Source organism: Pedobacter sp. 22163, assembly GCF_052045595.1.
In the GTDB taxonomy this organism is placed as follows: domain Bacteria; phylum Bacteroidota; class Bacteroidia; order Sphingobacteriales; family Sphingobacteriaceae; genus Pedobacter.
The window spans coordinates 57,672-115,342 of record NZ_JBQEPM010000003.1; the positions used below are offsets into that span (position 1 = coordinate 57,672).

Consider the following 57,671-nt stretch of genomic DNA (forward strand, 5'->3'; position numbering starts at 1 on the left):
ATCGGGCTGTAAATTTACCTTTGGGAACATTTTACTGAAATTATCCGCTACAATCCAGTGAGTGGAACAGGTTTTACCGTCTAATAAACCAGTTGATGCCAATAGGAATGCACCGGTGCAAACACTCGCTATTTCAGCACCGTTTTTATACTGCATGGCAATCCATCCGATCAGTTCTTTATTCCCTTCCATTGCCTGCTGGTAGTTGTGGTTTAAAGAAGGGATAATCACAAGATCGGTTTTGGTTATAGTTGAAATATGTCTGTGCGGTTTCACCGAAAACAAACCATCATAGAAATCGACGGCTTTGGAAATACCTGCCAACTCAATTTTGAATAACTGTGTTTTGCCGTTTTCCTGCCAATAGGCATTAGCCCTGCTTAGTATTTTGTACGAACCAACAATACTACTTAAGTTGTTCGGGCCGTCGGGTACAAGGATGGTAATGTGTTTCATCTTAATGATTTTACATGATGTTGGTTTAGCATCAATTTGCTATTTCTGTAATAAAGATAAAACTTAATGCTGTCCAAATCAACCCGCTACAATGTCTATTTTACACCCTGCTTGCAACGCATATTGCAGTTAAATTTGTTTTGTTCTAATCAATCTTAAATTTAACAACAGCAGAACCATGGAAAAGCAAGATTTTACAGCCGCCATTTTGGTAGATCAAAGTCCGAATGAGGCATTTAATGCAATCACAAATGTTAGCGGATGGTGGTCGGAAGCTATTGAAGGAGCTACCGATATCATTAACGCCGAATCCGTTTATCATTATAGAGATATTCATTACTGTAAAATGAAATTGATAGAAATGATTCCAGATCAAAAGGTAGTTTGGTTAATATTGGATAACTACTTTAAGTTTACAACCGATAAAAGCGAATGGATTGGTACGAAGTTGGTTTTCGATATTACTAAAAAAGGCGAACAAACCGCTGTAACTTTTACGCACGAGGGCTTGGTACCGCAGTACGAATGTTATGAAATTTGCAGGGAAGCCTGGACTAACTACATAAAAGAAAGCTTGTGTAAGTTGATTACCACAGGGAAGGGGGAGCCAAATCCTAAAGAAAACGATGGATTTAATACCGAATTGGCAAAAAAGTGGAAACTGGAAGCCTGATGATAACTGCAGCTTGTTCATTAAAACTGAACTTGCTGCAGATAAATTAAATTTATTGTTAGTGTTTCCGAAGATTCTCTAATGTGCCAATAATCTTCTTTTGGCTTTTAATGGTTTCTTCGTAAAGTTCGAGCAATTTATTTTTTTCTTTGATTAAATTTTTAAGCTCATTAAGCTCCTCATCACTTTGCACAAGGATATCGATTTCAAATTGAGCCAGATCTTCATCTTTACGATAGTATTCGAAAAAATTAATACCAAGTGCAATAGAGATTCTTATTAATAAATTGGTATCTACCGAGGCCGATTTAAGTAAAGTATCTACCCGATGTTTGCTAACACTTATTTTCTCGGCGAGTTGATCTCTACTCATCGATTTTGCCTTCATCTCTTTCCAGACCAGTAACCCAATATTTATGCCCATGGTTAAATTTATTAAGGTTTCTTTTTAGATTCAAAACCGTACAAACCATTTTGGTAGAGGTACGATGCCATCTGGTAATTTGATATAGCCTCATTAATCAATTTCTGATCTGCTGGTATGGCTACAGCATTTCCGTTCGTAAAATCGGGTTTGTAAGTAGTTGCTTTTTTATTCGGATCAAGAATAACCAGCTTATTATTTTTAATGTAACCTAAACTCTGGTAGGTGCTTATAAATGCCCTTTCTTCGCTATCTTTCATTTTAAATACATCCTGACCGAAAAACTTACTGTCGTAACTGAAATTGAGGTAGCCCAAAATGGTGGGGCCAATATCAATCTGTGCGGTGAGTTTCTCAAATTTGCCTGGTGCAATATGCCCTGGACTATAAAAAATCATAGGAATATGATATTTATCTACCGGTAACTGTACTTTACCAGCACTCGAAGCACAGTGATCAGCAACAATAACGAATAAGGTATTCGAAAACCAGGGTTTCTGTTTTGCTTCCCGTATAAACTTACCAATAGCGTAATCGGTATATTTAACAGCACCTTCTCTGCCAGTGTGTGATGGAATATCAATCCTCCCCTCGGGATAAGTGTATGGACGGTGGTTCGAAACCGTCATAATCTGTGCAAAGAAGGGTTTTTTGTCTTTATAATCTTTATCCAGTTCGCGTAACGAAAGTGTAAATAAATCTTCATCAGCAACCCCCCAGATATTAGAATAATGGATTTCTGAATCCTGTAGTGCACTTCTATCCGTTACCTGGTAACCATTGTTGGAAAAGAACTCGTTCATATTGTCGAAATACCCATAACCGCCATAAATAAACCTGCTATTGTAGCCTTTCGAACGAAATATGCTACCTAAGGTGAAGAGGTTTTTATTATCGGGACGTTTTACGATCGATTGCCCAGGGGTAGGTGGGATGCAAAGTGAAAGTGCTTCCAAACCGCGCACTGTACGCGTTCCCGAAGCGTATAAATTATTAAAGAGCAAACCTTCTTTTGCAAGTGAATCGAGCTGGGGTGTAATATGCTGTGTATTGCCAAATGCAGATAAAAATTCAGCGCTTAAGCTCTCTACGCTAATCAGTACCACATTCATTTTGTTTTGGATGCCTGCGTTATTTATCGCTCTGAATGTATTTTTAAATGTTCCGTTTTTGGCAGTAGAATCTTGTTGAAGCAAATTGCTCAGAATAGATTCGGCATTTTTAATCGGGAGGATTTTGTAAAAAGTATTGTAATCGAGCTGATTGTTCCAAAAAGCAAATCCAAAATCGTAAATGCCATTGCCAGAAAGCTCATTTACATATTGATTTTTACTGTGGTATTTCCATCTATGGCTTACCCCAAAATAAGTAAGAACAGGCAGGCACAAAAGAATCAATGCAATAATGGTTCGTTTGCCGAAACCGGTTTTATTGGTGGTAGACGTTGTGATAGATTTTCTTAAAAGATAAACGATTAGTGCTGTGATAATCACCAAAGCAACCATAATGCTGTTGATCGGGTACGATTGGCGGATGTTTCCAATAACCTCTGTGGTATATACCAGGTAATCGACAGCTATAAAGTTATAACGGACTGAAAATTCCTCCCAGAAGAACCATTCTGAAATGGCATTGAAGATTAGCGTGAAAACAACAAAGAAAAAATAAATGAACAATAATATCTTGTTGAATTTGCTGGCGTACCATTTAGAAGGGAGCAACCATAGGTAAATTACAATCGGAATTACCGCAAAAGACGCAGCAGCAAGGTCATACAATAGACCGATAACCAGAATTTTAAATAGGTTAAATATCGACCAATCAACAGATGATGCACTATAAATTAGTAAAGAAAGCCTCGTAATCAGCGATATGGCAGATAATAGTACGGTAACTAAAAAAACTGGTCCAAATCTCTGATGGAGTAATTTATTTGTTTTTGCTTTAATGCTCATATTAATGATGAATCCAAAGTTTGAAATTAACTTGCCAGACTTTGTAGTTGGCGAAGGTAAGTTTCAATTCTGAAGGAATTCTGAAGGTTTGGTTAGTGCCTAAAGGTATCACTTAAGTATTGCACTTAACGATTTATTAATAACGGAAAGAAACAGGTTTTCCAGGTCTTGGTAACAGGAATTCATGCTACAGTTTTTCTTCAGAATTGGAAGATACTATTGTATTGTTTATTGGTAGATAAATGGAAAAAGAGCAAGAAATATTGTTAAAAAAGGTTGACACATTCGTTAAAAAACTTCTAGAAAAGGAATTGCCAAAAAGTATGTACTTCCATAATTTCGAACATACTTTGCTGGTGGTAGATGGTGTTAAGACAATTGGTAGGCAAAGTAATGTTAATGAAAATGAATTGCTGACGCTTATTTTGGCAGCGTTTTTACATGATGTTGGCTATACTAAACAATACATTGGCCATGAGCTGGCCAGTGCCAAAATGGCTCAAGATTTTTTGCTGAAAAATGGCCTTGAACGCCATCAGATAAAATTGGTAAGCAACTGCATTCTTGCTACAAAATATCCTCAACTGCCAAACAACGATTTGGAGAAGATCATCTGCGATGCTGATTTTTATCATTTTTCCCTTCCAGATTATCTTGCTTTTGCGGCCAGGTTGAAAAGAGAATGGGAAGAAAACCTTCGTTTGGTACATAGCGACATGGAATGGGATGCCATCAATATCAAAATGCTTGTAGGGCATGAATACTTTACCACCTTTGGTAAACAGATATTGCAGGAGAAAAAAAATCTGAACATAGAAAAATTGATACAGCGGTTATACTTAACTGGTTTGGAACTGCATTTTTAATTTTCCAGTTTAAATGATTACTTTATGTCAATTAAATCACAAATTAACAATCAATGAAAATTTTAGTCATTGAAGATGAACAGGCATTATTAGAGAGTATACTTACTTATTTTACAGGAGAGGGTAACATTTGTGAGCATGCTTCCGATTTTGCTTCTGCTTATGAGAAAATATCGCTTTATGGTTACGATTGTATTCTATTAGATTTGGGCTTGCCTGGTGGCGAAGGACTGGAATTATTAACCAAACTTAAACAACTGAAAAAAAGAGATGGTGTACTCATTATTTCTGCGCGCCATTCTTTAGATGACAAACTTGCAGGGCTCGATCTTGGTGCCGATGATTATTTAGTTAAGCCTTTTCATTTATCGGAACTAAAAGCGCGTGTAAGCGCTATTATCCGCAGAAAGAATTTTGATGGTGCCAATATTATTGTTTTCAACGAGATCACTGTAGATGTTTCGGCAATGAAAATTACTGTTAAAGGCAATCAGGTAACACTTACCAAAAAAGAGTTCGATCTGCTGGTGTATTTTCTTTCTAACCGTAATAAAGTCGTCACCAAAAATGCAATGGCTGAGCATCTTTGGGGCGATGAAATGGACTTGTCGGATGATTTCGACTTTATTTATACCCATGTTAAAAATCTCCGTAAAAAATTGCTCGAAGCCGGAGCAGCAGATTACCTTCGTTCAGTTTATGGAATAGGCTATAAATTTGGTGATATATGAAACTCTCCAACCGTTACAACCGGGCAAATATTTTAACATCTATTGTCGTACTCATCATCACTGGGGTTATTTATTATGTTGTAATCCATTTTATTTTAACCGAAAAATTGGATCGCGATTTAGCTGTTGAAGAAAATGAAATTAACCAGTATGTAAACACTTTTCATAAGCTCCCGCTGCCTGCGAGTTATCTTGATCAACAGATATCTTATAAAACACTTAGTGGGGTTATTTCTGAAAGAGAATTTCTAAATACACTTTATTTTAACCCGAAAGAAGGTGAAAACGAACCAGGGAGAAGTCTGATTACGGTTGTACACTTAGCTGGTAAAGCCATTGAGGTAACCATAACCAAATCGAGGGTAGAATCAGAAGACCTTATTAGAATCATTCTTTTAATAACACTCGGAATTACGGTTGTTTTGCTTTTATCCTTATTGCTGATTAACCGATTTGTACTGAACAGGCTTTGGCGTCCTTTTTATTCTATTTTGAATGGAATGAAATCTTTTGAGGTGACGCGAATGGAAACAATTGAGCAAGAACCAACTAAAATTGATGAGTTTAATGAACTTAATAAGTCTGTAAATGCCATGGCCGAAAGGGTACGGCAAGATTATAAGGAACTTAAAAGTTTTACCGATAATGCCTCACACGAAATGATGACTCCATTAGCCGTAATTAATTCTAAATTAGATTCTTTGCTGCAAACAGAGTCGTTTACCGAGCAGCAGGGCGCATTATTGGAAGATATTTATCATGCTACAGGCAGATTATCAAGATTGCATCAATCATTACTGTTGCTGGCCAAAATTGAAAATAACCTGATTCCCGATTTTCAGCATATCGGACTTAAAGAAATAGTAGAGGCAAAGAGTCGCCAGTTTCAGGAGTTATTAGAAAAAGACGGACTGATCCTGACAGAAGATCTTACCCCGGTTGAGGTTAAAATGAGCCGTTATCTGGCGGATATTCTGTTGAACAATCTTTTTAGCAATGCGGTGCGGCATAATGTAAGTGGAGGGTATATTCATATTAAACTTGATCAACAGGCTCTAACCATTTCCAATTCAGGGAAAGCCAGTCATTTACAAACCAAAATCTTCGATCGCTTTTCTAAATCTGTAGATTCTGAAGGCATGGGGCTTGGGTTAGCCATAACCAAACAGATCTGTAACCTTTATGGCTTTCGTATTGATTATCACGAAGAAAGCGGTGAACATGTTTTTACAGTTTATTTTGGTGATTAGCTGCGTCATTGCGAACTGAAGCGCAGGGTTGAGTAAAAGGGTGAAGCAATCTAAATAGCAAATACATTCTGCGTAGATCAGCGCTATCTGCCGGAGGCTTAAGATGAAGTATTTTATCATATTTTTTTATTGCCCGCAGATTTGAGAAGATTTTTTAGGTGTGATGCGTGTTACCTATCACTATCGAATTATCCATTGCTAACATCTGATATAAAATAGTTTCACTCATTCATAACTTCAGAATTTCTCCATAATTCGATTATAGTTTTGACTAAAATTTAACTATGAAAAGGTTTTTAGGCCTGCTGTTGATTCTGGGTAGTTACAGAAGTCAAACTTATGCTGCTGACGTTATTGGATACAGTCAAAATATAGATTCGGTTAAAAATGTTCCTGCAGATTCTATAGGGAGATGGTACACTGGCCATCCGATTCCAAATAGAAAGTTTCAGGCGACGGCATTTATTGCACCCATTTTACTTGCTGGTTATGGTTTTGCCGCCGTTTACGATCATGGTGCATTAAAACAACTTGATGTAAGTACCAAAGAAGAATTACAGGAAGACCATCCTTTATTTGCTGCTCATGTTGATGACTATATCCAATTTGCACCTGCTGCTGCAGTATACGCACTTAATTTGTCGGGTATAAAAGGCAAGCATAACTTATTTGATGCTTCGATGTTATATGTAACCTCCGCTGCAATTATGGGCGTTTCTACCCATTTTGTAAAACAGGGCATTGGTAGAGAGCGACCAAATGGAAATGGAGAAAATTCTTTTCCCTCCGGGCATACTGCATCTGCATTTATGGCGGCTGAATTTCTTCATCAAGAGTATAAAGATGTTAACCCATGGATTGGTTATGCAGGTTATTTTGTCGCCACTGCTACTGGAACACTGCGGATGTATAATAACAAACACTGGTTTAGTGATGTGGTGGCAGGTGCCGGATTTGGGATTGCTTCTACAAAGATATCTTATCTTGTTTATCCATATATCAAGAGCCTTTTTACCACAAAAAAAGATGGCAATTTTACGTTTATGCCCTTCCACCAACAAGGTAGCACGGGTTTAATGCTTTCGGGCAGATTTTAATATTGTTCAATATTTTTTGAGTTGAAATCATCCAAAATGAATATAAAGTTGAAATGCCTGATTCTATGCTTGGTTAGCTTTTGGGCGGCAAGCGCAGCGGCTCAAATCCCTTCAAAAAGTCTCGATTATTATTTAAAACAGGCTGAATTTACAAGTCCGGTACTTAAGGATTTTCAGAACCAACAGCGTTCTGCTGGGATAGATAGTTTGATTGTTCGGGCTACCGGGGGGGCACAGGTTACAGCCAGTTCTGCAGGGATGTATGCGCCAATTGTGCGTGGTTATGGTTACGATGAAGTGCTTACCAATGGGCAGGCGCTAGAAGCACTACTTAATGTGAATTATGATCTGTTGAACAAGAAACGAATCAATAATCAACTCGAGGGCATTAAAATCCAAAGAGATTCCATTAAATATGCCGGGCAATTGTCGCTATATGATTTGCAAAGATCTATTGCCGATCAATATATTCTAGCCTATGCCAGTCAAGAACAGGTAGGTTTTAATCGGGAAGTGGTTAAACTGCTCGAACAAGAAGAAGCACTGCTTAAAAAATTAACCAGAAGCAATATTTACAAGCAATCAGAGTATTTAACTTTCCTGGTTACTTTACAACAACAGCAACTGGTAGTAAAACAGGCAGAACTGCAGTTTAAAAATGACTATGCTACGTTAAACTATTTGGCTGGTATTTCTGATACAACACAGGTTAAGTTAGCCGATCCCCAATTGCAGACCGCCAATACCTCAATGGATCGAGGCTTTTTTAATAAACGTTTTGATATCGACAGTTTAAAAAACAGCAATCAAAAAAACGCGATCAACTTCAACTATAAGCCCAAGCTTGGGGTGTACGCAAATGGAGGTTATAATTCTTCATTTATTTTGCAGCCCTATAAAAATTTTGGTGCAAGTATTGGTTTTACTTTTTCTGTTCCGATTTACGATGGTCATCAGAAAAAAATGCAGTACAATAAACTCAGTCTTTCTGCTAAAACCATATCCGGTTACCGCGATTTTTTTGTCCGCCAGCAACAACAACAGCTAAAGCTGATCCGTCAGCAGATTAACCAGACTGATTTACTCTTTCCAAAAATTAACGAGCAGATCCGCTTTAGCAAGGGTTTGATCGAGGTAGACAGTAAATTGATGCATACTGGCGATTTAAAAGTGGCCGATTTTGTTATTGCAATCAACAACTATATGGCCGCTCAAAATTTATTGCGCCAAACCAATATTAACCGTTTAAAACTGATTAACCAATTTAATTACTGGAACCGATAACCATGAATAGCTATCTAAAATTGATGTACAGTGGTATTGCCACGCTGTTTGTTTTTTCGGGATGTAATCATTCTGCCCCTGCAGAAACCGTAGATGAGCTCTCGCCAATTATCCCAGTTCGGGTGACTACTGTTCGAGATAGTTCTCTTTCAGAATTTGTGGAGCTTTCGGCAGTTTCGGCCTATCTGGAGAAAAGTTTTGTAAAGGCAAATATCAACGGTTATGTAGAAAGTGCCCAGGCTGTTATGGGTAAGCAGGTGGGGAGCCATCAATTGTTGTTTAGTTTAATCACCAAAGAAGCAAAATCGATTGGCAATAGCGTAAACAAGCTCGATGCCGGGTTTAAATTTTCTGGTATCTCCAATATCAGAGCAGATCAAGCCGGAACAATTATTCAGGTAAACCATCAAAAAGGAGATTATGTGCAGGATGGAGAAGCTTTGGCGACCATCAGCAACCGCAATAGTCTTGTTTTTCTGCTCGATCTGCCTTACGAATATAATCAGCTGATCAGTCAGAATAGAAGCTTAGCTATTCTCTTACCGGATGGAACTAAAATGACCGGAACGGTTTCAGGAACAATGCCTGCTGTTGATTCATCAGCACAGACCCAACGTTATATCCTTAAAGTGGGAGCGGGCAAAGATATTCCCGAAGGCTTGATTGCGAAAGTGAGGTTAACGAAAGTAAACCATGCTAAGGCTCAGGTATTGCCAAAATCGGCGGTATTGGCCAACGAAACCGAGGATGAGTTTTGGGTAATGAAACTGATCAACGATTCAACAGCAGTAAAGATAAACGTTAAAAAAGGCATCGAAAACCAAAATATAATTGAAGTGCTCGATCCTAAATTTTCGAAAACCGACCGGATTATCACGGCTGGCAATTATGGAATAGCCGATACCGCCAAAGTTAAAATCCAGAAGTAGCCATGAACAAGTTTTTCATTTCCCATAAAAACCCAATCCTGGCAGTATTGCTCATTATACTGGTTGGCGGAGTATATGCTTTTAGTCAGCTAAAAACAGGGCTTTTTCCAGAAATTACTTTTCCAAAGATCAAGATTATTGCTGATGCAGAACTCCAGCCGGTTGATAAAATGGTGGTTACCGTAACGAGGCCTTTAGAAAATGCGGTAAAACAAGTACCCGATCTTCAATTGGTTAGGAGTACCACCAGTAGGGGTAGTTGCGAGCTTTCTGCATTTATGAACCCCGGTGCCGATATCGATCTGAGTCAGCAGCGCATAGAATCGCAGATTGCCAAAATTAGTGCTTCGCTGCCAGCCGGGGTTAATATTTCGGTAGAGAAGATGAATCCGTCTATCCTTCCGGTAAGTGGATACAGCTTAGAAAGTCACAATTATTCGTCTGTTGAACTTAAAAAAATTGCAACCTATACCGTAAAACCCTTTCTTTCGCAAGTTGATGGCGTTTCGGAGATCCGCGTAATTGGCGGTAAGAGCAAAGAGTACTGGCTGGAGTTAGATGTACAGAAAATGCAGGCGCTGGGTATTACCCCAGATCAGATTAGCAATGCACTCAGCCAAACCAATTTTATTAAATCTAACGGCTACCTCGCCGATCACAATTATCTGTACCTATCAGTAACCGATGCTACTGTAAAAAACAAAAGCGATCTGGAAAATCTGGTGTTGAGCAGAAAGGATAACCGGATTGTCAAGGTAATGGATGTTGCCAGGGTAAATATTCAGCAAAGTGTAGAATATACCCGCATCAATGCGAATGGGAAAGATGGGATTCTCATTGCAGTGATCAAACAACCTAATGCCAATCTGGTCGATCTTTCTAACGAGATGTTTACCAAGGTAGAGCAACTGAAGCGCATTCTACCAGCTGGAGTAAATATCAAGCCTTATTACGTACAGGCCGATTTTGTAAACGAATCGGTAAAAAGTGTACGCGATAGTCTATTAATTGGTTTGGTATTGGCCATTTTGGTGGCTATTGTTTTTCTTAGATCGTTCAAAGCAAGTGTTACCATTTTAATTACCATCCCGGTTACGCTTTGTTTAACCATAATTGTGCTTTATTTTATTGGGTATTCGCTCAATATTATGACCCTTGGTGCCATTGCAGCGGCTATAGGTTTAATTATAGACGACGCTATAGTGGTGGTAGAGCAGATTCATCGCACACATGAAGAACACCCCGAAGAATTGACCATGAGGTTATTGAGCAAGGCGGTGAGTTATCTTTTTCCGGCCATGTTAGGTTCTTCTATCAGTACCATCGTGATATTCGTTCCCTTTGTACTGATGACAGGTGTGGCAGGTTCTTATTTTCAGGTGATGACCAATACCATGATCATTACCCTGGTCTGTTCCTTCTTTGTTACCTGGATTGGTTTACCTGTGATTTATCTTTTGCTTACCCGTAAAGGGGGTAGTCATGCAGCAACCGGCAAAAAAGTAACGGTACATGAGGTTAAATCGCAAAACTGGGTGCGTTATTTTATACAACGACCTTATATCTCGATCATATTTATGCTGGGGCTGATCGCATCGATTATGCTCATTTCTCCACGTTTAGAAACCGGATTTCTGCCCGAAATGGATGAGGGTAGTATTGTTTTGGATTATGCTTCACCTCCAGGTACTTCGCTCGAAGAAACCGACAGGATGCTTAAACAGGTAGAAAAGGAGATTGTAAAAATTCCAGGTGTTCAGGCGTATTCGCGAAGAACGGGAACACAGATGGGCTTTTTTATTACCGAACCAAATACTGGCGATTACCTGATCCAGCTGAAGCATAACAGGACAAAAAGCACAGAAGAAGTGATCTCGGAGATCCGCAAGCATATCGAAAATACACAACCTGCATTGGTAATCGATTTCGGGCAGGTAATTGGTGATATGTTAGGCGATCTAATGAGTTCTACACAACCCATCGAGGTGAAAATTTTTGGCAATGATCAGGAAAAATTGCAGGTTTTATCTAAAAAGGTAGCCGATCTGGTTTCGCATGTAAGTGGTACAGTAGATGTGTTTGATGGTATTGTGCGCTCAGGGCCAACGGTAAATATTCAACCCAATTTTACTATGCTGGCACAATATGGTGTTAGTCCGGTATCCTTTCAATCGCAGCTCCAAACTGCAATGCAGGGAACTTTAATTGGCGATTTATACGATAAACAACAGCTTTCACCTATCCGTATGGTGTACCCGGGAAGCAGGACTTTTAGCGTGGCCGATATCAACAAGCTTAAAATTTTCTTGCCCGATGGATCAGCGGTGCCCATTCAGCAAATGGCAAAGGTTGACCTTAAAGCCGGAATTGCCGAAGTTGCTAGGGAAAACCTGCAAACCATTGGGGTAGTTACTGCAAGGCTCGATAACCGCGATCTTGGTAGTGTAATGAAAGATCTTCAGAAAGCGGTAAATGCCAATGTAAACCTGCCCTCGGGTTACCACATTGAATATGGTGGTGCATATAAAGAACAGCAACAATCGTTCTCCGAACTGCTCACCATTCTTATCGCATCGAGTTTGTTGGTGTTTAGCGTAATTTTATTTCTATTTAAAGATTTTAAAATTGCTTTTCTCATTTTATTGATCTCGGTGCTGGGCATTTCCGGAAGCTATTTAGCCTTGTTTTTAACCCATACACCACTCAATGTAGGCAGTTACACTGGGTTGATTATGATTGTAGGCATTATCGGCGAGAATACCATATTTACCTTTTTACAGTTTAAAGAATCCCTTGCCAAGCAAAGTGTTAATGATGCCATAACCTTTGCTATTTCTACCCGCTTACGGCCAAAATTAATGACTGCACTTGGTGCGATAATCGCCTTAATGCCTTTGGCTTTAGGTATTGGAGCTGGTGCACAATTGCATCAACCATTGGCTATTGCCGTAATTGGCGGTTTTATAGTCGCCATGCCATTATTGCTCATTGCTTTACCAAGTTTGATCAGGGGAATTTATAAATAGTAAAGAGAAGCATAGCCCTCCTAATTTAGGAGGGCTGGGGGCTAGTCTGGAATTAGTTTGTACATTTTTTATTTCATACCTCCGTGGGTGCTGCATCCCCGTTATGCACTCCAATCTTTTTATTGCAAATTTTACGCAACCAGCAGCAAGAATAGGAGGGATTACGCTTAAGCAATAAAAAGGATTTCTGTTGCTACAGGGTTTATTGGTGAATGGGACTGTGGTTCTTGGTTTTATAACCAGCCTTGTTAATAAATTATCAGTAGCCAAAATTTACTTTTAGTATACAATTTTGGCTGCGGATAAATAAATATCTACAGCCAAAATAATGTATTTAGTGTGTGTTTTGGCTGCGGATAAATATAGTTTCTGCTCCAGTAAATTTCCATGATCGGGTGTACGATAATATAAATCGCGGGTGCAATAATATAAAACACGGGTGCGGTAATATAAATCGCGGGTGCAATAATATAAAACACGGGTGCGGTAATATAAATCGCGGGTGCGGTAATATAAATCGCGGGTGCGGTAATATAAATCGCGGGTGCGGTAATATAAATCGCGGGTGTGATAATATAAATTACGGGTGTGATAATATAAATCGCGGGTGCGGTAATATAAATCGCGGGTAGGATAATATAATAATTGGGTCGATTTAATAAACTAGGCATTGATCTAGTCTTTTCTTGGTCATTACACTTAATAGGAGTGTTGAAAATAAGCATTTTAATTGCTAATATTTTTAGTATTTTTGTTGTGGCCAGATGTTGTGAAATTAGAAACACGTGGTTGTACTACATAAACTAAAATTATATGAAAGAGTTATTCGAACTTATAAAACGCTATTTATTGAAGGAGGCTGCAACTTTAAATCAAATTAAAGACAAACCAAAGGACCGTAAGAAGAAGTAAGAATCTATATTTATTCTAGTAAAATGAAGCCTAAAGAACTTATAAGAAAAAGCGAGTTGGAGCAGAAGTGGGAGAGCTATAAGTATGAAGAGCCAGTTAAACCATTAGTGACGTATTTTACGATATACCAAGCTGCAAAAGCTGCTAAACATTGGATATACGACCCTGAAATTAAACGTTGGCAAACCCCTGAAGAGTTTTTGGAACTCGAAAAGCGAATTAGTGGCGGTGAACCTAAGCGATTGGAGCGTTTGCAGATTAAAGACCCTGTAGAGGGAATTAACGCAGCTTATGAGCAGTTGCAGTCGTTAAAGGATAGGATGGAAGTGTTTGTGAAGAAAGTGATTGAATATTATAGGTAATGATAGCATTTTATAGTGTATTTGTATTTCTGGTATTTTTTATCATTATTTGGTGTAAATTCAAAATATACTCTCAATGCAAGTTCCAATGGATAATACTTTTCTAGAAAACATGGCCAAATTATGGTGGTTATTTGCTGCTGGTTGTTTGTCGCTAATTGCTTATATCACCTTAGAAAGATTTAAAACAAGGATATCTATATTTACATCTACAATTTTATTTAATAGTGTTGGAACATCTTTAAAGGACAATGTTTTTGGAGACATTAAGGTTACACATAACGACAGAAATATTAACCACCTAAACTTTATAGAAATCATTATCGCAAACCCCAGTAACAGTGACTTTGAGAATGTGAATCTCTTAATTTGGGTTGATCATAGAAGTCAAATATTAGGTTGGACAGCGAACTATCAAGATAGTGGGATTGCATTTAATTTAGAAAAAGAATTTATAGCAAGATCAAACTCTTTTGATGCAGATCTTAAGGCATTTAGGGACGAACATCCATCTGAAGATCTGTCGCAGTACTTAATGCAAGAGCTAATGTTTACACAGGCTAATAAAACTTTTAACCTGCCTGTTTTTAATAGGAAAACAAGTATTAAGCTTAACTTACTTGTTGAGAATTTTGATGGCAATATACCAAAAGTAAGTTTTGACATATTACACAAATCGATTAAAGTTATACCAGCACAAGACGATGCAAAAACCAACTCGAAAACAGGATTAGCGATGATTATTTACGGTTATGTACTCCTAACCATATTTTGCATTTATATCTTTAATAAACAAGAATTTACAAACCTTGATAAGATTTTACTTACAATCCTCGCATTCCTGCACCTATGGGTCGGTCTGCTGATTTATAAAGTTATCGGATATGTAAAAAGCATTTTGAGGTAAATGAACTTTTAATACAACAATAATAACTTGTTGAAAATCATTTCGATTCATAGTAATTATCTTTATTCTACGAATAAGTATGATTTTTACAAAATATAAGGAGAACCGCAACTCCAAACTGACGATAATGATAATGGTAAAAATTGCTGCTGTCAGAACTCGTTTAAATCACTAATAAATGTTGCCAGATATAAGGTATATCCTATAATAAAGGTCATCAATTATTAATTATTTTTCTTACTTTTATAGTGCGAACACAGTTGGAGAAATCCAATTAATAATTTTCTTAAACAATATCCTAGGCATACCGGTGAAAGTCCGGCAACTCATCGGTTTTCCGACTGTGTTCGCGGTGACCTGGGCTTTTATTTAAATTTTTCAAAATGCGAACACAGAAAAATCAAATTGCTTTAACGGAGCTTAAGTTCAGTTATCAAGCGCTCAAGCGGCCTTTAGATGTAAGTAAGGCTAAGTTTTCTTTTAAACTTTTAAAACGTATAAGCGGTAAACCATTACCCAATTACGAAAACGAATGTTACGTGTTATTTGTAAACGAAAAACGGCATGTTTTTTCTTGGTACAAATTGCAAGATTTTGGGATAGTGGGTAACTATATACAACAAATAGTAGGTTTAGCACTAGCGTGTAATGCTTATGGCATAGTCATTTTGAAATACAATGACGAGAGACCTCTTTTTATAGATTCTGTTAATGAACTCTTTGTAAGCACTTGTTTTGATGCCTGCGAAAAAATGAAGATTGATATTATAGATTATATAATTTGTAACCCGAAAACATATTTGAGTTATAGAAAACAATGCCTTAAAGATTAAAAATATCAAAGGCTGCCTAGATTATCGTGGCAGCCTTTTTAAGGTTTTTGATTTCACTACTTTCTTATTGCTTTTTGACTGAACTTCATCTGTAGAATAAGAATCGATTCTAGCTAAAGCATCATGTCATGTTAGGTAGTTTTTGTATATATTTCTTTTATTCAAACTCCTTTAAAAAAGCATATTTGTCTTCATACTTATCCAAAGGCTTATAAGGCAAGAGTTCTTTAGGTACTAGTGGGTGATCTATTTGCACCTTGATTCCCTTCAACCAAGCCAGTTTTGTGTAGCCAAGTGCTGGTATTGAAATATAGTCTTGTGAAATGCCCACATGTTTGTTCCGCTTTTTGTGGTCTTTAAGCAAAAGTTGTATTGCTTCTAAAACCATTTGTTCATCGCGATTAAGTACTCCTTTAAAAAACATCAGGTCAGGGATGTTGATTTTCCCTTTTTGGGTCGAGGTAATACGTTCGTAGGTGGCAATGTCATCCCTTAAACTGTCCCAATCTTCCTTTACAATATTCTGCATGGCGTGTGTTAGACTTCCGCTTTTTATGGTATGATCGTACCAAGGGTGGCTTAAGCTGGCATAGCGTTGGATAAACTCTGCATTGTCACACAATAGAGCATAGGAAACGTGATTAACACCATAATCTAGGATTCTAGCATCATATCTTTTGATTAGATATTCATCTATACGGGCGCAGATATAAAAATGTTCTTTGGCTTTTCTAATATCTTTTTCTAAGAAGAAAGCATTCAATGCGAATGTTTCATTATAATACCAAAGCATATCTTTGTCGCTTTTTGACTGAACTTCCTCTGTATAATCGGAATTGATTCTATCTAAAGCTTCACGCTCCTTTCCAATAGTTTTCCTAAATATTTCTTCAAGTGACAACATAAGATTTAATAGCTAGCTAATTTTAAAACTACTATTTCTTTTGTAGCTTTATCTACTCCTGTTACAGTTTTTGTTATCTTACTTTTATTAGCCTCAAGAACCGAAGCTAATGTAGATAGATTTCCACCCTGATTCTCAAGTTTTGTAATCATGTTGTTTATCCAAGCGTCACTCATTTGGGCTGGCAATAAAGTATTATCATTTCTAGGATTCAATTTAATATTGCCGGTAGTTTTAATCGGTTTCGCTTCGTTGATAATAATTTCCTGCACATTGCCGGAAGCATCCTTTTTAATATAAACACCATCGAAGCCGTTATTGCTCCCAATCTTGGCATCATGCTTAACAAATCCGTTGGTTTCAAAGATATCATCACATAAGGCTTCAGTTTTGGAGCCAAGGTCATCACCATTCAGTACAATATCATCGATTTTGGTCTTTAGACTTTGGAGCGTAGGTGCAATCCTTTGGCCTGCCTGATCGATCAACTGTCTACTGAGGTTTGTAAGTGTATTATCAGCAGGCTTTACTGCTTTCAAAGCCCTAAGAGCTGAATGTGAAAACGTATTTGCAGCAATCTTTATAAACCTGAACGTTCCCTTGGTTGTTTTAAATGCCTTAAAGGCGATTCCGGAAATAGCATGCCCTATTGGCTTGGCACTAATAGCAACCTTCACCCACTTTCCTCCCGTTGAGACCCAGCCCCAAACAGGTACTGCGGAGCCTACGCTCAAAGCAGCGTCTAGTTTGTTCCCTTCAAGATAGTATATTGCCCCATTTGCCAAATCTGCTGGTTCACCTATAACCGGAACTAAGCCCCCTATATCCAAAGCAAAATGGATATGGCCGCTCATAATGTTCCAGTACGCCGTTGTAGCAAGTCTGAATTTGGACCATTGGGGATGTAATACCTTTAGCGCTTGGTATTCTGTAAAAACCTCTAAAGAAGTTTGTCCTGGAAACCATGGGTTTGCGTGTTCGCTAAATTCCAACTCACCCTCTATCAAATCAGTTAAGGCTGCGTCGCTTTCAAACGCCTGGCTAACCTCTCCGAAAGTAATCATCCTTCCTAGTTCATCACTATATACCTGAGTTAAAGGATCTATTGGTGGTTCTATATCACCAGGCTCGGTGATTGGAGGACAGTTTTCACATGTTGGCTCTGGGATGCAGGGAGGTAGCGTTGTTGTTCCATCAGGGTAAGTTACCTGAGGCCCATTCGTACAGTTTTCGGGCGGATAATCGCCAGGAGGATTGGTACTACCACCTCCACTTCCGTTTCCTCCTGGTGTACCTCCATTCCCTCCAGTGTTACCTCCATTCCCCCCAGTGTTACCTCCATTCCCACCGCCCCGAACTGGCAGAGGGGGACAGCTTTCGCATTCTGGTTCTTCCATACAAAAATGGTTGACACAGTGGTCACAATAATCGCAGTTATCCGGATTCCATTGCCCTACACCTACATAGCCGCTCGGCCAGGCAGCACTACAGTTACATTTAGTTGGTACTGGCCATATGAGGCAACCATCAGTTATCGGCGCATAATTTCCTCCGCCCATCAAAGTGCCCTTTACGGCACTAAACTTGTTGTTCTGAAGTACTTTGGTTACACCATAGCTATAATTTTTCAGAATCTTACCGTTCCAGTCTTTTACAACAATTCTTCCTTCAAAACTGTTCCTATTACCCTTAAGCCAGTTCAATGTAGGTTTTAGGCTTATCCATTCCGCATGTACACTCTGTAAGCTGTCCTTGTACATCAGAAGATAGTTAAGGCTAGAATAGGGAACATATTCCTTTGTGCTTTCATCAACAATCTTACGGGCATTTCCAAAATCAATCGGAATTTTTACCGCGGTACCCGTTGAAATTAATTTTTGATAAGCGTTATCCCACAGTGGCTGTTTATTGTAAAGGATATCTTCAATTTTCAGCATTTCAGTTCCTCCCACTACATTGGGTGTACCCATCAGTTTTTTTGATTTTGACAGCTGCTTTAGGTTTGCATCAAAATATTGCCTGGCTTCGGCAAAAGATAGAGCGTTTTTTAAGATAGGTGAATTAGGCTGTAACAGATCCTTTTTACAGCTTTGTGCCAAGAATAGGCAAAGTACAATTAGGCAAGCCATTGCTCTGCCTTTAATGAGAGTTAATTTGTTCATCGCTAATTTAAATTTTTAATAGTGAGAGGGATGATATTGCAAACATAAAGCAATAGGATTGTTACTTAAAGTCAGCTGATTAAATTTTACACCAAAATTATTGTCATACCATTCTTAAGCTTTTATCAATGATTCAAACCGGTTTTTTTACATGTAATATAATATCTAAAGTAAATATGCTGGGTTCAGGATCATAATTGAAAATGATTAAATGGAACTAATGTATAATAATAGACTGCTAAATTATTTACTTAAAAGGGGCTGTCCGAAAAGGTCGAACAGCCCCTTTTTTATTCGGGTACCTAATGGAAAAATTTTTCGTACTACGATTCTCAGAGTTAGATTTTCCTTTTTGGGTACCCTCTTAATCAAACAATTATAGGAAGGTATTAGAGCTATACTTACAACTTCATTCTTGTAAAGGTTAGCGCTAGAATATGTTTACGCTGAGGGTGATCAATATTTAAAGATGCCTTAATATAACTTTTAACACCTAATACAGTATCGATCAAGCCGATTTGTTCTGTATGAAAGATATTAAATCGGTTCCTACGTGCATCATCAACTGGTGTCTTAGCAATCGCAACAGCTGTTATATTGCTCTCCATACTCGCTAGTAGGGTTTGGAAAGAGACTATACTGATATCCTCTTGAGTAGGTTCGTAAACTTTACTCGTGGTTAGCACATCAATGTATTGTTTGAGATTCTCCACTCTATTGTCGTATGACACCCTCGATTTAGACGGGCCGGCGGCACCATCAGTAGATATACTATTTTTCCCAATACCTCTTAAACGATCAGCAAGTGTTTTAGCTGTTTGTAGCTCGGCGGGATTATCCATAGCTGCCTTTAAATAATTATAACTTCTGGTAATTAATGCATTTAAAGATTTGAAGATGAATTCTTGTTCATCGACAGCTTTACTGTAAACGGGCAAAACCAAACTTAGAGCACGGGTAGCATCGTCTGCATTTTTCGATAAGAGTTCTAAGGCTTCTACTGAGAGTTTGGGCTTGGGTGGATTATAGTCATCCCCAAGGGTTTTTAAACGGATAATTAAATCTTTTAAATTGGCTGCTTTTTTTGCATAGCCACTTTCTGAGTTCGCCATAAGCTTTTCAAATTTAGGTAGGTTTTTAGTTAATTGTAAGAGAATATTAAGTTTAAAATCATCCTCTATAAATGTAGTAGACAAAACTTTGCCTAAATTTTCTCATTTGGGAATCTTAAAACAGAAAGCAAAAATGCCTACTATCAAATTTTCGATTGAAACCCTTTCAAATGGTTCAAAAACCCTGATTTAAGCTTTAATGCTTAGGTGAAAAATAACTTCTGCGACATTATATGTGTGTGAATAAAACTGTAGAGGTTTTTGCCGTATTCCCCATTTCGCACGGCCTTTGTGGAATTACTTCCTCATATTTTTATTATTTCTACATTAAGGCTTTTGTTAAAATGTAAAGCTTAATTACCATTTGCCTTGGCAATGGGCAATTGTTGTAAAGCCACTGCAGTACTGCTTAAATAAGCGAAGTAAATAGATCATTTGTTTTGGGCTTAAATAATTGGTAACGCAAAAATTAGTCAATCGTTTGCGCTGTTATTTATGTTGTAATGCTCATTTGCTTGTTCTACTTTTAAAGAATACAAAGCAACAAAACCGTAAAGAACCAGTACGAATGCGTAGCCGTTTGCTTACAAAAACACTTGTTTCAGGGCTGTTAATAACCTTAGCTATTAATAGCAGGGGCCAAAAAGAAAACACCTTTGCAAGAGGTGCCGAATCTTTTGAGCTTAATGGCAAGCCATATGCAATACGCTGTAGTGAAATACATTTTGCCCGTATGCCAAAAGCCGGGTGGAAACAACGTTTGCAAATGGCCAAAGCAAGGGGTTTAAATACGGTTTGTGCTTACTTATTTGGAACATGCAAGAAAAACAGCCCGATCAGTAACCTGGGCCAAAAAATTTTTAAAAGCGTTTAGGCTTGTTAATGCGCTGTAAGTGAGAGGAATTTGGTGCGAAAAAGTGCGAAAGAATAGCTAGTAAAACGTTTGTTCAGTATTAACCGGATTAATTAAAAAAACTAAACAATAAATATTAAATAACACAAATGGAACGTAGAGATTTTATCAAAAATGGTGCATTTACGGCTGCTGGTTTAACCATCCTGCCAACCGGAAGTTTATTTGCATCATCAGACAGTGGAAAAGTAAGAGTAGGCTATATCGGTGTGGGTGCACGTGGTATGAGCCATATTTCTGAGGGGGCCTTAAGAGACGATGTAGAAATTGTTGCAATTTGCGATACCCAGGAAAGTTCACTTAAAATCTGTCGTAATTTTATTGCGAAAAAAGGTAGACCAGCAGCAACAGAATATACCGGCGGCTTAGATGCTTATAAAAAACTTTTAGACCGTAAAGATATTGATGCTGTAATTATAGCAACACCATGGCAGTTTCACCGCGACCAGGCAGTTGATGCCATGAAAGCCGGAAAGTATGTAGGTTGCGAGGTAATTGCAGGTTTAAGTGTGCAAGATCACTGGGATATTGTAAACACTTCAGAAAAAACAGGCATGCCTTACATGACCTTAGAGAACGTTTGTTACCGTAGAGATGTAATGGCGGCTTTAAACATGGTTAGACAGGGCCTTTTTGGCGAATTGGTGCACCTTGAAGGTGGCTACCAACATAACTTAAGAAACGTACTTTTTAACAACGGTAAAGATTATTATGGCGGTGGGGTAGAGTTTGGGCCAAAAGCATTGAGCGAGGCACAATGGCGTACGCAGTTCAACATCGATCAGGATGGCGATTTATATCCAACCCACGGTGTTGGCCCTTTAATGCAATATGCTAACATTAATAGAGGAAACAGTTTCACCAGCCTGGTATCTTTCAGTTCTAAAGCCAGAGGTTTGGCTGCTTACGTAGAAGAGCTTTCTCCTGGCCATCCTAATGCTAAAATTAACTATAAAAATGGTGATGTTACCACTACGATGATCAACTGTGCAAACGGCGAAACGGTATTGTTAAGTCACGATACGCACTTGCCCAGGCCATATTCTATCGGTTTCAGGGTGCAGGGAACAAAAGGTCTTTGGATGGATGTAAACAAATCGGTGCACATTGAGCATAAATCGAAAGATCATGCCTGGGATAAAGCTGACGAATGGTTTGCTAAATACGATCACCCACTTTGGAAAAAGTATGAAGCAGAAGCTGTAGGCGCCGGTCACGGCGGTATGGATTGGTTTGTATTTAATGGATTTATCCAGGCGGTAAAACAGAAGAAACAAACACCTATTGATGTATATGATTCAGTTACAATGAGTGTAATTATGCCACTTTCTACCAAATCGTTAAAAGAAGGAAATATGCCACAAAAATTCCCTGATTTTACAAAAGGAAAATGGAAAGATCGCAAAAATACTTTCGCTTTAGACGATAGCGGCTTTTAGTCTCGTTTGCGGGTAATGCTTATGGCTTACCCGCATAATTTAACAAGCAACTTTATGCAGGTTGATCAAATGGTTTGCCTGAAACAATTTTTATTCAAATATATATTAACATCTTATGTTTCAAGCAGTTTTAGGTGCTTATGGACTTAACGCAGAAAAATTTAAAATTGAACCTTTCGGCTCGGGCTTAATTAACCATACCTGGAAAGTTTACGATGAGGCACTAGCCTATATCTTGCAGGAGGTAAATACGGAGGTTTTTCGCCAGCCTCAAAATATTGCTCAAAATATTGAGACAATAAAAAAATATCTTGATCAAACAGCCCCTAAATATTTATTTGTTGCCCCAATTACGGCTACAAATGGAGATGATTTTGTGGTAATTGACGATCATTTTTACAGGATTTTTCCATTTGTGGAAAATTCTTGCTCTGTTGATTTCGTACAGGAGCCTGAGCAGGCTTATCACGCTGCTAAGCAGTTTGGTAAATTTACCAGGATGCTTTGTGCCTTCAACGTACAAAAATTAAAACCTACTATCGAAGATTTTCATAACCTGCCTTTACGTGTAGAGCAGTTTAAAAAAGCTTTAGAACAAGCTAGCGACCATAGGATTAGTAAGGCAAAGTTTGCTATAAAAGAGATTATCAGACATTACGATATAGAAGAGCAGTACGTGCACATGGTAGATAGTGCTGCGCTTAATTTACGTGTTGTACACCACGATACCAAAATTAGCAATGTACTGTTACAGACCGAAACTGGGGTAGGCTTGTGTGTAATCGATTTGGATACCGTAATGCCCGGATACTTTATCAGTGATGTGGGCGATATGATGCGTACTTATCTCTCAGAAGCCAATGAAGAGGAAAAGGATTTTAGTAAAATAGCCATCAGAGAAGATGTTTTTGCCGCAATACATAAAGGCTACATGGAAGAAATGGACCAGGTTTTGGCCTTTACCGAAAAACAGTTCTTTATTTATTCGGGTAAATTTATGATTTACATGCAAGCGGTAAGGTTTATAGCCGATTTCTTAAACGGCGATATTTACTATAAAACAAATTATCCTGAGCACAACTTGGTGAGGGGGTTAAATCAGATCGATTTATTGAATAAGTACATTGCCAAAGAATCGAAATTTGAAGAGATTATTAAGAAAATTAATAAAAGTAGAGTAAGCGACTCTAAAACAATATTCAACTAATAAGGTAAAGGTAAGGTGTTCGGTTTTTATGCTTCATCGTTTGGGCTGGACATCCTTTTTACCTTTAGTAAGCGCCAATGGTATGATGTAATAAGTGGTCATCTTTCCAGCGCAAATCTATCATGTGGACACATCTTTTAATAATAGTTTTAGGCGTTTTGCTAGCTTCCTTTAATAAACCACTTCTTATACCGAAGAACGCCGTCAATCCCAAGTGGCTGGAAATCAAAAAAACAGGTGCAGAAAAGAACAAATAGTACTTCCAAGCCTTAAACGCAGTGGTTTTGTGTTCATTCGCGTTGAATTAAAGCTTTTAAGGGTATTGAACACAAAACAAAGTGCTGCTGTTTTTTTGATAAGCGTGGGTGGTGAGAAGCCACCTTGCCGGATTGACAAAGCGTTTTGGGTACTTTGGCGCTCCAAAGTACAATGCCTCCGCGGCATAGAGCGGAAGAAATAATATCAAACTAATTGCTCAAAATAGCTTTATTTTAACAAATAAAGCGCAAACGTTTGTTAATGTATTTGGGTAGAGAAAATTATGCTACAAATTACAGAAAGGCTAAATGGAAGTCATTAAACTCTTTGTTGCTGGCCAATTATTTCACAATAATCTTCTTCATCAGCTTCAGAAGCGCTTAGTTGATTGGTTTTAAATACCCAATACTTCATTAACGGATAATTAAAACCATAAGAAACAACACTATCAATTAGGAGCCTGCCCAGTTTATAATCCAGATTTAAACTTCGGTGCAATAAGTATGTACCTGCTGATTTTAATGAGATGCTGCCCAAAACCACGGTAAAAAAGCGGATTAGCTGTCCGCTTGTAGAGCTGCAATAACCATCGTTACTTTTAAATGCCCAGAAACGGTTAATGCAAAAGTTAACAATCCCACCCATGGTGCCAGAAATCAAGATCGAAATGGTAAAATGAATATGCAACCATTCGGTTAGTAATATCATTAACCCATAATCGGTAACACCACCAGAAAAGGCAGATACCTGCGCTTTGAGGAAAAGTTTAACAGATGCCCAGGTCATTATTTCTTCTCCTCCTCATCTTTAGCGTCGCCCGCTTTTAAAAGTTTAAATGTATCGATAATATTGATCACCAATAACAGCGACACCATAGCAATTGCGAAATAAGTAATGGCACCTGTAAATAAGGTTTCGGCAATTAAGATAAGCGAAATAATTACGCGTAATTCCGTCGGACCTAAATAGCCGGAATCGATCTGATAAAAGCCTGTAATTTTATAGCGCAGTTGAGAAATAATCATAGACCAACCGTACAATACCACAAAAAGAAATGCGAAAATCTGTGTGCCGCCATCCGCGTAATAATAATAGCCCAAACCGATCAGAATAATGCTGAGCCAATCCATCACAATATCGAGTGCAAAGCCATACCACTTACGGGGGATTTTGCGAAAATACGCCAATCGGCCATCGAGCGAATCACCAAGCCAGTTGATCATAAAACCTAAAATTCCGATCAACAAATAACTTTTTGCATAAAAACCAGCCAGAATAAAGCTTGAAAAAACAATCAGCGATCCAAACATGCCAATCCCAGTCATCACATTGGGCGTAATCCACTTAGGGACTCTTTGAAGCAAAAAAAGGATCAGCCCTTGTTCGCCTTTTCTTAAAATATTTGTCCTTTCACGGTCTGCAAATACCCTTTTGCCATCTAAATGGCCTTCTTTTAGTTTAATAATAGCCTCCAATTTAAGTGCCAGCCAAAATTACGCCAAAGAGAATGGCTGTTTCTGGCCGGTAAAATTTTAAACTGATCTTCTTCGGAATACCTTTAGAATAATCAGTTATTCGTTTTAACTTCCCCGATCTAACCAGGTAAGTAAACAATAGGGCAAATAACATAAATTTATTTTACAATTCCGGCGAAGCGCTGATAAAATACTGTTGGACTATTCTCATTTTTTGGGGCATATTTGCCAGCGATGATAGGTACGTAAATTACACGCCTCCTGCTTTCCTCACCACGTATGGCCGATTCTGCTACCCTGTGCCACAGTCTTCCATCGTGAATGGTTAAATCTCCTGCTTCGGGTAATATCGATACCTCTTCGGCATCTGGTTTATTATCAAGGAAATATTTTTTGCGAAAGAGCATCTGGTAAATACTTTGTTTATGCGTGCCAGGGATAATTTTTAATCCACCATTTTCAGGCTTTAAGGTACTCAAGTGGATGCCTACATTCAGCATCGGGTTTAGTTTAGCACCATAAAAAATATCCCTTAAACCATCCGTATGCCAGCCCATTTTACTGAATTTGCTTTTTGGTCCGTTAATGTAGTGGTTAAACACCATGCCGTCTTTTTCTTCGGTACCTAAACGCGCTCCATCGCCAGCCAATTGAAGCAATGCGTTAAAACGTGGATCTAATAGGAGACCACTTAGCGTTTGATGCTGTTGGTTAATAAAGGCAAAACGTTGTACAATCGCTGAACCATCAAGATCTTTTCCGTATTTAATTGGCACGCCGTTTATTTTTTTAATATCTTCCTGTATCCATTTTTGTTCTACTTGTTTAGAAGCATCGATAATGGAAGAAACCGTTTCGGGTTTGATGAAATTTTTGAAATGGATAAACCCATTTGTGTTAAAAAAATCAAGCTGTTCTTGCGTTAATTTTTCAAATAAGGTAAAGGTTGGATACGAAGTGGCCATGTGTAAAAATTTAAAAGATTTAAGGAAAAAGGATAAATTGGAGATAGCGTTATGCGCAGCAACAGCACATTCGCATTGGCGAGTGGTTCGGTACTGAAGGAAAATAAAACATGTTTGTTTTATTTGACATAGTCTATAGAATTAGTAGTATTTAATACAAACGTAACATATTTTTAATATTCCAAAGAATTTTATTTGAATTTTTTTAAATATTTTTTTCTGATATCCGTGGTGTTAGGTGTTACCATCTGACACTCAGCTTTATTTTCGGGCGTGCAATCGGATAGGAATGTGTAAATAAAGACTACTGGAGCCGTTTTTATCATAATTTTATCCGTGGTTGGATGTTCCATCCGACACTCATACATCGACAATAATAATCCATGAAAATGAGGTGTGCGATCAGTCAGATAGTAACATCTAACTGCACAGCCTAGAGGTGTTGGATGTTACCATCCGACACTCAGCTTTATTTTAAATGAACTAGATCTTTTATTATTGGAGCGCAATTGCAGTAATCAGAGGTTACTTTGTTCCCATGTTTCGCTTTACGCTTTCCTGAAAGTTCGGGATACCTCCTTGCTGCAGGGTAACGCTGCACCCGCGGCTAGATGGCCTAAACAGTATTTCATTTTGAGGGTTGCATAGTGTACCCACCTTTGTTCCTAAACCCGAATGTAATGAAAAGCCCGTAAACGAGGAACGAGTGCGGACTTGGAATGGAATGCGGGACTGAAGCTGCCAAGCATGCAGAACTGCTCATTTTCAAATCAATTTACAAGCTATGCCTATTTATCCGTGGTGTCGGATGTTACCATCCGATACACATAAACCAATCATGATAATTCGTAAAAACAAACTATACGATCAGTCAGATGGTAACATCCGACTGCAGAGCCATGAGCTTATATGCCGTTACGCCCCAGACTTCGAACCTCCGACCCCAGACCTTTTAAGTCTTATAAATTCCTGCGGCCATTTTTTCGATAAATCCCTTTGGCAAGATCCTATTGGCATAAACACTGATGATATTGGTGAAACCCGGAATAATTTCAGATTTTTTGGCAAACATTCCTTTCAATGCGATTTCAGCTACCTCAACAGGCCTCATATTAAACTTTTCGGCCATTTTATTAAAGGCGTCCAGTCCTGCCCGGTGGGCAAAACCTGTATCAACAGGGCCTGGGCTCAAACAGCTTACCGAAACTGGACCATCTTTAAGCTCGAACCTCAAAGCCCTTGTAAAAGATAAAATAAAAGCTTTGGTTGCCGAATAAATAGCCAGGGTTGGTACCGCCTGGTAAGCTGCAGTACTGCAAACGTTAAGTATATAAGCCTTTTTTTCTGTTGAAAGGATTGGAAGCAATAAATGGCATAATGAAGTTACCGTAATCATGTTTAATTGACACATTTCTAACTGGGCACTTAAATCCAGTTCTTCAAATTTCCCCCACAATCCATAACCTGCATTATTAATCAGGATATTAATGCCGTAATTCTTTTCTGTTATCCAATTGTATACTGCTTTTGGGGCTTGAGCCTGGCTAAGATCAATTGATAAGATATCTACTTCAACATTATATTGGTTTTTAATCTCCGTTTGTAATGCAATCAATTCGTTAGCTGAACGTGCAATAAGCAACAAGTTGATTTTTCTCCTGGCCAGCGCAATGGCCATAGATTTTCCTATGCCTTTACTGGCTCCGGTTATCAGTGCGTACTTCATCTTTGTTTCCAACATTTTTTACTTCAAACGGTTTAACGCAAATATCAAATAAATTAAATCTTATGCCTTATTTATTTTAAAATGATGAATGATTAAACACCAAATAGATATCTTTTTTGAGTTATTATTTTTAACAAGTCTAAATAATGCTAGCTTTGCCGAAATTTAGATATTGCATGAAACACCATTACATAAAATTTTTCGCCACTGCGCTTATCATATTATCTACAGTTACCCTCTTTGCACAAACAGGGAGGGGAACACTTAGTGGAAAAGTTGTCGACTCGTTAGGGAACAGCATACCCTTTGCCAACATACAGGTTAAAAAGCAAAATCTTAAAACCACTTCAGGCAAAACCGGTGCATTTAAGTTAACGGATATTCCTGCAGGAAATCAGCAGGTCAGGGTTTCGATTACAGGTTATGATCAATTGGAACAGGCCGTATCGGTTACTGCAAATGATACCACTCAGGTAACTTTTGTTTTAAAGGAGCAGCACTCAGAATTAAATGATGTGATTGTTTCGGCAAGTAGACGACCTGAATCTTTGTCGCAAACACCTTCTTCGGTAACGGTGCTTACAGCAAAGGAATTGAATACACAATCTGCAATCAGTCCGAATTTAGCTAATATCCTTTCATACAGCGTACCCGGATTGGGTTTTTCTACCAATCAAACAGGTAACTCTGGCCAGACTTTGCGCGGTAGAAATGTTTTGGTATTAATTGATGGTATTCCGCAATCTACTCCGTTAAGGGCAGGCGGAAGGGATATCCGCAGTATCGATCCTTCGGTTATAGAGCGTGTTGAAGTGATTAAAGGTGCCACCGCCATTTATGGTAATGGCGCAGAAGGCGGTTTGATTAATTACATTACTAAAAAAGCCGATAAAGGAAAATCATTCGGAGGTTATTCTCAAGCCGGAATTACAGGAAACTTAAAAGGGGATAGCACCATAGGCTACCGCTTTTCGCAACAGCTTTACGGCAAAACAGGTAAGTTCGATTATCTGGTAAGTGGTATGTTCGAAAAAACCGGCGTTTTCCGCGATGCTGAAGGCTTGGTAATTTCACCTGAGTATGGTTTAGGTGAGACTAAATCTTACAATGGCTTTGTAAAACTGGGGTATAACTTTACTCCAAAACAGCGTTTGCAGGTGATGTATAATTATTTTAGCTCCAGGCAGCATTCTAAATATTTAACCAAGGAAGGTGTTTATGGTCAATCGCCGGCTATTGGCATTTATGGAACAAGATTGGGTGAAGATGAAGGAACAAGATTTAACCATAATGCTAATTTACAATATACCAATCAGCAGATTTTCGGTAAAACAGATTTAACGGCCAATGTATATTATCAGGACTTTTATACCATTTATTCTAATTCAGCGTCATTTTTCGGGAGTGGCCAATCGGCTATTACTTCAACAAAAAAGGGGGCAAGGCTAAACCTGAATACACCTTTTAACATTGCAGATCGGGTACCAATGCAATTGAACTATGGTTTGGATTTAATGAACGATAAAACTGCTCAAAGCTTAACCGATGGCCGTTTATGGGTACCTAATATGAATATGGTAAATTTTGCACCTTACTTACAGGCTTCTGCAACTTTCATTAATGATTTAACCATAAAAGGAGGTTTAAGGGTAGAAAATATTAACATTGACGTAGACGATTTTAATACCCTGGCTACCGGTGCAAATGGTGCAGGAAGTATAGCGGTGCAGGGCGGTAAATTAAATTATAATGCTTTGGTGTTTAATGCTGGCGCACGTTATTCGAAATTCAAGTTTTTTAACCCTTTTATCAGTTATGCACAGTCGTTCTCGGTGTTTGAGCTGGGTAGGGTGTTAAGGGCAGCAAAAAGCAATACCTTATCGCAGTTAGAAACTAAACCAATCATTGTAAACAATTACGAAGCTGGTTTTAGCAGTACCGTAGGTAAACTGAATTTCAGCGCTGCTTATTATTACAGCACGTCTAAACTGGGTGCCAATCTTTTAGAGGTTAATGGAACTTACATCTCGCAACGTATTCCAGAGCGTGTATATGGATTTGAAATCCAGGCTGATTATCAGGTTCTACGCGACTTGAGCATCGGTGGTAATTACGCACAGGTAGAAGGAAAAGGCGATGTAGATGATGATGGCAATTTTAACGGAGAGAAAGATGTATATTTAAACACAACCCGTATCCCGCCATCAAAAACCACCGTTTACCTTAAATATTCAGGCATTAAAAACTTAAGTTTAGATGTAAACTGGATGCGTGTAGGAAATCGCGACCGCTTTAAAACCAATGCGGCAGGTAAATATTTAATTGGCGAAGGTCCGGTAAAAGCATTCAACTTATTTAATGTTGCAGCAGTATACCAGGTTACGGAACCTTTAAAACTATCGTTAGGTGTAGAGAATTTATTGAATAAAGTTTATTATCCTGCCATTTCTCAGTTTTATGGTAGCAATGTGAATTATGTAAGAGGGAATGGGCGCCGATTTAACCTATCATTAGGCTACGCTTTTTAGACAATGAAGAACAGGAATTTTAAAAATACCATCAGGAACATTCATCTCTGGCTCGGCCTGGCGACTGGCCTGGTGGTATTTATTATTAGTGTAACTGGTGCGCTGTATATCTTTGAAGAAGAAATCAGAGATTTTACACAAAAAGATTTCCGCTATGTAGGGCTTCAACAGAAGCCTTTTGTAGGTTTAGATCATATCATTTCAAACTTCGAAAAGTTATCACCCAAAGATCAGTTAAGGTTGATCAGAATTGAAGATGGGTTCTCAAATGCTACGGTAGAGATTACCACCAAAAAGGGCATTGTTTACTATTTTAACCCTTACAATGCAGCTTTGATAAAAAAGGGTGGCGAAGATTGGCTTCAAGTTGTAGAGCGTATTCATACCTCCCTGTTGCTGGGAAAAACAGGAAAGTTTATCATGCAATGGTCGGTGGTTATTTTTGTGCTAATGCTGATAACAGGACTGGTGCTTTGGTTTCCTGGTCAAATGCGATTATTAAAACAATCTTTAACCATTAAAAGAAAAGCCTCTTTTAAACGGCTAAATTACGATTTGCACAACGTACTGGGCTTTTATGCATCAGTTGTGCTATTGGTTACTGCTTTGAGTGGTTTGTATTTTGCTTTTAAGGAGGTGAAAAATGCAGCTAGCTTTTTTACCGGGAGCAAATTGGGGCAAGGCAAATCCATCGTTTTAGCCAAACCTATACAGATCGATTCGGTACCTTTACGTTACAATAAAATTTATACTGAAGCTAAAATTAAATACCCTGGAGCTATTTCCACTAGTTTTTCGCTGCGTGGTAAAGGTGAACTGCGGTTAAGAATGATTTATCCCTACCGCTGGGCACGCAACCAGAATACATTTTTTTATGAAGAAGCTACAGGCGCAATGATCAGGGCTAAACTGTATAAAGATTTTAATGGGGCCGATTTAATAGAAGCCACCAATTATGATCTGCACACGGGCAGACTTTTGGGCCTTCCGAATAAAATTCTTTCTTTTTTAGCAGCTTTGGTTGCAGCAAGTTTGCCAATTACTGGTTTTATCATCTGGTGGAAGAAAAGGAAAAAGCCCAGGAAAGCTAAACCCCTTCTGACCTCAAGGTAAATCGAAATCCAAGTCGCAGTGGGACCAGTTCTGTATTAAAACTTAAAGTCATTTAATAAATTGCTCTGCATATGCTTTAAGCTGGTTCAGTCCCGATTGACAGAATTCCCGTTGCATGGTCAAATCAAGGTTTGCAACAGGTTCAAAGATTTCGGTAACTGTAACGGGATTATTTCCTGTAAAGGTGATCAGGCTTTTCCGCTTATCGTCTAATGTGTAAGCAATTCGCTCATGTTCAATAATTTCAGTATAAGTTCCGCTAAAATCAAAATTTTCGGTTCCGTCTTTTTTAGCCATAACGTATAAAAAACCACCTCCTTCTATCAGGTTATTTTCAATTTTCTTATTGATCCATTCATCTGATGGAGCATTCCACTTGGCAATATGTTCAGGCTCATTCCAGATTTTCCAAATCAGACTAATGGGTTTATATATCTGAATACTGGCAGTTAAAGTATTCTTAAAATCCATGGCGCTTTAATTTTTTATAAAAATAACTGCTTGTACGTACAATTAAATGGTCATTAAAGACAAATTTAGAGGTGATTTGAGCAGGGATTTAAAAGAACCTAAAATAAAAAACAGCCATTTTTATATCTGTTTTTCAGACTTAGGGTGTATGATTATCTAGATGAAGCAAACAAAAATTGCATCATTGGTGTACTTATAGTTCCTCTAACACGGGAGTAATTGGAAAGGGGTAAACATGGATGTGGTTACCCTTTTCTCTTTTAACAACATTTTAAACAGCTAACTTGTTTAGTTCATTTTGTTCAATATTCTTTGTCTGAATCCTAAATTAACAACAATTGTTTTACAACAAAGAACAAAAGAGAAGACACATTAGACCATGCTTAATTGGTTTCAACAGCCATTTAACATCTCCATTTTTCATCCCTCCATATTTTTTGTACCCTTGTAAAAAAAATAAAAATGGAGAAACCACTTGTTAATATAACTTATTGCCCTAAATGCGGCTGGATGTTGCGTTCGGCTTACATGGCACAAGAAATTTTAACCACTTTTGTTGATGAAGTAAAAGGCGTAGTTTTAATGCCGAGTGAAACATCGGGCGTTTTTACCATTCATGTTGGCGAGAAACTAATTTTCGATAGAAAGCAGATGCAACGCTTTCCCGAAATTAAAGAATTAAAACAGCTTATTCGTGATGAAGTGAATCCAACCATGAACCTTGGACACTCTGATGTTAAATAGTAAACATTTAAGTTTAAAATCTAAATAATTGACCGATAGTTGGTAGGCTACATGATCATCTCAGTCGCGAATAGGATTTTGTAAATTGTTATCTTAAAGCCAAGATCAGTTTGCCTGATTTGATTCTGAAATAGTAGGTTAAAGAAGTTCTGCTTCTTAAAACTTCAATGGTTTTAATGGCGCCAGAACTGCCCCATGTGTCAGAAATAAGATCACCAACTTTCAGTTGTTCCAGCCTATGGATGGGAGTCAATGCATCAATAAGTGTCATAGTAACAAAAATAAGCCAATATATTTTTTTTAGATGGGACTTTTGTTTCAAAATATACATTTCACGTTTATGTGTAATGATAAATACCACGGTTTATGTCTGTAAATGAGTAGGTGTTGTAGGCTGAATTATTAAAATGTAGGTGGAATAACATCAAGATAGGACAGCGCTGTTTTAATGTAGGAGAAATATTACGATTTTTACTATTTAATCCTAAACAATAGCCAATAGCTGAGTTTTAGGAAAATATGTATATTCGTTTCCTGCCATGCATACCACGGTACGGTTTCTCTATGTTCCTTATTCAGAAAAAAACTGCTTGCTTCATATTTTTTTTATGGATGGGCGCAGTTGTTTGTTTTGCCCAGTCTACAGCTATCCGCCTTAAATATTTGGGTGTAGAAAGTGGCCTGTCTAATAATGTGGTAAACTCTTTGTATTTAGATCATTTTGGGTTTATGTGGATGGGTACCTATGATGGATTAAACCGTTACGATGGCTATCATTTTAAGGTTTTTAGAAATGGCTGGGGAGATGAACATTCATTGGTAAATAACCATATTACGGTACTGAATGGTGATGCGAAAAACAAGGTTTGGGTAGGGACGCAAAAGGGCGTTTCTTACTATGATTACGCCGATTCCAAGTTTCATCAATTAATTTATCTAGACAAGGGAAGAAAAAATGAAGTAAGTTATGCCATTAATTCCATTGCAATAAGTAAAGCTTTAGCTGTTTATGTAGCTACAGAAGAAAAAGGCCTGTTTATGCTCGGAAAGAATAGCAGCATAGCAGAACGGATCCCATTTGGCAAAAACTTTGATTTTACTGTAAAGGCTTTATATGTTGATGAACAAGAAACCCTATGGCTCTTTATAAAAGATGTAGGGCTTTGCAGATATGATCATGATAAACATAGACTTCGATTAGTAACTGCCGCTGTACGCTCAGTAACATGCATTACAAAAGGCACTAACCAAACACTCTGGGTTGGAACAGAGCACGGACTTTTTCAATTTGATAAAGCCAATAATAGCCTCACCAGGTTTAACCAGCATTTAAGCAATGAGAATATTATGAGTTTGTTGTTTGATCGGCAACAAAAACTCTGGATTTCGACTGATGGGGGAGGAATTGCTGTTTACAATACAAAAAATCAAAAAACAAATTACCTATCTGCAGGAAAAGAAAAAGGCTTATTGAGCAGTAATTCTGTCGCCCAGGTTTACGAAGACCGCGAATCCAGAAAGTGGATCGCAACCTTACGTGGTGGGGTTAACATCGTCGATCCGGAAAATGAGCAGTTTACCACCATTAAACATGATCCATTAAAAAGCAATTCCTTAATTAATAATTTTGTACTCTCCTTTAGCGAAGATGAAAACAAAAACATTTGGATCGGGACTGATGGGGGTGGTTTAAGTGTTTGGAACAGAAAGCAAAATACTTTTGCTAATTATGCCAAAACCAGCGATCCAAACGCTCTAACCAGTAATTTCGTTACCAGTATTTTAAGCGATGCAGATCACAACGTTTGGGTGGCCAGTTTTAGTGGCGGGATAGATCGGTTTAATAAAACAACTGGGAAATTTGTTCACTATAACTGTTATAATACCTTTAAAGGCGTTGATGATATTAATATTTGGAAGCTTTATCAAGATAAACAGCAAAATATTTGGGTAGGTACCACAAAAGGTGGTGCATTGTATCGTTACAATAAAGGCGCCGATAAATTCGAGCTTTTTGACCATAAACTAAAAGATATCCACAGCTTGTTCCAGGATTCGAAAGGTAGACTTTGGGCAGGGAATTATACCGAACTGATCGAAATCGATCCAATAAACAAAAAGCATAGCTATACGAAGATCAACTTTGCCATTAGAGCCATCCAGGAAGATTTTCATCATCGAATATGGATCGGTACCGAGGGCGGAGGTTTATTGCTTTTTGATCCGGAAACCAAAAAAATAAAGCGATACATCCAGAGTGATGGATTGCCAAGTAATTCGGTGCTCAATATCCTTCAGGATGCTCAAGGTAATTTATGGTGTAGTACCTACAATGGTTTATCAAAATTTGATGTTACACATAATAGCTTTAAAAACTATTATGCCACCGATGGCTTACAAAGCAATCAGTTTAATTATAATGCTGCATTAAAACTTGCAAACGGTAACTTTTTGTTTGGTGGAATTGGTGGCTTCAACTTGTTTTCGCCCGATAGCATTAAGAAAAACAAACGGATACCAAAAATGGTGCTGACCGATTTTAGGATCAATAATATTCCGCTCGATCAGGATTCTGGTTATAACGATATCTCTGTTGTTAATTTGGCACGCATAGAAATTCCATTTAGTGCTGCGGTGATTTCTATAGATTATGCAGCAATAGAATTCTCTTTTCAGGATCAGATTTCTTACGCCTATTACCTCGAAGGTTGGGATAGAGACTGGAATTATGTAAACAAACTAAGCACAGCCTATTATTCCAGGTTAAATGAAGGTGAGTATAAACTGCACATTAAAAGTACAGATACCGAAGGTGCCTGGAGCAACAATGAAAAGATTGTAATAATTAAGATTTTACCCCCTTGGTACCGCACCTGGTGTGCCTATACCATTTACATTATTATAGGATCTTCCCTGTTTTATCTTTTTCAGACCTATCGCAACCGCCAGAGAAGATTAAAACACGAGGTAGAGATTACCAATCTTAAAATGGAGCGTGAAAAAGACCTGAATGAGAAAAAACTGAATTTCTTTACCAATATTTCGCACGAGCTGAGAACGCCATTAACCTTAATTGTTAATCCGATTAAAGATATTATCCATAAGAAAGACCCAGGGCAAGAGAAAAACGATTTAAATATTGTTTACCGTAATTCGAGGCGTTTGTTAAGCCTGGTAGATCAATTACTATTATTTAGAAAAACGGAGAGTGAGAACGACGCCTTGAAGATTGTGAGGATCAACCTCTACAAATTTACAAACGAGATTTTCCTCTGCTTTAATTATTTGGCAAAGCAGAACCATATCGAATATACTTTTGAGTGCGAGGAAGAAGAATTGGATATTTATGCAGATAAAGACAAACTCGAAATTGTTTTCTTTAACCTGCTTTCTAATGCACTTAAATTTACCCCAAAAGGCGGTTTTGTGAAATTTAGTGTTAAAACCCTCGGTATGCGGGTACAGATTGAGGTGAGCGATAGTGGTCCGGGCATACCGGCGCATGTGGGTGAAAAGCTGTTCGATAAATTTTATAAGGTAATGTCGAACGAATCGCTGAAGATGGGTTTCGGTATTGGTCTTTACCTGGCCAAAAACTTTGTAGAATTGCATAAAGGGAAAATTTCGTTCCGCTCCAATCAGGGGATGGGAACCATATTTTTGATCGATATTCCGGTTGGGGAACCAAACCTGCAGCAAAGTGGTGTTTTCCAAAACGAATTAACTTATGTAAACGAGCTCATTGCGCAAGAGGAAGAAGCAGAAAATAACGATGCCGAGAATGTGGGCAACCTCGAATTGCTCATTTCAGATTTACACTCGATTTTGGTTATTGATGACAATCCCGAAATTATTGATTATATCAAGCATATTTTTCAGGATAATTTCAAAATTTATAAGGCTGAAAATGGTACAGATGGACTGAAACTCTGTAAAGAATATTTGCCTGATATCGTAATATCTGATGTAAATATGGATGGCCTTAACGGTATCGAACTCTGTAAGGCGATTAAGGAGGATTCTGCCTTGAGCCATATTCCGGTAATTCTGTTAACCGGCGACCCTAGTCCGGAGGTAAAACTTAAGGGAATCGAAGTTGGTGCCTACGATTTTATCAGTAAACCCTTCGATAAAGAGCTTTTTACAGCCAAAATTAATAGTATTATTAAAAACAGAACCAATCTTCAGTCTTATTTCTATAATGAAATAACCTTAAAAAGTGATGCCCATAAAGTATCCCAGGAGGATAAGGGATTTCTTCAAAAGTGCATTACCATTATAGAAGAAAACCTGATGGAAGACAGTTTTAATGTAAAAATACTGGCATCTGATCTTGGAATGAGCCATTCTAATCTCTACAAAAGGATCAAGGCCACTTCAGGCCAGTCTATAAACGGTTTTATCCGTTTTATCAGATTAAGAAAGGCTGCCGAATTGTTAATAAATACCAATTTAAATATTAACGAAGCTGCCTTTAGAGTAGGTATAAATGATAGTAAATATTTTAGAGAGCAGTTTCAAAAACTGTTTAAATTAACGCCATCAGAGTTTATTAAGAAACACCGAAAAAGTTTTCATAAATATTATAATATTAATGCCACAACATAAAAGTTACGCTATTTTAGGCTTTTAAAGGCGTTTATCTTAAAACGCCCCCTGCAAAGTATGATTTAGCCCCCTGTGTAAAGCTTAAAAATTTCGGTACTTCGGCTTTCACCAAATGTAAGAAACAGAGCAGCCTAAACCGCATAATGTATCAATCTCTAAATAAAAGTATATTTCTAATCTGTGCATTCATTGGCATTAACCTGATGAGTGTTGCACAAGAAACACAACTGAGTACTATTGCCAGTAACGGCTGGGCAAACAACTCTGTAAATACTGTTATTTTTCGTAAAAATTCTTTAATCAGCTTTAAAGATAACCAGTATACTGCTTATTATGATCAAGAACAAAATGTAGTATTGGCCAAACGCAAAATTGGCTCAACCCGTTGGATATTAGTTACCACGCCCTATAAAGGCGATGCCACCGACGCTCATAAATCAATTAGTATCATGGTAGATGGTGATGGCTTCCTTCATATTGCCTGGGGCCAGCATAATAACAATCTAAACTATGCCAAATCAGTTTCAGCAGGTTCATTAACTTTAGGGAATAAAGAAGTTATGCTTTCCGTAAAGGAAAATAAAGTCAGTTATCCTGAATTTTATAAGCTGGCCAATGGCGATCTCTTGTTTTTTTACCGCGATGGGGGCTCTGGAAATGGAAACCTGATGATAAACCGTTATAATCTGAAGACCAAGAAATGGACACGTGTACAGGATGGAATGATTGATGGCGAAGGACAGCGAAATGCATACTGGCAGGTAGCAGTAGATCAGGTTGGAACCATCCATTTATCGTGGGTGTGGCGCGAAAGCCCTGATGTAGCCAGTAACCATGATTTATGTTATGCCAAATCAACTGATGGAGGTTTAACCTGGTTAAAATCTACCAATGAAAAATATAGTCTTCCCATTACTGCCGCCAATGCAGAATATGCATTTAAAATTCCGCAAAAAAGCGAGCTGATTAACCAGACATCGATGTTTGCCGATGCCAAAGGCAAGGTATTTATTGCTGGCTATTGGCGTGGAGCGAATGAAACCGGTCCTCAGTATCACCTCGTTTTTAAAACAGATGGGAATTGGGAAGTAAGCAACCTTAATTTTAGAAAAACGGCTTTTAGCTTAAGTGGTACTGGTACAAAACAGATTCCAATTTCGCGGCCACAGATTATTGTATGGTCAAATGGCGGACATTATGCTGCAGGTTTATTGTTTAGGGATGCTGAACGTGGAAACAAGGCATCTATTGCTTTAAACGATCATCTTGGATCAGAAAACTGGAAAATTAAAGACCTTACCGAAACAAGTATGGGCGATTGGGAACCCACTTACGATACCGAACTTTGGAAAAATAAAGGGGTTTTGAGTCTGTTTATGCAAAATGTTACCCAAATAGATGGCGAAGGGAAAGCAAATCAGGCGCCAACCCAGGTACAGGTATTGGATTGGAAACCTAAAAAATAAACAGAATTACCCGGGAAATGAAACATCAATTAACAAAATATAGTATTCTTTTATTGCTGATATTTTTATCAAGTACGATAATCGCACAACCTAAAAAACGTGCTGGTCGCATGGCCGAATCAAAAGAAAACACAGCTTATTTATTTACCTGTTTCACCGGAAACGCTAAAACAGAAGAAGCAATCCGTTTTGCAGTGAGCACCGATGGTTATCATTTCAAAGCTTTAAACAACAATAATCCGGTCCTTTCTTCCGAAAAAATTAGCAGTACTGGTGGCGTTCGCGATCCACATATTTTGCGTGGCAAAGATGGCAAAACCTTTTATATGGTGGCCACCGATATGGTTTCGGCAAATGGCTGGAACTCGAACAGGGCAATGGTATTGTTGAAATCGAACGACCTGATCGACTGGACATCAAGTGTAATCAATATTCAAAAACGTTTTCCAAATAATGAAAACCTGCTTCGGGTTTGGGCCCCGCAGACCATTTATGATAAAGTGGCAAAAAAATATATGGTTTACTGGTCGATGAAGCATGGCGGGGAGCCTGATAAAATTTATTATGCTTACGCCAATGCAGGCTTTACAGATTTGGAAACAGCTCCAAAACAGCTCTTTTTTAGCCCAACCAATGGTTCTTGTATCGATGGCGACATTATTTACGATAAGGGGAAATACAATTTATTCTTTAAAACAGAAGGAAATGGCAATGGCATAAAAAAAGCAGTTTCCGATCAGCTAACCACAGGTTATGTGCAGCAGGATAAATATTTACAACAGACAAAAGAGGCTGTAGAAGGAGCTGGTGTTTTTAAACTCAACCATAGTGACGAATATATTCTGATGTACGATGTATATATGAAAGGCCGCTACCAGTTTACCAAAAGCAAAGATCTGGCAAATTTTAGTATAGTGGATCAAGATATTACCATGGATTTTCACCCAAGGCACGGAACTATTTTGCCTATTAATCAGCAAGAGCTAAATAGGTTGCTCAATCAATGGTATACTGTCGAATCTGTTTTGCAAAGTGCACAGAATAAGGCAATCAACCAAAATAATATTGTTTTAGATAGCATGAACCAAAAACTTTATCTGCCTGTAAATTATCGGACTGATTTAAAAGCTTTTGATCCGCAGTTTAATACCTTTAATCAAATCAGTATCACACCAAAAGGAAAATTAGATTTTACTAAAGGCCCTGTAAAAATTAAGGTAGGTATTGCCAATCAACAACCTAAAACTTATTCGGTAAGTGTAGCTGTAGCCAATAACCCTGTTTTAAAAGGTTATTACGCAGATCCGGAAATTATATATTCCAATAAAACAGGTAAATATTATATCTATCCAACCAGCGATGGTTTTAACAACTGGAGTGGTACTTATTTTAAAAGTTTTTCATCAACTGATCTCGTTAACTGGACAGATGAAGGTAAAATATTAGACCTTGAAAAAGATGTCTCGTGGGCGAAAAAAAATGCCTGGGCACCTACCATTATCGAAAAGAAAGTGGACGGTGCGTATAAATATTTCTATTATTTCACAGCAGCGCAGAAAATTGGAGTTGCTGTTGCTGATCATCCGGCCGGTCCGTTTAAGGATAGTGGAAAAGCTTTAATTTCAAGCAAACCAAAAGGAATAAAAGGCGGTCAGGAGATCGATCCTGATGTATTTAATGATCCTAAAACCAATAAAAGTTACCTTTATTGGGGAAATGGGTATATGGCTGTTGCACCATTAAATGAAGATATGGTTTCGATCGATACCAATGAAATTAAAATTATTACACCAAACAAGGGTTTTAGAGAAGGTACCGAAGTTTTTTATCGTAATGGGAAGTATTACTTCTTATGGTCTGAAGATGATACCCGGAGCGAAAATTATAGGGTACGTTATGGCTTTTCCGATTCGCCTATAGGAAAAATAACCATTCCGGATAATAACCTGATCCTGGCAAAAGATGTAGCACAAGGTATTTATGGAACAGGGCACAACAGTGTAATAAAAGTTAACGGAAAAAATGAATGGTATATGGTTTACCATCGTTTTACGCGACCAAATGGAATCTCAATGGGGAGTGCTGCAGGCTACAACCGCGAAGTTTGCATCGATAAAATGGAATTTAATCCTGATGGAACCATTAAACCCGTAATACCAACCATAAACGGCATTAAACCAATACACTAATGAATTTAAAATTGTATCAAGCGCTTTTTTTATTGTTGTTTTTTAGCAGCACAGCTGTAAATGCACAAACTTCAACTTCAAAAGAGGAAGTGCTCGAAATGATCGATCGTGCAAATACCTACTGGCAAAGCAACAATAAACCGGAAGTACGCGCTTTTTGGGATCATGCTGCTTACCATACCGGAAATATAGAGGTTTATGGAATTACCAGGAACGAAGCTTACCGTAAATATTCAGAAGATTGGGCTGTTCATAACAAATGGATGGGCGCAAAATCAACTGATAAATCCAACTGGAAATATAAATATGGCGAAACAGATGAGCATGTACTGTTTGGCGATTGGCAGATCTGTTTTCAAACCTATATCGATTTATACCACTTAAAACCCGAAGAATATAAAATTGCAAGGGCAAAAGAGGTAATGGAATACGAAATGGGCACGCCCAATAACGATTACTGGTGGTGGGCCGATGGCCTGTACATGGTAATGCCTGTTATGACCAAACTTTATAAAGTAACTGGAGACCAAAAATACCTCGATAAACTGTACGAATATTTTACGTATGCGAATAGCATTATGTACGATAAAAAGGAAAAACTTTATTACCGGGATGCCAAATATGTTTATCCGAAGCATAAAAGTGTAAACGGCAAGAAAGATTTTTGGGCAAGAGGCGATGGATGGGTGTTTGCAGGTTTAGCGAAAGTGTTAAAAGATCTACCCCTTAACGATCCACATCGGAACGAATACCTAAGCAAGTACCAGAATATGGCCAAAGCAATTGTTAAAAGCCAGCAGTCAGAAGGCTATTGGACCAGAAGCATCCTCGATCCGCAACATGCCCCTGGACCAGAAACCAGTGGGACAGCTTTTTTTACTTATGGTTTGTTATGGGGAATAAACAACGGTTATTTAAAAGAAAAAAAATATTTACCTGCAGCACAAAAAGCATGGATATATCTAACCAAAACCGCATTACAACCTAACGGTAAACTGGGTTATGTACAGCCGATAGGAGAGAAAGCCATTCCGGGGCAGGTGGTTGATGTAAATTCTACAGCGAATTTTGGCGTCGGGGCCTTTTTATTGGCTGGCTGCGAAATGTACAGCTATTTATCACACAAAAACTAAATTTTTACAGGAAAAAATGAGACTTAAAAATATTTTAATTACGGGTTTATTGATAGTATTGGCTGGTGGTTCAGTATTTGCGCAAAAGAAGACCAAGAGTACAAAAAATGTGGTTTTAACCGATCGGCAGTTTTGGTTGCAACAGATGGATAAGATGGTGAAACCTGTTTTGTATAACCTGGCTAAAGACAGCCTGCGTATTGCGATGCCAAAAATTACATCTATCCATATTGATAATAAAGAACACCGCATTAAAGTACAATATGTAGAAGTTTTGGGTAGGGTTTTAAGTGGTATTGCGCCATGGTTACAGTTAGAAGGAGGTTCTACGGAAGAGGTAGCTTTAAGGAAACAGTACCGGGAGTGGGCCATTCAAGGATTAAAAAATGCTTTAGATTCTAATGCTAAAGATTTTATGAATTTCGATATCGGTGGGCAACAACTGGTAGATGCTTCTTATGTTGCATTGGCTTTGGTACGGGCACCTTGGTTGTGGGAAAATCTGGATAAAAAGAACCAGGAACTGATGATGAAATCGATTGTTACCACCAGAAGATTCAAGCCTGTTTTTTCTAACTGGTTACTGTTTTCTGCCATGAACGAGGCTTTCCTGGCTAAGTTCGGTTACAGTTGGGATCCAATGCGCGTTGATTATGCCCTACAGCAAATGGAACAATGGTACACAGGCGATGGGATGTACACCGATGGAACATCCTTTGCCTTCGATTATTATAACAGTTATGTTATCCACCCTTATCTGGCTACTTTGGCCAATATCATTGGTGCTAAAACGAACAGTTATAAAGAGATGTTCGAGAAAATTAAGAAGCGTAATGAACGGTATGCCATCATTCAGGAAAGATTAATCAATGCTGATGGTACTTACCCTGCAACTGGTCGCTCCATCATTTATCGTGGTGCAGCATTTCATCATTTGGCCGATATGGCCTGGAGAAAAGCGTTGCCAAAACAGTTGAGTCCGGCTCAGGTACGTTGCGCTTTAACCGCCGTAATCAAAAAAACTTTAGAAAGCCCTGGTACCTACAAAAATGGTTGGTTAACTATAGGTTTATATGGCGATCAGCCCAATCTGGGCGATTTCTATAACAATCAGGGTAGCCCGTATATTGCTTCAAATATCTTTTTGCCATTAGGTTTGTCAGAAGCAGACCCTTTTTGGGCCAACCCAGCAGAGAAATGGAGTGCGCAAAAGATCTGGAGTGGAGAGAATTTTGAAAACGATCACAGTGCCAGTTTAAAATAAATAGCAGATAGCTATACAATTGAAAAAGATGTGGGTAAATTACCGTCTTTGTAACGTTAAAAATTATTTGATTAAAATGATGAATAAGAGAATCAGTTTTGTTTTAGGATTTATTGCCTTCAGTTTAGGACTAAATAGTTATGTTTCAGCACAACAAACATACACTTCTTTTACTCCCGGTAAAATTTGGAAGGATGATAAAGGTGTTCATATTAACGCCCATGGTGGAGGCATTGTCGAATATAAAGGCGTTTACTATTGGTTTGGTGAACATAAGATTGAAGGTGAAAAAGGCAATACGGCACAGGTGGGCGTGCATTGCTACTCATCAAAAGATTTATACAATTGGAAAGATGAAGGTATTGCACTTCCGGTTTCGGAAGATTTGAAAAGTGATATTGCTAAAGGCTCGATCCTGGAGCGCCCAAAAGTGGTGTACAACAAGAAAACCAAAAAGTTTGTGATGTGGTTTCACTTAGAGCTTTTAGGCAAAGGTTATGCAGCAGCAAGATCGGGTGTTGCGGTGGCCGATCGCCCAACTGGTCCATATACTTTTATCAAAAGTTATCGTCCAAACCCAGAGAAAATGCCTTTCTACGCAGCAGGAACAGCTGAAAAAGATATGGTGAATTGCCAGCAACCAGCCAATAAAAGTGATGGTTTTTTCTGTAGGGATTTACCCGGTGGACAAATGGCGAGAGATATGACCGTTTTTGTAGATGATGATGGAAAGGCCTATCATATATTCTCTTCTGAAGAGAATTTTACATTGCATTTGGCTGAATTAACCCCTGATTATTTAGGGCATACAGGCAAATTTATCAGAATTTATGTGGGGCAGCAGACAGAAGCACCAGCTTTGTTTAAGAAAAACGGAACCTACTATATGGTTGGTTCGGGCTGTACAGGCTGGGCGCCAAATCCGGCAAGATGGTTCAAAGCAAGCTCCATCTGGGGGCCTTGGACTTACATGGGGAATCCATGCCAGGGCGAAGGAGCTAAGCTAACCTATGGCGGGCAGAGTACGCATGTATTGCCAGCACCAGGCAAAAAAGGAGAGTTTATTTTTATGGCTGATAAATGGGAACCGAAAAACGCCATTGATGGCCGTTACTTATGGTTGCCAATCAAATTTGAGAACGATAAAATTTCGATAAACTGGGCAGATGAATGGGATCTGAGCGTGTTTAAAAAGTAGAAAAAAAAACAAAATTTTTATATAAATCTAGGTGATGAATTGCGTAAAAATGCGCAAACGGGATTCTTTTGTCCAAAATTCAGGTCATCTTAAAACAACTTTAAAAAAATGAAAGCAAAATTATTATGGTTGGTGGCGATATGTTTCTCCTTATCAGCTTTTGGCCAGCAAGCTAAACATACGTTTAAGCTAGGAGAAACAGACTTTCTATTAGATGAAAAACCTTTTCAGATCATTTCTGGTGAGTTACATTATCCCCGTGTACCAAAAGAGGCCTGGCGGGCCCGTATGAAAATGGCCAAAGCAATGGGGCTAAATACGATCGGTACCTATGTATTCTGGAATCTGCACGAACCACAAAAGGGCAAATTCGATTTTTCTGGTAATAACAACATTGCCGAATTTGTGAAAATCGCTCAACAAGAAGGACTATGGGTTATCTTAAGGCCAAGCCCTTACGTTTGTGCAGAATGGGAGTTTGGTGGTTATCCTTATTGGTTACAGAACGAAAAAGGCCTTGTGGTAAGAAGTACCGAAAAACAATATTTAGATGAGTATAAGAAGTATATTATCGAAGTAGGAAAACAGTTGGCACCATTGCAGATCAACCATGGCGGTAATATTATTATGGTACAGGTAGAGAACGAATACGGCTCTTACGCGGCTGATAAAAATTATTTAGATATCAACAGAAAAATGTTTATTGAAGCAGGCTTTGACGGATTGCTTTATACCTGCGATCCAGCTGCAGATGTAAAAGATGGACATTTAGACGGACTACTGCCAGCTGTAAACGGAATCGATAATCCGGCAAAAATTAGGCAATTAATAAACGAGAACCATAATGGAAAAGGCCCATATTTTATAGCTGAGTGGTACCCGGCATGGTTCGATTGGTGGGGAACACCTCATCACACCGTTCCTGCAGCGCAATACACCAAAAAGTTAGATTCTGTTTTAGCAGCAGGCATTTCGATCAATATGTACATGTTCCATGGTGGTACAACACGCGATTTTATGAATGGGGCAAACTATAAAGATATTTCACCTTACGAGCCACAAACCAGTAGTTATGATTACGATGCGCCTTTGAATGAGGCTGGAAACGCAACTGAAAAATTTAAGGCTTTTAGAAGTGTAATCGAAAAGCATCTTCCAGCAGGGCAAAGTTTACCGCCAATTCCAGCTGCTAAACCAAATATCGCAATTGCACCTTTTAAACTGGGGAATAAAGTAGCTTTATTTAATGTACTGCCAAAAGCAGTGAAGAATGCAACACCTTTAACCTTCGAGGATCTTAGCCAGGATTATGGCTATGTGCTTTACCGAACGACTATTAAGGGAGGTAAAAAAGGTGAACTTCAGATTAAACAACTACGGGATTATGCGCTGATTTTTATCAACCAGAAAAGGGCTGGTATTTTAGACCGTAGGTTAAACCAAAATACTTTGGCATTAACACTCCCGAAAGGCGATGTACAACTCGATGTTTTTGTAGAAAATATGGGTCGGGTAAACTTTGGGAAGTATCTGTTAGAGAACAAAAAAGGAATTACCGAACAGGTAACTTTTGATGGCGTCGAAGTTAAAAACTGGTCGATGTATGGCTTCCCTTTTAACAATATTAATGGCTATACTGCTAAGGCTGCCCTTTCAAAACAAAGCGGAAACGGACCAACATTACAAAAAGGATCTTTCCAAATTTCGACCGTTGCAGATACCTATTTAGATATGACCGATTGGGGAAAAGGAGTAGTATGGGTTAACGGGCACAACTTAGGGAAGTATTGGGCTATCGGTCCGCAACAAACGCTTTATATCCCTCAAGAATGGTTAAAAAAAGGTAAAAATGATATTGCCGTTTTAGAACTGATTAAACCCGATCAAAATATTTTAAAGGCAATAGGTCAACCGATCTTAAACACAATAAAAAAATTAAACGTAGACTAAACGTTTAAAAATCTTCAAAATAGGGGTTAAAGGCGAAATTTTAACAAAAAGTAACAATTTAACCCCTACTTATTACCGTATTACCCCTCACTCCATGGGGTGTATAAGTGGTTACTTTGTTGTAATCAATCCATCCCTAATTCATGCACAGTTTCTACATCAGGTCAGATTAATGTTTAACAGATATTTTTTTGCTAAGCTACCCTTGAATCATTTTAACGGTTCAATTATATAACTAACCAAATAATCATAAAAAATGAAAAGAAAACTACTAGACACATCTAAGTGTGCAGTAATATTTTTGTTTGCTTTAATCTTATCTCTAAGTAAATCAAACGATACAATTGCACAAACCACTCAAATCTCAATTTCAGGAAAAGTAAAAGATAACCAGGGCAACCCCATTCCAGGTGCCTCCATTAGTGTTAAAGGGACTAACAGGGTTGTTGCCAGCGATGCCAATGGAAATTTTAAAATAGCGGCCCAAAAAGGAGAAAGTTTAGTAATCACTTTTGTGGGTTATGTAACCAATACCATATTGGTAAATAATGAAACACAACTGAGCATCACCCTTGCAGAAGATAAAGACAAAAACCTTGAAGATGTAGTAGTAGTAGGTTATGGTACCCAAAAACGTTCTGATATTACGGGTGCAGTGGCTTCTGTTCCAAAAGAACGTTTATCACAACTTCCGGTTACCAATGTTTTGCAGGCTATTCAGGGCGCTGTAGCTGGTGTAAATATTACCAGTGGTTCATCTGTACCAGGTAGCCAGCCAGCAGCATCAATCCGTGGTCAGAATTCCATTACTGCAGGTACAGGTCCATTTGTAGTTGTTGATGGCGTGCCATTGAGCAAAACAGGAGGCTCTCTAAACGATATCAATCCTAACGATATTGCCTCAGTAGAAATATTAAAAGATGCGTCATCAACGGCAATTTATGGTACTAATGGCTCCAATGGGGTTATTCTGGTTACTACTAAAAGAGGTAATACGGGCAAGCCTACCATTAGGTACAATGCTTACGCAGGGGTAGAAAATATCGCCCATATTTTAGAGCCTAGAACTGGTGCAGAATATCTTCAAAAATATGCTGATTATTTAAAGCAAATAAACCAGCCACAAACTAGTCCGGTTCCAAATTTTGGAGAACTTGCTTATTATAATGCAGGTACAACTACCGATTGGGTAAAAGAAGTTACACAAACTGGCGTGATGCAAGATCATAATTTAAGTATTTCTGGTGGAAGTCAAGATGTCAAATATTTTATATCTGGAGGTTACCTGGATCAAAAAGGCCCGGTAAAAGGTTATCAATATAACAGAACAAGTTTAAGGTCTAATTTAGATGTTAATATCACCGATTATTTAACTGTTGGTACGTCTTTGTTTTTTACCGGAAATAACTATGATGGGGGGAGAGCAAATTTACTCTTTGCTACAGCAATGAGCCCGTACTCACCAGTTTACAATGATAAAGGAGAATATAAAATCTTTCCGATGGAGCCTGAACAGCTTTACACCAATCCTTTGCTTGGTTTAGTTACCGATCGCATTAGCAGAAGTACCAACCTAAATGGAAATGGTTATGCCGAGGTTAAGTTCTCTGGCGTTTTAAAAGGTTTGAAATATCGTTTAAATGGTGGCTATACTTTCTTTCCTGAAAATACTGCAAGTTACACTGGTAGAAAAGCAAATGATATGTTGGGTACGGCCAGAACGTTTTATGCGCAGACCAATAGCTACACATTAGAAAACATACTTACCTATACAAAAGATATTCAAAAGCACCATTTCGATTTTACCGGATTATATAGTGCCCAGCAAAGAAAATATACCAATACAACAGCTGGCGCAGTGGGGTTTGTAAATGACGAGCTTTCATATAATAGATTAAGTGCTGGAGCAACACAAACCAGCGATTCCTATGCCGATCGGTATCGTTTAAACTCACAAATGATCAGGGTTAATTATTCCTATGATAGTCGTTATTTATTTACAGCAACTGCACGGAGAGACGGTTCATCAGTATTTGGGGCCAATACCACAAAATATGGTATTTTCCCTTCGGTGGCGGCTGGCTGGAATATTGGCAGAGAAGATTTCATGAAAAATGCTTCGTTCGTAAATAGCCTAAAACTAAGAGGTTCTTATGGTAAAACGGGTAATGAGGCTGTTAATGTTTATCAAACCATTACTACAGAAGGTGCATTGCGTTCACCATTTAACGGTTTAAGTACTATAGGTGTTGCTCCTAATAATTTAGGAAATGCCAACTTACATTGGGAAAGTACTACAACTGCTAATATAGGTTTAGATTTTTCTTTGTTTAAAGATCGTGTGAGTGGAACATTGGATGTTTATAGTGGCAAAACAAAAGATTTATTGTTAAATAGAAGTCTCCCGATTATAACGGGTTATTCGAAAATTCTCGATAACCTGGGTAAAGTAGAAAATAGGGGTATTGAACTAACCATAAATACTAAGAACATTACCAACGGGGATTTTAAATGGGAAACTTCAGCAAATTTTACTGCAAACAAAAATAAAATCATTGATCTTTATGGAGATGGAAAAGATGATTTAGGTAACAGATGGTTTATCGGCAAACCAATAAGTGTTGTTTATGATTATAGAATGACTGGTGTTTGGCAAACAGGAGAAGATGCATCAAAACAAGATCCGGGTGCAAAAGCTGGTGATTTAAAATTTGCAGATTTAAATGGAGATGGTGTAATTACAGCCGATAAAGATCGGGAAATTATTGGCCAGCGCGCTCCTAAATGGACAGGTGGTTTAACCAATACTTTTCATTACAAAAACTGGAATTTAAGTGTGTTTATCCAAACTGCACAAGGCATTACCAGAAATAATACCGATTTAAATTATGGCGATGAAACAGGTAGAAGAAATACACCTGCCGAAATTGGCTACTGGACGGTAAGCAATCCAAGCACAACACGTCCGGCGCTATCTTATAACAATACCAGAGGCTACGGCTATGCTTCAGACGCTAGCTATACCCGTATAAAAGATGTAACGGTGAGTTATGTTTTCTCTCCAAAAATTATGGAAAAACTCCATCTTGGCAGTTTAACCCTTTATGCAAGCGGTAGAAACCTTTATACTTTTACCGATTGGATAGGATGGGACCCAGAAAACGATTATGCCCCACGCGGATCGGGAGATTGGACCAATAATTATCCATTAACACGCTCTTTTGTGTTTGGAGCAAATATTTCTTTAAAATAATCTATCTCTAAAAAAAAGATCATGAAAAAATTAAAATATATACTGTTTTCTTTTCTTGCAGTTGCATTAATGTTTTATTCTTCCTGCAAGAAGGCATTCTTGGATGAAAAACCATATTCAAATTATACACCGATTACGTTAAATGATTCGTTGGGTTTTGAAGCCTCTTTAATTGGTTTGTACAACCATGTAAGTACAATTTATTCGTACTCAGATCAGCAGGGTTGGCCAAGTGTTTGGCAGGTTGGTACAGATGTGGCAAATGCAACCACAAACCAGCAAGGTGTTGAAGTACCTTATTATGATTATACACAGTTAACTCCAACAGATGGTGCTGCAGCTTATATGTGGAACCGGAATTACATCCTTATTAACCTTTCTAATGTAATTATTGATGGTATAGAAAACCCATCAGTAAGTGCAATTAGTACAAAGGGTAAAGCTGCAATAAATGCTGAAGCTAAATTTTTTAGAGCCTACGCTTACAATACATTGGCTACACTTTATGGCAGAGTCCCTTTAATTAAAAATGCCCTTACTACACCCAAAACCGATTTTGTTCGCGCTCCTTTAAATGAGGTTAACGATTTTATAATAAACGATCTTCTTTTTGCCGTGGCAAATTTGCCCGATATTGAAGCCGTTAAATCGAATACAAAAGGTAAAATGTATGGCAGGGCAAACAAGTTTATGGCAATGCAATTGCTAGCTGAGGTTTACCTGAGAACGGGTAAAAATGATTTGGCCGAGCAACAGGCATTAGGCATTATAAACAGTGGTAAATTTAGTTTAAACAAGGCCAGGTTTGGGGTCAAAGCAAGTCTTCCGGGAGATTACTATTCAGATTTATTCGTTTATGGCAACCAGCGCCGCTCTCAAAGTAATAGGGAGGTGATCTGGACATTAGAGCAAGAAAACCCATCGAGTGTTGTAGGAGGAATTACCAATAGCCCTCAGCAAAGAAGAGTGTGGGGAACTGGATATTATGCTGTTCAGGGCATGGTGCTGGCCGATTCATTAGGCGGTAGAGGATTATCGAGGTTAAGATTGAGCAATTGGTTTCTGTACAGCCTATACAAGCCTGGTGATATCCGTAACTCGCAATACAATGTAAAGAGAAGATTTTATTACAACGATCCTGCAAATGCAAAATTTGGTCAGATTATTCCTTATACCGGAGCTGATACCCTATTTAAGATCAATCCTTCCATTACCAAATGGAACCAGTTTGATCCTAATGATACCTTTGGCTTTGCGATGATTAAGGATTTTATCCTGATGCGCCTTGGAGAAACCTATCTGCTTCTTGCCGAAGCACAATTTAAACAAGGGAAGCTGAGCGAGGCAGCTGCATCAATAAATGAGTTAAGGAAAAGAGCTTTTGCTGATTACCCTACCAGAGGACAGGTACAATCAGCGGACATTAACTTAAACTTTATATTGGATGAACGTGCACGGGAGCTAATTGGTGAAGAAAACAGAAGAATGACTTTAATGCGCACAGGTACCCTGGTTGATCGTGCCATTAATTTAAACAGTAATGATGCAGCTAAACCTTTAAAAGGGTTAACTGCGAAAAACTTATTGTTACCTATTCCATTAACAGAAATTCAATTAAATAAAGATGCGCTCTTAGAGCAAAACCCTGGTTATTAGCATATTTTGGTTAGTATGATTAATACCGCTCTCCGGATCTTTCTGTAAAGAAAGGTTCGGAGAGTTTTTGTTTACAGCCCTTTCTAATGTGAGGCGAACAAACAATATCGCTACTTCCTGGAGAAAGGAATTTACTCAGAACCCGGATGTAATGGACGTAAAAACCACCGGTATTTAGAACAAGGCTTAAAAATATTTTTCTTAATAATCGTTATATTGACGTTTAATTTTTAACTAAAAAGTGTAAAAACATCAAAAAAGGCCTAAAAATAAGAATTTAACCCCTACTTATTACCGTATTGCCCCTCACTACGACCGCTTTTTTTATAGTTAATTTGTTTCAACCAAGTATAAGAATATTAGATCGATCCAGATTATTCGAGACTAACTACCTAGAATAATTGATGGGTACAACAGCGTAAAGAAAATGTTGTATCTAGTTTTTTGAAGCAAAACCTAAACCTTTAACCGATCATGAAAAGATTAAAACAAACAAACAAATATCTCATTACTGTCGAACTCAACGCTGATTGATGGTTTGCCCGAAATCAGTATTCTCCTTAACAAATTATTCATCCCCAAACCAAAATTATGAAGAAAGATAAATCTACTCCACTCTTTTAAAATCCTAAACAATAATAGGAAGTCCTTACTGCTGATAAGGGCAGAACAATCAAAAATGTGAAAGGACGAGGCGCTTCATGTACCGTTTCCTAAACATTACCGACGAAACATTTCGATCGAACGAACTCCCAATGGCTCAACAAATCTTGAGCAGGGGCAAGCTACGATCTCAATTATTGATGTACCTAACCAATTTTAACCACTTTTATGAAGAAAAAACTACCAAATAAAATACTGCTCCATCCACACAGTATTGCCTTTAGGTCAATTTTAAAATTTTTATTCTGTTTTGTAATTATAACTTCTTGCTTAACTGCAGCAGCACAAACGGAGGTAACCGTAACTGGTATAGTTAAAGACGAATCTGGCGGGATCCCAGGCGTAAATGTTAAAGTGTCTGGCACACTAAAAGGAATTTCTACAGACTCTGATGGGAAATATAGTATTAAAATGGCCAGGTCAGGTAAATTGCTGTTCACAGGAATCAGTTACAAACCTAAAACGGTTATAGTAGCCGATTATTTACCAAATAAAGATGGCGTTTATATTATTAACGTAACGCTAGTGAGTGATGTAGGCTCTTTAGATGAAGTAGCTGTTGTAGGTTTTGGTACCCAGAAAAAGGCAAGTATGGTCAGTTCCATCACGACCATTAATCCGAAAGAACTGAAAGGCCCAACAAGTAATCTAACTACGATGATGCAAGGGCGTGTAGCAGGTATGATCGCCTATCAGCGTAGTGGAGAGCCAGGGGCAGATAATGCACAGTTTTTTATTCGTGGCTTAGGTACTTTCGGTACAGGTAAGCAAGATCCGTTGATCTTAATTGACGGTATAGAATCTACACAGAATGATATGGCCCGCTTGCAGGCAGATGATATCGCCTCATTCAGTGTTTTAAAAGATGCCACTGCATCGGCAGTTTATGGTGCCCGTGGTGCTAATGGTGTAGTATTAATTACAACAAAATCTGGAGAAGCTGGTAATACAAATTTTACGGTCAGATCCGAGACGGCAGTTTCATCAAACACAAAGAACTTTCAATTTGCAGATAATATTACTTATATGAGAATGGCAAATGAGGCCGCACTAACGCGAAACCCTCAGGCCGCTTTACCTTATCTTCAAACCAAAATTGACGGTACAGCCAGAGGCGATAATCCTCTATTATATCCAAGCAACAACTGGATTGATCAATTAATTAAAGACTATACCATAAATACCCGTAACAATATTAGCTTGCAGGGCGGTGGTGAGAAAGCCCGGTTTTATGTTGCGGGAACATATAATATAGATAATGGAGTGCTAAAAGTTGAGGGACTGAACAATTTCAACAATAACGTAAAGTTGAAAAACTATTCTGTTCGCTCTAATGTAGATCTTGATCTGACCAAAACAACCAAAGCAGCAATTCGGGTTTATGGGCAATTTGATGATTATTCAGGTCCCCTACTAGGAGCCAATGGACAAAATGGAGGCGAACGGATTTTTAACCAGACCATTTGGTCTAACCCAGTTCTTTTTCCGGCAGTTTACCCTTCAGAATTATCTCCCTTTGCTACACATGCCTTATTTGGTAATGCGATTACCCCGAATAACGGATTATATGTAAATCCTTATGCCGAAATGGTAAAGGGATATTCTGAGTACAATGCATCAACCTTACAAACGCAAATTGAATTGAAACAAGATTTAAAAGTGTTTACCCAAGGTTTAAATGCACGCTTAATGACTTATGCCCGAAGATATTCTTATTTCGATGTATCCAGAAGTTACAATCCTTTTTATTATGTAGCCAGCGAACAACCAAATGGAGGTGTTGGTTTACAGGTTCTAAATCCAGGCGGACAAGGTTCTATAGGTGCAACTGGTACTGAGTATTTGGGTTATTCGGAAGGTAGAAAGATTTTAAACTCGACTTTTTATGCAGAATTGGCCTTAAATTATGCAAGAACATTTGGGGGCAAACACGCAGTAAGTGCTATGCTAATCACAACCATGCGGAATTACCTTTCGGGCAATGCCGGAAGTTTGCAGTTATCGCTTCCTGCCCGTAACCAAGGCTTGTCTGGTAGAGCAACATACGGTTACGACGATAAATATTTAGCCGAATTCAATTTTGGTTACAATGGATCAGAACGTTTTGCAGATAATAACCGTTTTGGTTTTTTTCCATCATTTGGCTTAGGTTATGTATTGTCTAATGAAGAATTTTTCAAGCCATTAACTAAAGTAATCAACAGCATGAAGTTGAGGGCTACTTATGGTTTTGTTGGAAATGATCAGATTGGAAATGACGATGATCGTTTCTTTTACATGTCGGAAGTCAACATGAACAATGGTACATATGGCGCTATCTTTGGCGAGCAATATGGCTATTATAAAGATGGAATATTGGTTAGCAGATACGCGAATCCATTAATTACCTGGGAGAGATCAGAACAGCTTAATCTAGGGGTAGACTTTAGGTTTTTTAATGCGCTGGATATCAATATTGATGTTTACCGAAATACACGTTCCAATATTTTAACTGCGCGTACTTATATTCCTACCACAATGGGTTTACAGGCTGCTGTTAGAGCCAATACCAATAAAGCCCAGAATGAAGGGGTAGATTTTGCCGCAGCCTTCAATAAATCTTTTGGTAACGGATGGTCAGTTCAAATGAGAGGTAATTTTACATATGCTAAAAGTAAAATACTGATCAACGATGAGCCAACGTACCCAGCTAACGAATATTACAGAACAAGCGTAGGCCTCCCTACCACTCAAAGATTTGGGTACATCGCAGAGCGCTTATTTATTGATGATAATGAGGCCAAAAACTCTCCTTTGCAATTTGATGGAACTCCTGGCTTAAACTACGGAGGTGGTGATATCAAATACCGGGATGTAAATGGCGATGGATTGATTAATGATCAGGATCAGGTACCTATTGGTCTTCCAACTTCACCCGAAATTATTTACGGTTTTGGTGGTACAATAGGTTATAAAAGCTTTGATTTCAGTTTCTTCTTTCAAGGTTCTGCCCGCTCTTCATTCTTTATCAATTCAGAAAATATTGCCCCATTTGTATTAAACGGGGGCAGTCAGAATGGATTATTGTCGGCTATTTCTGATAGTTATTGGTCAGAAGAAAATAGAAATATTTATGCCATGTGGCCGCGTTTGAGCCCCAACTTCGTGAGAAATAACAGTCGGGAGGGCAACAACCTTAATCAAACCTCAACATGGTGGATGAGAAGTGGAAATTTTTTAAGGTTGAGAAGTGTTGAATTCGCTTACAATGCCAATAAAAAGTTAACACAAAGGATTGGTTTAACAGCACTCCGTTTGTACGTAAGTGCAACCAATTTAGGCTATATCAGCAGCTTTAAAACCTGGGATCCTGAAATGGGAGGGAAGGGCTTAGGATATCCTATTCAGGGCACATATAATTTAGGTGTCAGGGCCTCATTTTAATTAGAAACACATGGCTTTAAACGATAATAAAATGAAAAATATTACGATAAATAAAATAAAAGGTAGCGTTAGGGATATACTTATCACATTGTGTTTTGTAAGTGCTATATGCACCATGTCAGCATGTAAAAAATATTTAGATATAGTGCCCGATAACGTTGCTACCATAGATAATGCTTTCACTATGAGAACGGAAGCAGAAAAATACCTGTTTACCTGTTACTCCTTTTTGCCAAAAGACGGCGACCCGTTCTATAACGTAGGTTTACTCTCTGGCGATGAACTTTGGGTTCCAACTCAGGAATGGGATTTTGTTTCTTATGCCTGGCGTGGTGCAAGGGGCGGACAAAACGCCGCCAATCCCTATATGAACGCGTGGAATGGTAATTATCAAGGTGGAGGACCAAACGATAATTATGGTTTATGGAAAGGGATAAGAAATTGTAATATCTTTTTAGAAAATGTAAAAGATGAAAGTAAAGTAAGAGACTTAAGACCCGACGAGCGTGCCCGTTGGATAGCTGAGGTTACTTTCTTAAAAGCTTATTACCATTATTACCTGTTACGGATGTATGGGCCGATTCCGTTAGTAGATCAGAATATAGATATCAGTGCCCCAGAAGATGATGTACGGATTAAACGTAAACCATTTGACGAATGTGTGGCTTATATTTCTGGTTTGATAGATGAATCTACAACGAATCTGCCTCCTATTATTACTGATAGGACAACAGAGTTGGGAAGGATAACCAGACCTATTGCTTTGGCTGTAAAGGCAAAACTATTATTACTTGCAGCAAGCCCATTGTTTAACGGTAATCAGGATTACGCCAATTTCAAAGACCGTGATGGTATAAACCTAATTCCAACGGCTTATAGTGCTACAAAATGGAAAAGTGCTGCTGATGCTGCTAAGGTAGCTATTGATGCTGCTGAACAAGCAGGTGCCATATTATACAAGTTCCCGGGATCAACCTTTAAACTTTCCGATACCACGAACTTGCAATTAACATTAAGAAGTTCAATTACAGAACGATGGAATACCGAACATGTTTGGGCAAACCCGAACACTAGGGCAGATATGCTACAACGGGTAGCGATGCCTAAACTTGCTTCAGGTGGGGCAAGCGGTGATGCAAGAATGCAGTTGGCCGCTCCGCTTAAAATAGCCGAAATGTTTTATTCAAGCAATGGAGTGCCTATCAATGAAGACAAATTTTTGAATTTTTCGAATAAATACAGCTTAAGAACTGCCGTAGATAAAGAGCGGTTTTATATAAAAGTAGGTTATGAAACTGCGCGGGTAAACTTTGATCGCGAACCTCGCTTTTATGCTGCTCTTGGTTTTGATGGCGGCGTTTGGTACAAATACGATAGCCCTTCTAACTCTGATGAAAATACATGGGTTGTTGAAGGAAAATATACCCAATTAGCAGGCGCTACACACGTTGGCTTTTACAATGAAACGGGTTATTATATTAAAAAATTGGTAGACTGGAACATGACTAACAGTACCAATGGTGTTTCCTATCGCGACTATCCTTGGCCGCAGATACGTTTGGCAGATTTATACCTCATGTATGCAGAAGCCTTAAACGAAAGTCAGGGACCTGTAAATGATGTTTTCGAATATGTCGATCGGATCAGAAAACGGGCAGGTTTAGCAGGTGTGGTAGAATCGTGGAATAGTTTTTCCAATAATCCTAATAAACCAACAACCAAAGATGGTTTGAGAGAAATTATCCACCAGGAAAGAGGAATTGAACTCGCTTTTGAAGGCAGTCGCTATTGGGATATGAAAAGGTGGAAGAAAGCAGGCGAAGTATTCAATCAGGCAATAACGGGTTGGAGCGTTTTTCAGGCCAACACCTTAGATTATTATAGAGTAAGGACGATTTATACACAAAATTTTGTTGCTCCACGCGATTATTTGGCACCAATTAGAAATTATGATATTACAGTAAACCCCAAACTGGTTCAAAATCCAGGATGGTAATTTATGAATCAAATAGCATTTTCAAATATGAACACTATGAAATTAAATTTTGCACTACTATTATCAATGGTGATAGTTTTGGTAGCAGGTTGTAAGGTTGATGAACTCGAACCCCTTGAAAAAAATACTGATGTACCAGGCACTGTTTCT

General features: G+C 38.2%; 42 protein-coding genes (2 of these 42 cut by a window edge). 29 read left to right on the forward strand and 13 right to left on the reverse strand.

Going from position 1 to position 57,671, the window contains the following annotated elements; all coding sequences use genetic code 11:
• On the reverse strand, window positions 1–456 hold the 5' end (the start) of the coding sequence (locus ACTJKN_RS08715) for a GlxA family transcriptional regulator (RefSeq protein WP_440824138.1). 525 nt of this gene lie to the left of the window's left edge; only the first 456 of its 981 coding nucleotides appear in the window; the start codon lies at window positions 454–456; its stop codon lies beyond the left edge, outside the window.
• A 178-nt stretch (window positions 457–634) separates the two neighbouring features.
• Here ACTJKN_RS08715 and ACTJKN_RS08720 point away from each other — a divergent pair, with 178 nt between their 5' ends.
• On the forward strand, window positions 635–1,129 hold the full coding sequence (locus ACTJKN_RS08720) for an SRPBCC family protein (protein WP_440824139.1): 495 nt from the start codon (window positions 635–637) through the stop codon (window positions 1,127–1,129).
• A gap of 58 nt (window positions 1,130–1,187) precedes the next feature.
• Here the strand turns inward: ACTJKN_RS08720 and ACTJKN_RS08725 are convergent, their stop codons facing one another.
• Both ACTJKN_RS08725 and ACTJKN_RS08730 read right to left on the reverse strand, forming a co-directional pair.
• The gene (locus ACTJKN_RS08725) at window positions 1,188–1,553 is read right to left on the reverse strand and encodes a helix-turn-helix domain-containing protein (protein ID WP_440824141.1); all 366 of its coding nucleotides are present in this window, start codon (window positions 1,551–1,553) and stop codon (window positions 1,188–1,190) included.
• An 11-nt stretch (window positions 1,554–1,564) separates the two neighbouring features.
• On the reverse strand, window positions 1,565–3,508 hold the full coding sequence (locus tag ACTJKN_RS08730) for an LTA synthase family protein (protein ID WP_440824143.1): 1,944 nt from the start codon (window positions 3,506–3,508) through the stop codon (window positions 1,565–1,567).
• 242 nt (window positions 3,509–3,750) lie between these two features.
• On the opposite strand from ACTJKN_RS08730, the gene ACTJKN_RS08735 reads away from it, so the two are divergent.
• The 7 genes from ACTJKN_RS08735 to ACTJKN_RS08765 all read left to right on the forward strand — a co-directional run bounded on the left by ACTJKN_RS08735 (window position 3,751) and on the right by ACTJKN_RS08765 (window position 12,691).
• Window positions 3,751–4,374: an HD domain-containing protein gene (locus ACTJKN_RS08735; RefSeq protein ID WP_440824145.1), complete on the forward strand. Its 624-nt coding sequence runs from the start codon at window positions 3,751–3,753 to the stop codon at window positions 4,372–4,374.
• 53 nt (window positions 4,375–4,427) lie between these two features.
• A complete protein-coding gene (locus tag ACTJKN_RS08740; protein ID WP_440824147.1) occupies window positions 4,428–5,105 on the forward strand; it encodes a response regulator transcription factor in 678 nt (225 codons plus the stop codon).
• A complete protein-coding gene (locus ACTJKN_RS08745) occupies window positions 5,102–6,355 on the forward strand; it encodes a sensor histidine kinase (RefSeq protein WP_440824149.1) in 1,254 nt (417 codons plus the stop codon). The genes ACTJKN_RS08740 and ACTJKN_RS08745 overlap by 4 nt, the downstream gene beginning before the upstream one ends.
• A gap of 284 nt (window positions 6,356–6,639) precedes the next feature.
• Window positions 6,640–7,452, forward strand: coding sequence for a phosphatase PAP2 family protein (locus tag ACTJKN_RS08750; RefSeq protein ID WP_440824151.1), 813 nt, complete (start codon window positions 6,640–6,642; stop codon window positions 7,450–7,452).
• Window positions 7,453–7,488: 36 nt separating this feature from the next.
• The gene (locus ACTJKN_RS08755) at window positions 7,489–8,736 is read left to right on the forward strand and encodes a hypothetical protein (RefSeq protein WP_440824153.1); all 1,248 of its coding nucleotides are present in this window, start codon (window positions 7,489–7,491) and stop codon (window positions 8,734–8,736) included.
• 2 nt (window positions 8,737–8,738) lie between these two features.
• Window positions 8,739–9,665: an efflux RND transporter periplasmic adaptor subunit gene (locus ACTJKN_RS08760; RefSeq protein ID WP_440824155.1), complete on the forward strand. Its 927-nt coding sequence runs from the start codon at window positions 8,739–8,741 to the stop codon at window positions 9,663–9,665.
• Between the two features lie 2 nt (window positions 9,666–9,667).
• The gene (locus ACTJKN_RS08765; RefSeq protein WP_440824157.1) at window positions 9,668–12,691 is read left to right on the forward strand and encodes an efflux RND transporter permease subunit; all 3,024 of its coding nucleotides are present in this window, start codon (window positions 9,668–9,670) and stop codon (window positions 12,689–12,691) included.
• A gap of 314 nt (window positions 12,692–13,005) precedes the next feature.
• Here the strand turns inward: ACTJKN_RS08765 and ACTJKN_RS08770 are convergent, their stop codons facing one another.
• Window positions 13,006–13,362, reverse strand: coding sequence for a hypothetical protein (locus ACTJKN_RS08770; RefSeq protein WP_440824159.1), 357 nt, complete (start codon window positions 13,360–13,362; stop codon window positions 13,006–13,008).
• Window positions 13,363–13,626: 264 nt separating this feature from the next.
• Here ACTJKN_RS08770 and ACTJKN_RS08775 point away from each other — a divergent pair, with 264 nt between their 5' ends.
• The 3 genes from ACTJKN_RS08775 to ACTJKN_RS08785 all read left to right on the forward strand — a co-directional run bounded on the left by ACTJKN_RS08775 (window position 13,627) and on the right by ACTJKN_RS08785 (window position 15,705).
• A complete protein-coding gene (locus ACTJKN_RS08775) occupies window positions 13,627–13,965 on the forward strand; it encodes a hypothetical protein (RefSeq protein WP_440824160.1) in 339 nt (112 codons plus the stop codon).
• 88 nt (window positions 13,966–14,053) lie between these two features.
• Entirely contained in the window at window positions 14,054–14,872 is an 819-nt protein-coding gene (locus ACTJKN_RS08780; protein WP_440824162.1) for a hypothetical protein, read from the forward strand.
• Window positions 14,873–15,255: 383 nt separating this feature from the next.
• Window positions 15,256–15,705: a JAB domain-containing protein gene (locus ACTJKN_RS08785; protein WP_440824163.1), complete on the forward strand. Its 450-nt coding sequence runs from the start codon at window positions 15,256–15,258 to the stop codon at window positions 15,703–15,705.
• Between the two features lie 157 nt (window positions 15,706–15,862).
• Here ACTJKN_RS08785 and ACTJKN_RS08790 read toward each other — a convergent pair whose 3' ends face one another.
• The 3 genes from ACTJKN_RS08790 to ACTJKN_RS08800 all read right to left on the reverse strand — a co-directional run bounded on the left by ACTJKN_RS08790 (window position 15,863) and on the right by ACTJKN_RS08800 (window position 19,883).
• Window positions 15,863–16,609: an Imm49 family immunity protein gene (locus ACTJKN_RS08790; RefSeq protein WP_440824165.1), complete on the reverse strand. Its 747-nt coding sequence runs from the start codon at window positions 16,607–16,609 to the stop codon at window positions 15,863–15,865.
• Window positions 16,610–16,614: 5 nt separating this feature from the next.
• Window positions 16,615–18,771: a hypothetical protein gene (locus tag ACTJKN_RS08795; protein WP_440824166.1), complete on the reverse strand. Its 2,157-nt coding sequence runs from the start codon at window positions 18,769–18,771 to the stop codon at window positions 16,615–16,617.
• 401 nt (window positions 18,772–19,172) lie between these two features.
• On the reverse strand, window positions 19,173–19,883 hold the full coding sequence (locus ACTJKN_RS08800; RefSeq protein ID WP_440824168.1) for a hypothetical protein: 711 nt from the start codon (window positions 19,881–19,883) through the stop codon (window positions 19,173–19,175).
• 568 nt (window positions 19,884–20,451) lie between these two features.
• Between ACTJKN_RS08800 and ACTJKN_RS08805 the strand changes: the two genes are divergently transcribed.
• The 3 genes from ACTJKN_RS08805 to ACTJKN_RS08815 all read left to right on the forward strand — a co-directional run bounded on the left by ACTJKN_RS08805 (window position 20,452) and on the right by ACTJKN_RS08815 (window position 23,442).
• A complete protein-coding gene (locus ACTJKN_RS08805) occupies window positions 20,452–20,757 on the forward strand; it encodes a beta-galactosidase (protein ID WP_440824169.1) in 306 nt (101 codons plus the stop codon).
• A 128-nt stretch (window positions 20,758–20,885) separates the two neighbouring features.
• Entirely contained in the window at window positions 20,886–22,235 is a 1,350-nt protein-coding gene (locus ACTJKN_RS08810) for a Gfo/Idh/MocA family protein (protein ID WP_440824170.1), read from the forward strand.
• A 115-nt stretch (window positions 22,236–22,350) separates the two neighbouring features.
• Entirely contained in the window at window positions 22,351–23,442 is a 1,092-nt protein-coding gene (locus tag ACTJKN_RS08815; RefSeq protein WP_440824172.1) for a phosphotransferase enzyme family protein, read from the forward strand.
• A 576-nt stretch (window positions 23,443–24,018) separates the two neighbouring features.
• Here the strand turns inward: ACTJKN_RS08815 and ACTJKN_RS08820 are convergent.
• The 4 genes from ACTJKN_RS08820 to ACTJKN_RS08835 form a co-directional block, all read right to left on the reverse strand.
• On the reverse strand, window positions 24,019–24,486 hold the full coding sequence (locus tag ACTJKN_RS08820) for a GtrA family protein (RefSeq protein ID WP_440824175.1): 468 nt from the start codon (window positions 24,484–24,486) through the stop codon (window positions 24,019–24,021).
• Complete coding sequence (locus tag ACTJKN_RS08825) at window positions 24,486–25,175, reverse strand: CDP-alcohol phosphatidyltransferase (protein WP_440824176.1); 690 nt, start codon at window positions 25,173–25,175, stop codon at window positions 24,486–24,488. Before ACTJKN_RS08825 ends, ACTJKN_RS08820 begins: the two co-directional genes overlap by 1 nt.
• Window positions 25,176–25,333: 158 nt before the next feature.
• Entirely contained in the window at window positions 25,334–26,140 is an 807-nt protein-coding gene (locus tag ACTJKN_RS08830; RefSeq protein WP_440824178.1) for a phytanoyl-CoA dioxygenase family protein, read from the reverse strand.
• Window positions 26,141–27,092: 952 nt separating this feature from the next.
• A complete protein-coding gene (locus ACTJKN_RS08835) occupies window positions 27,093–27,866 on the reverse strand; it encodes an SDR family NAD(P)-dependent oxidoreductase (protein WP_440824179.1) in 774 nt (257 codons plus the stop codon).
• Between the two features lie 176 nt (window positions 27,867–28,042).
• On the opposite strand from ACTJKN_RS08835, the gene ACTJKN_RS08840 reads away from it, so the two are divergent.
• Both ACTJKN_RS08840 and ACTJKN_RS08845 read left to right on the forward strand, forming a co-directional pair.
• Complete coding sequence (locus ACTJKN_RS08840) at window positions 28,043–30,394, forward strand: TonB-dependent receptor (protein ID WP_440824181.1); 2,352 nt, start codon at window positions 28,043–28,045, stop codon at window positions 30,392–30,394.
• A gap of 3 nt (window positions 30,395–30,397) precedes the next feature.
• On the forward strand, window positions 30,398–31,507 hold the full coding sequence (locus ACTJKN_RS08845; protein ID WP_440824183.1) for a PepSY-associated TM helix domain-containing protein: 1,110 nt from the start codon (window positions 30,398–30,400) through the stop codon (window positions 31,505–31,507).
• 48 nt (window positions 31,508–31,555) lie between these two features.
• Here ACTJKN_RS08845 and ACTJKN_RS08850 read toward each other — a convergent pair whose 3' ends face one another.
• On the reverse strand, window positions 31,556–31,978 hold the full coding sequence (locus ACTJKN_RS08850; protein ID WP_440824185.1) for an SRPBCC domain-containing protein: 423 nt from the start codon (window positions 31,976–31,978) through the stop codon (window positions 31,556–31,558).
• Between the two features lie 462 nt (window positions 31,979–32,440).
• Between ACTJKN_RS08850 and ACTJKN_RS08855 the strand changes: the two genes are divergently transcribed.
• The gene (locus tag ACTJKN_RS08855; RefSeq protein ID WP_440824186.1) at window positions 32,441–32,722 is read left to right on the forward strand and encodes a SelT/SelW/SelH family protein; all 282 of its coding nucleotides are present in this window, start codon (window positions 32,441–32,443) and stop codon (window positions 32,720–32,722) included.
• Window positions 32,723–32,810: 88 nt separating this feature from the next.
• Here the strand turns inward: ACTJKN_RS08855 and ACTJKN_RS08860 are convergent, their stop codons facing one another.
• The gene (locus ACTJKN_RS08860; protein WP_440824188.1) at window positions 32,811–32,993 is read right to left on the reverse strand and encodes a hypothetical protein; all 183 of its coding nucleotides are present in this window, start codon (window positions 32,991–32,993) and stop codon (window positions 32,811–32,813) included.
• Between the two features lie 341 nt (window positions 32,994–33,334).
• On the opposite strand from ACTJKN_RS08860, the gene ACTJKN_RS08865 reads away from it, so the two are divergent.
• The 12 genes from ACTJKN_RS08865 to ACTJKN_RS08920 form a co-directional block, all read left to right on the forward strand.
• A complete protein-coding gene (locus ACTJKN_RS08865) occupies window positions 33,335–37,330 on the forward strand; it encodes a two-component regulator propeller domain-containing protein (protein WP_440824190.1) in 3,996 nt (1,331 codons plus the stop codon).
• Between the two features lie 143 nt (window positions 37,331–37,473).
• A complete protein-coding gene (locus ACTJKN_RS08870) occupies window positions 37,474–38,796 on the forward strand; it encodes a BNR repeat-containing protein (protein ID WP_440824192.1) in 1,323 nt (440 codons plus the stop codon).
• 17 nt (window positions 38,797–38,813) lie between these two features.
• Window positions 38,814–40,985 (forward strand): family 43 glycosylhydrolase, encoded by a 2,172-nt coding sequence (locus ACTJKN_RS08875; RefSeq protein ID WP_440824194.1) that lies wholly within the window; start codon window positions 38,814–38,816, stop codon window positions 40,983–40,985.
• Window positions 40,985–42,118 carry a glycoside hydrolase family 88/105 protein gene (locus tag ACTJKN_RS08880; RefSeq protein WP_440824195.1) on the forward strand — a complete coding sequence of 378 codons (1,134 nt, stop codon included), beginning with the start codon at window positions 40,985–40,987 and terminating at the stop codon, window positions 42,116–42,118. Before ACTJKN_RS08875 ends, ACTJKN_RS08880 begins: the two co-directional genes overlap by 1 nt.
• A 16-nt stretch (window positions 42,119–42,134) precedes the next feature.
• Window positions 42,135–43,382: a DUF2264 domain-containing protein gene (locus ACTJKN_RS08885; RefSeq protein ID WP_440824197.1), complete on the forward strand. Its 1,248-nt coding sequence runs from the start codon at window positions 42,135–42,137 to the stop codon at window positions 43,380–43,382.
• Window positions 43,383–43,458: 76 nt separating this feature from the next.
• Window positions 43,459–44,580, forward strand: a complete 1,122-nt coding sequence (locus ACTJKN_RS08890; RefSeq protein ID WP_440824199.1) for a glycoside hydrolase family 43 protein — start codon at window positions 43,459–43,461, stop codon at window positions 44,578–44,580.
• Window positions 44,581–44,688: 108 nt separating this feature from the next.
• The gene (locus tag ACTJKN_RS08895; protein WP_440824201.1) at window positions 44,689–46,530 is read left to right on the forward strand and encodes a glycoside hydrolase family 35 protein; all 1,842 of its coding nucleotides are present in this window, start codon (window positions 44,689–44,691) and stop codon (window positions 46,528–46,530) included.
• A gap of 256 nt (window positions 46,531–46,786) precedes the next feature.
• On the forward strand, window positions 46,787–49,783 hold the full coding sequence (locus ACTJKN_RS08900; RefSeq protein WP_440824203.1) for a SusC/RagA family TonB-linked outer membrane protein: 2,997 nt from the start codon (window positions 46,787–46,789) through the stop codon (window positions 49,781–49,783).
• A gap of 21 nt (window positions 49,784–49,804) precedes the next feature.
• On the forward strand, window positions 49,805–51,439 hold the full coding sequence (locus ACTJKN_RS08905; protein WP_440824205.1) for a RagB/SusD family nutrient uptake outer membrane protein: 1,635 nt from the start codon (window positions 49,805–49,807) through the stop codon (window positions 51,437–51,439).
• 831 nt (window positions 51,440–52,270) lie between these two features.
• Complete coding sequence (locus ACTJKN_RS08910) at window positions 52,271–55,525, forward strand: SusC/RagA family TonB-linked outer membrane protein (protein ID WP_440824208.1); 3,255 nt, start codon at window positions 52,271–52,273, stop codon at window positions 55,523–55,525.
• Window positions 55,526–55,556: 31 nt separating this feature from the next.
• Window positions 55,557–57,521, forward strand: a complete 1,965-nt coding sequence (locus tag ACTJKN_RS08915; protein ID WP_440824209.1) for a RagB/SusD family nutrient uptake outer membrane protein — start codon at window positions 55,557–55,559, stop codon at window positions 57,519–57,521.
• A gap of 36 nt (window positions 57,522–57,557) precedes the next feature.
• Window positions 57,558–57,671: the start of a DUF5000 domain-containing lipoprotein gene (locus ACTJKN_RS08920; protein WP_440824212.1), read on the forward strand. 1,074 nt of this gene lie beyond the right edge of the window; only the first 114 of its 1,188 coding nucleotides appear in the window; it begins with the start codon at window positions 57,558–57,560; its stop codon lies beyond the right edge, outside the window.

Coding starts and splice junctions, on each gene's coding strand:
- ACTJKN_RS08775 (WP_440824160.1), top strand. CDS start 13,627: ATGAAGCCTAAAGAACTTATAAGAAAAAGCGAGTTGGAGCAGAAGTGG.
- ACTJKN_RS08780 (WP_440824162.1), top strand. CDS start 14,054: ATGGATAATACTTTTCTAGAAAACATGGCCAAATTATGGTGGTTATTT.
- ACTJKN_RS08870 (WP_440824192.1), top strand. CDS start 37,474: ATGTATCAATCTCTAAATAAAAGTATATTTCTAATCTGTGCATTCATT.
- ACTJKN_RS08785 (WP_440824163.1), top strand. CDS start 15,256: ATGCGAACACAGAAAAATCAAATTGCTTTAACGGAGCTTAAGTTCAGT.
- ACTJKN_RS08835 (WP_440824179.1), bottom strand. CDS start 27,866: ATGAAGTACGCACTGATAACCGGAGCCAGTAAAGGCATAGGAAAATCT.
- ACTJKN_RS08895 (WP_440824201.1), top strand. CDS start 44,689: ATGAAAGCAAAATTATTATGGTTGGTGGCGATATGTTTCTCCTTATCA.
- ACTJKN_RS08790 (WP_440824165.1), bottom strand. CDS start 16,609: ATGTTGTCACTTGAAGAAATATTTAGGAAAACTATTGGAAAGGAGCGT.
- ACTJKN_RS08795 (WP_440824166.1), bottom strand. CDS start 18,771: ATGAACAAATTAACTCTCATTAAAGGCAGAGCAATGGCTTGCCTAATT.
- ACTJKN_RS08735 (WP_440824145.1), top strand. CDS start 3,751: ATGGAAAAAGAGCAAGAAATATTGTTAAAAAAGGTTGACACATTCGTT.
- ACTJKN_RS08755 (WP_440824153.1), top strand. CDS start 7,489: ATGAATATAAAGTTGAAATGCCTGATTCTATGCTTGGTTAGCTTTTGG.
- ACTJKN_RS08855 (WP_440824186.1), top strand. CDS start 32,441: ATGGAGAAACCACTTGTTAATATAACTTATTGCCCTAAATGCGGCTGG.
- ACTJKN_RS08910 (WP_440824208.1), top strand. CDS start 52,271: ATGAAGAAAAAACTACCAAATAAAATACTGCTCCATCCACACAGTATT.
- ACTJKN_RS08770 (WP_440824159.1), bottom strand. CDS start 13,362: ATGCCTAGTTTATTAAATCGACCCAATTATTATATTATCCTACCCGCG.
- ACTJKN_RS08750 (WP_440824151.1), top strand. CDS start 6,640: ATGAAAAGGTTTTTAGGCCTGCTGTTGATTCTGGGTAGTTACAGAAGT.
- ACTJKN_RS08865 (WP_440824190.1), top strand. CDS start 33,335: ATGGGCGCAGTTGTTTGTTTTGCCCAGTCTACAGCTATCCGCCTTAAA.
- ACTJKN_RS08765 (WP_440824157.1), top strand. CDS start 9,668: ATGAACAAGTTTTTCATTTCCCATAAAAACCCAATCCTGGCAGTATTG.
- ACTJKN_RS08740 (WP_440824147.1), top strand. CDS start 4,428: ATGAAAATTTTAGTCATTGAAGATGAACAGGCATTATTAGAGAGTATA.
- ACTJKN_RS08830 (WP_440824178.1), bottom strand. CDS start 26,140: ATGGCCACTTCGTATCCAACCTTTACCTTATTTGAAAAATTAACGCAA.
- ACTJKN_RS08860 (WP_440824188.1), bottom strand. CDS start 32,993: ATGACACTTATTGATGCATTGACTCCCATCCATAGGCTGGAACAACTG.
- ACTJKN_RS08850 (WP_440824185.1), bottom strand. CDS start 31,978: ATGGATTTTAAGAATACTTTAACTGCCAGTATTCAGATATATAAACCC.
- ACTJKN_RS08880 (WP_440824195.1), top strand. CDS start 40,985: ATGAATTTAAAATTGTATCAAGCGCTTTTTTTATTGTTGTTTTTTAGC.
- ACTJKN_RS08905 (WP_440824205.1), top strand. CDS start 49,805: ATGAAAAAATTAAAATATATACTGTTTTCTTTTCTTGCAGTTGCATTA.
- ACTJKN_RS08720 (WP_440824139.1), top strand. CDS start 635: ATGGAAAAGCAAGATTTTACAGCCGCCATTTTGGTAGATCAAAGTCCG.
- ACTJKN_RS08890 (WP_440824199.1), top strand. CDS start 43,459: ATGATGAATAAGAGAATCAGTTTTGTTTTAGGATTTATTGCCTTCAGT.
- ACTJKN_RS08820 (WP_440824175.1), bottom strand. CDS start 24,486: ATGACCTGGGCATCTGTTAAACTTTTCCTCAAAGCGCAGGTATCTGCC.
- ACTJKN_RS08915 (WP_440824209.1), top strand. CDS start 55,557: ATGAAAAATATTACGATAAATAAAATAAAAGGTAGCGTTAGGGATATA.
- ACTJKN_RS08725 (WP_440824141.1), bottom strand. CDS start 1,553: ATGGGCATAAATATTGGGTTACTGGTCTGGAAAGAGATGAAGGCAAAA.
- ACTJKN_RS08900 (WP_440824203.1), top strand. CDS start 46,787: ATGAAAAGAAAACTACTAGACACATCTAAGTGTGCAGTAATATTTTTG.
- ACTJKN_RS08800 (WP_440824168.1), bottom strand. CDS start 19,883: ATGGCGAACTCAGAAAGTGGCTATGCAAAAAAAGCAGCCAATTTAAAA.
- ACTJKN_RS08805 (WP_440824169.1), top strand. CDS start 20,452: ATGCGTAGCCGTTTGCTTACAAAAACACTTGTTTCAGGGCTGTTAATA.
- ACTJKN_RS08730 (WP_440824143.1), bottom strand. CDS start 3,508: ATGAGCATTAAAGCAAAAACAAATAAATTACTCCATCAGAGATTTGGA.
- ACTJKN_RS08840 (WP_440824181.1), top strand. CDS start 28,043: ATGAAACACCATTACATAAAATTTTTCGCCACTGCGCTTATCATATTA.
- ACTJKN_RS08760 (WP_440824155.1), top strand. CDS start 8,739: ATGAATAGCTATCTAAAATTGATGTACAGTGGTATTGCCACGCTGTTT.
- ACTJKN_RS08815 (WP_440824172.1), top strand. CDS start 22,351: ATGTTTCAAGCAGTTTTAGGTGCTTATGGACTTAACGCAGAAAAATTT.
- ACTJKN_RS08885 (WP_440824197.1), top strand. CDS start 42,135: ATGAGACTTAAAAATATTTTAATTACGGGTTTATTGATAGTATTGGCT.
- ACTJKN_RS08745 (WP_440824149.1), top strand. CDS start 5,102: ATGAAACTCTCCAACCGTTACAACCGGGCAAATATTTTAACATCTATT.
- ACTJKN_RS08845 (WP_440824183.1), top strand. CDS start 30,398: ATGAAGAACAGGAATTTTAAAAATACCATCAGGAACATTCATCTCTGG.
- ACTJKN_RS08810 (WP_440824170.1), top strand. CDS start 20,886: ATGGAACGTAGAGATTTTATCAAAAATGGTGCATTTACGGCTGCTGGT.
- ACTJKN_RS08875 (WP_440824194.1), top strand. CDS start 38,814: ATGAAACATCAATTAACAAAATATAGTATTCTTTTATTGCTGATATTT.